60 protein-coding genes and 1 pseudogene (1 of these 61 running past the window's edge) are annotated in these 57,671 nt (G+C 44.1%); 8 read left to right on the forward strand and 53 right to left on the reverse strand.

Annotated features, from left to right (window positions below; translation table 11 throughout):
- Positions 1-224, forward strand: a 224-nt coding sequence (locus tag V7654_RS02505; protein ID WP_335428221.1) for a hypothetical protein, incomplete at its 5' end; no start/stop codon positions are given.
- Positions 225-426: 202 nt separating this feature from the next.
- Here the strand turns inward: V7654_RS02505 and V7654_RS02510 are convergent.
- Positions 427-1,665: an efflux RND transporter periplasmic adaptor subunit gene (locus V7654_RS02510; protein WP_335428225.1), complete on the reverse strand. Its 1,239-nt coding sequence runs from the start codon at positions 1,663-1,665 to the stop codon at positions 427-429.
- A gap of 14 nt (positions 1,666-1,679) precedes the next feature.
- On the reverse strand, positions 1,680-2,342 hold the full coding sequence (locus V7654_RS02515) for a hypothetical protein (RefSeq protein WP_335428227.1): 663 nt from the start codon (positions 2,340-2,342) through the stop codon (positions 1,680-1,682).
- A 353-nt stretch (positions 2,343-2,695) separates the two neighbouring features.
- Here V7654_RS02515 and V7654_RS02520 point away from each other — a divergent pair, with 353 nt between their 5' ends.
- Together V7654_RS02520 and V7654_RS02525 are read left to right on the forward strand one after the other, a co-directional pair.
- A complete protein-coding gene (locus V7654_RS02520; protein ID WP_335428229.1) occupies positions 2,696-4,333 on the forward strand; it encodes an SWIM zinc finger family protein in 1,638 nt (545 codons plus the stop codon).
- Between the two features lie 136 nt (positions 4,334-4,469).
- A complete protein-coding gene (locus tag V7654_RS02525) occupies positions 4,470-7,310 on the forward strand; it encodes a DEAD/DEAH box helicase (protein WP_335428230.1) in 2,841 nt (946 codons plus the stop codon).
- 164 nt (positions 7,311-7,474) lie between these two features.
- On the opposite strand, the gene V7654_RS02530 is transcribed toward V7654_RS02525, so the two are convergent.
- Both V7654_RS02530 and ssb read right to left on the reverse strand, forming a co-directional pair.
- Positions 7,475-7,687: a hypothetical protein gene (locus V7654_RS02530; RefSeq protein WP_335428232.1), complete on the reverse strand. Its 213-nt coding sequence runs from the start codon at positions 7,685-7,687 to the stop codon at positions 7,475-7,477.
- Positions 7,684-8,082, reverse strand: coding sequence for a single-stranded DNA-binding protein (gene ssb / locus V7654_RS02535; RefSeq protein ID WP_335428234.1), 399 nt, complete (start codon positions 8,080-8,082; stop codon positions 7,684-7,686). Before ssb ends, V7654_RS02530 begins: the two co-directional genes overlap by 4 nt.
- Positions 8,083-8,332: 250 nt before the next feature.
- Here ssb and V7654_RS02540 point away from each other — a divergent pair, with 250 nt between their 5' ends.
- The gene (locus tag V7654_RS02540) at positions 8,333-8,776 is read left to right on the forward strand and encodes a YwpF family protein (protein ID WP_335428237.1); all 444 of its coding nucleotides are present in this window, start codon (positions 8,333-8,335) and stop codon (positions 8,774-8,776) included.
- Positions 8,777-9,083: 307 nt separating this feature from the next.
- Here V7654_RS02540 and V7654_RS02545 read toward each other — a convergent pair whose 3' ends face one another.
- The 6 genes from V7654_RS02545 to V7654_RS02570 all read right to left on the reverse strand — a co-directional run bounded on the left by V7654_RS02545 (position 9,084) and on the right by V7654_RS02570 (position 13,487).
- A complete protein-coding gene (locus tag V7654_RS02545) occupies positions 9,084-9,404 on the reverse strand; it encodes a hypothetical protein (protein ID WP_335428238.1) in 321 nt (106 codons plus the stop codon).
- A 217-nt stretch (positions 9,405-9,621) separates the two neighbouring features.
- The gene (gene fabZ, locus V7654_RS02550; protein WP_335377362.1) at positions 9,622-10,044 is read right to left on the reverse strand and encodes a 3-hydroxyacyl-ACP dehydratase FabZ; all 423 of its coding nucleotides are present in this window, start codon (positions 10,042-10,044) and stop codon (positions 9,622-9,624) included.
- Positions 10,045-10,134: 90 nt separating this feature from the next.
- Entirely contained in the window at positions 10,135-10,395 is a 261-nt protein-coding gene (locus tag V7654_RS02555; RefSeq protein WP_335428239.1) for a DNA-directed RNA polymerase subunit beta, read from the reverse strand.
- A 15-nt stretch (positions 10,396-10,410) separates the two neighbouring features.
- On the reverse strand, positions 10,411-11,256 hold the full coding sequence (locus V7654_RS02560) for a flagellar hook-basal body protein (RefSeq protein WP_335428241.1): 846 nt from the start codon (positions 11,254-11,256) through the stop codon (positions 10,411-10,413).
- Positions 11,257-11,334: 78 nt separating this feature from the next.
- Positions 11,335-12,153, reverse strand: coding sequence for a flagellar hook-basal body protein (locus V7654_RS02565; protein ID WP_335428243.1), 819 nt, complete (start codon positions 12,151-12,153; stop codon positions 11,335-11,337).
- Positions 12,154-12,482: 329 nt separating this feature from the next.
- Positions 12,483-13,487 (reverse strand): rod shape-determining protein, encoded by a 1,005-nt coding sequence (locus V7654_RS02570; RefSeq protein ID WP_335428244.1) that lies wholly within the window; start codon positions 13,485-13,487, stop codon positions 12,483-12,485.
- Between the two features lie 294 nt (positions 13,488-13,781).
- Here V7654_RS02570 and V7654_RS02575 point away from each other — a divergent pair, with 294 nt between their 5' ends.
- Positions 13,782-13,964, forward strand: a complete 183-nt coding sequence (locus V7654_RS02575; protein ID WP_335428245.1) for a hypothetical protein — start codon at positions 13,782-13,784, stop codon at positions 13,962-13,964.
- A 34-nt stretch (positions 13,965-13,998) separates the two neighbouring features.
- Here V7654_RS02575 and V7654_RS02580 read toward each other — a convergent pair whose 3' ends face one another.
- On the reverse strand, positions 13,999-14,139 hold the full coding sequence (locus tag V7654_RS02580; protein WP_335428246.1) for a hypothetical protein: 141 nt from the start codon (positions 14,137-14,139) through the stop codon (positions 13,999-14,001).
- Between the two features lie 77 nt (positions 14,140-14,216).
- Positions 14,217-14,489 carry a sporulation transcriptional regulator SpoIIID gene (spoIIID, locus tag V7654_RS02585; RefSeq protein WP_031307660.1) on the reverse strand — a complete coding sequence of 91 codons (273 nt, stop codon included), beginning with the start codon at positions 14,487-14,489 and terminating at the stop codon, positions 14,217-14,219.
- 453 nt (positions 14,490-14,942) lie between these two features.
- Between spoIIID and V7654_RS02590 the strand changes: the two genes are divergently transcribed.
- A complete protein-coding gene (locus tag V7654_RS02590; protein WP_335428247.1) occupies positions 14,943-15,731 on the forward strand; it encodes a LysM peptidoglycan-binding domain-containing protein in 789 nt (262 codons plus the stop codon).
- A gap of 39 nt (positions 15,732-15,770) precedes the next feature.
- On the opposite strand, the pseudogene V7654_RS02595 reads toward V7654_RS02590, so the two are convergent.
- The 22 genes and pseudogenes from V7654_RS02595 to V7654_RS02700 all read right to left on the reverse strand — a co-directional run bounded on the left by V7654_RS02595 (position 15,771) and on the right by V7654_RS02700 (position 36,640).
- Positions 15,771-16,435, reverse strand: a pseudogene (locus tag V7654_RS02595) (3'-5' exonuclease).
- Positions 16,436-16,767: 332 nt separating this feature from the next.
- Positions 16,768-16,950: a hypothetical protein gene (locus V7654_RS02600; protein WP_335428249.1), complete on the reverse strand. Its 183-nt coding sequence runs from the start codon at positions 16,948-16,950 to the stop codon at positions 16,768-16,770.
- A 296-nt stretch (positions 16,951-17,246) separates the two neighbouring features.
- The gene (ggt, locus tag V7654_RS02605) at positions 17,247-18,851 is read right to left on the reverse strand and encodes a gamma-glutamyltransferase (protein WP_335428250.1); all 1,605 of its coding nucleotides are present in this window, start codon (positions 18,849-18,851) and stop codon (positions 17,247-17,249) included.
- A gap of 97 nt (positions 18,852-18,948) precedes the next feature.
- Positions 18,949-19,524, reverse strand: a complete 576-nt coding sequence (locus tag V7654_RS02610; protein ID WP_335428251.1) for a hypothetical protein — start codon at positions 19,522-19,524, stop codon at positions 18,949-18,951.
- Positions 19,525-19,582: 58 nt separating this feature from the next.
- Entirely contained in the window at positions 19,583-20,212 is a 630-nt protein-coding gene (locus tag V7654_RS02615) for a hypothetical protein (protein WP_335428252.1), read from the reverse strand.
- 297 nt (positions 20,213-20,509) lie between these two features.
- Positions 20,510-21,082, reverse strand: coding sequence for a hypothetical protein (locus V7654_RS02620; protein ID WP_335428254.1), 573 nt, complete (start codon positions 21,080-21,082; stop codon positions 20,510-20,512).
- A 128-nt stretch (positions 21,083-21,210) separates the two neighbouring features.
- Entirely contained in the window at positions 21,211-21,879 is a 669-nt protein-coding gene (locus V7654_RS02625; RefSeq protein WP_335428255.1) for a hypothetical protein, read from the reverse strand.
- Entirely contained in the window at positions 21,876-22,271 is a 396-nt protein-coding gene (locus V7654_RS02630) for a pilus assembly protein (protein WP_335428256.1), read from the reverse strand. Before V7654_RS02630 ends, V7654_RS02625 begins: the two co-directional genes overlap by 4 nt.
- Positions 22,272-22,329: 58 nt before the next feature.
- The gene (locus V7654_RS02635) at positions 22,330-22,779 is read right to left on the reverse strand and encodes a hypothetical protein (protein ID WP_335428257.1); all 450 of its coding nucleotides are present in this window, start codon (positions 22,777-22,779) and stop codon (positions 22,330-22,332) included.
- A 17-nt stretch (positions 22,780-22,796) separates the two neighbouring features.
- A complete protein-coding gene (locus V7654_RS02640; protein WP_335428259.1) occupies positions 22,797-23,468 on the reverse strand; it encodes a hypothetical protein in 672 nt (223 codons plus the stop codon).
- Positions 23,469-23,478: 10 nt separating this feature from the next.
- On the reverse strand, positions 23,479-23,841 hold the full coding sequence (locus V7654_RS02645) for a hypothetical protein (RefSeq protein WP_335428260.1): 363 nt from the start codon (positions 23,839-23,841) through the stop codon (positions 23,479-23,481).
- 18 nt (positions 23,842-23,859) lie between these two features.
- A complete protein-coding gene (locus V7654_RS02650) occupies positions 23,860-24,417 on the reverse strand; it encodes a hypothetical protein (RefSeq protein ID WP_335428262.1) in 558 nt (185 codons plus the stop codon).
- Positions 24,418-24,429: 12 nt separating this feature from the next.
- Positions 24,430-25,974, reverse strand: a complete 1,545-nt coding sequence (locus tag V7654_RS02655; RefSeq protein ID WP_335428263.1) for a hypothetical protein — start codon at positions 25,972-25,974, stop codon at positions 24,430-24,432.
- 4 nt (positions 25,975-25,978) lie between these two features.
- A complete protein-coding gene (locus tag V7654_RS02660; protein ID WP_335428264.1) occupies positions 25,979-27,373 on the reverse strand; it encodes a vWA domain-containing protein in 1,395 nt (464 codons plus the stop codon).
- 56 nt (positions 27,374-27,429) lie between these two features.
- Positions 27,430-27,636 (reverse strand): hypothetical protein, encoded by a 207-nt coding sequence (locus V7654_RS02665; RefSeq protein ID WP_335428265.1) that lies wholly within the window; start codon positions 27,634-27,636, stop codon positions 27,430-27,432.
- Between the two features lie 42 nt (positions 27,637-27,678).
- Entirely contained in the window at positions 27,679-28,611 is a 933-nt protein-coding gene (locus V7654_RS02670) for a type II secretion system F family protein (RefSeq protein WP_335428266.1), read from the reverse strand.
- Between the two features lie 4 nt (positions 28,612-28,615).
- Positions 28,616-29,542: a type II secretion system F family protein gene (locus V7654_RS02675; RefSeq protein ID WP_335428267.1), complete on the reverse strand. Its 927-nt coding sequence runs from the start codon at positions 29,540-29,542 to the stop codon at positions 28,616-28,618.
- Positions 29,539-30,891, reverse strand: a complete 1,353-nt coding sequence (locus V7654_RS02680; protein ID WP_335428269.1) for a CpaF family protein — start codon at positions 30,889-30,891, stop codon at positions 29,539-29,541. The genes V7654_RS02675 and V7654_RS02680 overlap by 4 nt, the downstream gene beginning before the upstream one ends.
- A gap of 12 nt (positions 30,892-30,903) precedes the next feature.
- A complete protein-coding gene (locus V7654_RS02685; RefSeq protein ID WP_335428271.1) occupies positions 30,904-32,055 on the reverse strand; it encodes an AAA family ATPase in 1,152 nt (383 codons plus the stop codon).
- Between the two features lie 140 nt (positions 32,056-32,195).
- The gene (locus tag V7654_RS02690) at positions 32,196-33,014 is read right to left on the reverse strand and encodes an SAF domain-containing protein (RefSeq protein ID WP_335428272.1); all 819 of its coding nucleotides are present in this window, start codon (positions 33,012-33,014) and stop codon (positions 32,196-32,198) included.
- 572 nt (positions 33,015-33,586) lie between these two features.
- On the reverse strand, positions 33,587-35,593 hold the full coding sequence (locus tag V7654_RS02695; RefSeq protein ID WP_335428274.1) for a penicillin-binding transpeptidase domain-containing protein: 2,007 nt from the start codon (positions 35,591-35,593) through the stop codon (positions 33,587-33,589).
- 171 nt (positions 35,594-35,764) lie between these two features.
- Positions 35,765-36,640 carry a M23 family metallopeptidase gene (locus V7654_RS02700; RefSeq protein WP_335428275.1) on the reverse strand — a complete coding sequence of 292 codons (876 nt, stop codon included), beginning with the start codon at positions 36,638-36,640 and terminating at the stop codon, positions 35,765-35,767.
- A 185-nt stretch (positions 36,641-36,825) separates the two neighbouring features.
- Between V7654_RS02700 and V7654_RS02705 the strand changes: the two genes are divergently transcribed.
- Entirely contained in the window at positions 36,826-37,266 is a 441-nt protein-coding gene (locus tag V7654_RS02705) for a VanZ family protein (protein ID WP_335428277.1), read from the forward strand.
- Positions 37,267-37,598: 332 nt separating this feature from the next.
- Positions 37,599-38,558, forward strand: a complete 960-nt coding sequence (locus tag V7654_RS02710) for a nuclease-related domain-containing protein (protein WP_335428278.1) — start codon at positions 37,599-37,601, stop codon at positions 38,556-38,558.
- 122 nt (positions 38,559-38,680) lie between these two features.
- On the opposite strand, the gene spoIID is transcribed toward V7654_RS02710, so the two are convergent.
- The 19 genes from spoIID to atpA form a co-directional block, all read right to left on the reverse strand.
- Positions 38,681-39,709: a stage II sporulation protein D gene (gene spoIID, locus V7654_RS02715; protein WP_335428281.1), complete on the reverse strand. Its 1,029-nt coding sequence runs from the start codon at positions 39,707-39,709 to the stop codon at positions 38,681-38,683.
- 252 nt (positions 39,710-39,961) lie between these two features.
- The gene (gene murA, locus V7654_RS02720; RefSeq protein ID WP_335428282.1) at positions 39,962-41,269 is read right to left on the reverse strand and encodes a UDP-N-acetylglucosamine 1-carboxyvinyltransferase; all 1,308 of its coding nucleotides are present in this window, start codon (positions 41,267-41,269) and stop codon (positions 39,962-39,964) included.
- A gap of 32 nt (positions 41,270-41,301) precedes the next feature.
- A complete protein-coding gene (locus V7654_RS02725) occupies positions 41,302-42,045 on the reverse strand; it encodes a YwmB family TATA-box binding protein (protein WP_335428284.1) in 744 nt (247 codons plus the stop codon).
- 206 nt (positions 42,046-42,251) lie between these two features.
- Entirely contained in the window at positions 42,252-42,500 is a 249-nt protein-coding gene (locus tag V7654_RS02730) for a DUF1146 family protein (RefSeq protein WP_335428285.1), read from the reverse strand.
- Between the two features lie 278 nt (positions 42,501-42,778).
- Complete coding sequence (nuoN, locus tag V7654_RS02735) at positions 42,779-44,302, reverse strand: NADH-quinone oxidoreductase subunit NuoN (protein WP_335428288.1); 1,524 nt, start codon at positions 44,300-44,302, stop codon at positions 42,779-42,781.
- A 6-nt stretch (positions 44,303-44,308) separates the two neighbouring features.
- A complete protein-coding gene (locus V7654_RS02740) occupies positions 44,309-45,829 on the reverse strand; it encodes an NADH-quinone oxidoreductase subunit M (RefSeq protein ID WP_335428289.1) in 1,521 nt (506 codons plus the stop codon).
- Positions 45,829-47,691, reverse strand: a complete 1,863-nt coding sequence (gene nuoL / locus V7654_RS02745; protein WP_335428290.1) for an NADH-quinone oxidoreductase subunit L — start codon at positions 47,689-47,691, stop codon at positions 45,829-45,831. The genes V7654_RS02740 and nuoL overlap by 1 nt, the downstream gene beginning before the upstream one ends.
- Before the next feature lie 153 nt (positions 47,692-47,844).
- Positions 47,845-48,159: an NADH-quinone oxidoreductase subunit NuoK gene (gene nuoK, locus V7654_RS02750; RefSeq protein ID WP_335428292.1), complete on the reverse strand. Its 315-nt coding sequence runs from the start codon at positions 48,157-48,159 to the stop codon at positions 47,845-47,847.
- Positions 48,156-48,677 carry an NADH-quinone oxidoreductase subunit J gene (locus tag V7654_RS02755; protein WP_335428293.1) on the reverse strand — a complete coding sequence of 174 codons (522 nt, stop codon included), beginning with the start codon at positions 48,675-48,677 and terminating at the stop codon, positions 48,156-48,158. The genes nuoK and V7654_RS02755 overlap by 4 nt, the downstream gene beginning before the upstream one ends.
- Positions 48,674-49,093 (reverse strand): NADH-quinone oxidoreductase subunit NuoI, encoded by a 420-nt coding sequence (gene nuoI / locus V7654_RS02760; protein WP_207501336.1) that lies wholly within the window; start codon positions 49,091-49,093, stop codon positions 48,674-48,676. The genes V7654_RS02755 and nuoI overlap by 4 nt, the downstream gene beginning before the upstream one ends.
- A 66-nt stretch (positions 49,094-49,159) precedes the next feature.
- Positions 49,160-50,167 carry an NADH-quinone oxidoreductase subunit NuoH gene (gene nuoH, locus V7654_RS02765; RefSeq protein WP_335377321.1) on the reverse strand — a complete coding sequence of 336 codons (1,008 nt, stop codon included), beginning with the start codon at positions 50,165-50,167 and terminating at the stop codon, positions 49,160-49,162.
- Positions 50,167-51,267: an NADH-quinone oxidoreductase subunit D gene (locus tag V7654_RS02770; protein WP_335428295.1), complete on the reverse strand. Its 1,101-nt coding sequence runs from the start codon at positions 51,265-51,267 to the stop codon at positions 50,167-50,169. Before V7654_RS02770 ends, nuoH begins: the two co-directional genes overlap by 1 nt.
- A gap of 3 nt (positions 51,268-51,270) precedes the next feature.
- Positions 51,271-52,551 (reverse strand): NADH-quinone oxidoreductase subunit C, encoded by a 1,281-nt coding sequence (locus V7654_RS02775; RefSeq protein ID WP_335428297.1) that lies wholly within the window; start codon positions 52,549-52,551, stop codon positions 51,271-51,273.
- Positions 52,552-52,554: 3 nt separating this feature from the next.
- Positions 52,555-53,067 (reverse strand): NuoB/complex I 20 kDa subunit family protein, encoded by a 513-nt coding sequence (locus tag V7654_RS02780; RefSeq protein WP_207501340.1) that lies wholly within the window; start codon positions 53,065-53,067, stop codon positions 52,555-52,557.
- Positions 53,058-53,435, reverse strand: a complete 378-nt coding sequence (locus tag V7654_RS02785) for an NADH-quinone oxidoreductase subunit A (RefSeq protein WP_207501341.1) — start codon at positions 53,433-53,435, stop codon at positions 53,058-53,060. The genes V7654_RS02780 and V7654_RS02785 overlap by 10 nt, the downstream gene beginning before the upstream one ends.
- Positions 53,436-54,206: 771 nt before the next feature.
- A complete protein-coding gene (locus V7654_RS02790) occupies positions 54,207-54,614 on the reverse strand; it encodes a F0F1 ATP synthase subunit epsilon (protein WP_335428298.1) in 408 nt (135 codons plus the stop codon).
- A 22-nt stretch (positions 54,615-54,636) separates the two neighbouring features.
- Positions 54,637-56,049, reverse strand: coding sequence for a F0F1 ATP synthase subunit beta (atpD, locus tag V7654_RS02795; RefSeq protein ID WP_335428299.1), 1,413 nt, complete (start codon positions 56,047-56,049; stop codon positions 54,637-54,639).
- 120 nt (positions 56,050-56,169) lie between these two features.
- Positions 56,170-57,027, reverse strand: coding sequence for a F0F1 ATP synthase subunit gamma (locus tag V7654_RS02800; RefSeq protein WP_335377316.1), 858 nt, complete (start codon positions 57,025-57,027; stop codon positions 56,170-56,172).
- Positions 57,028-57,147: 120 nt separating this feature from the next.
- On the reverse strand, positions 57,148-57,671 hold the 3' portion of the coding sequence (gene atpA, locus V7654_RS02805) for a F0F1 ATP synthase subunit alpha (protein WP_335428300.1). 985 nt of this gene lie beyond the right edge of the window; the window shows 524 of its 1,509 coding nt (coding positions 986-1,509); its start codon lies off the right edge, out of view — the gene reads right to left on this strand; it ends in the stop codon at positions 57,148-57,150.

Genomic DNA, 57,671 nt, shown 5'->3' on the forward strand with positions numbered 1-57,671 from the left:
GCCTAGACTCTATGGACAACCGTTTATCAGGCGTTGAGGAGGGACAAAAGAGCTTACTTAGAGAGCAAGGTGAAATGCGTAAAGAAGTAGCTTTTTATTATGGCAGCCTAATGAGGAAGCTGGATGAAACAAAATTAGAGCTATCTAGTGAGTTAAAGCATGTTTCTACTATCCAGAAGCAACACCAGGATGTTTTAGAGATACTAAACGATAGGCAGCAGTAGGAATTCACACCACATGTATCCCCTAAGACAATCCTCAACCTATAGTCCACTATCAATTTCTTTTCATTTTTTAAGTCTATTTGTTCGGTTCATATAAAGCATACACTTTAACGCATCACCGCGCCGGGGGTCTGACCCCCACCGCATTAACGTGGAAAAGGAGAGGCATTTGCCTCTCCTTTTTATTTCTTCACTATAAAAATTAGTGTTTGAAGAATCCTACCATGATGGATTTGAAGATGTCTTTTTTGGTTTCTTGTTTGAATGTTTTATTGGCTATGGTGTTTGGTTTTAGTTTGCTGAAGAATGGGTCGCCAGCTTTTTGGACTTTTTCCGGGTTATTGACGACGAGTTCGCCTGGTTTTGCGCCTTTTTGCACTTCGACTTTTCCGCCTAGGTTCATGCCTTTGTCAATTTTGCGTTTCTCCACTTTTCCAGCTTTATTCAACACATAGATATAGCTTGCGTTCTTCGTCTTCTTCACTGATTCCGCAGGAACGATCGCGGCGTTGCGCACTTGATCGGTGATGACGGAAACAGCCACGTGCGTACCCTTTACAAGATTCACTTGATCTCCGGTAAGCTCGACTTCATACGGGAAGCGGCTTTCCTTTTTAACCGAAGGATCCTGTTCTGGATAGTTCGCGATTTTGGTCAAAGTGCCTTTTACGTTTCCCTTGACCAAATCAGATTTAACATTAACCTCCATGCCCGCTTGGACTTCCTTCAGGTCTTTTTCGGTAAAAGCTCCTTCGACCTTTGGGCTGTCCGAAATAATCGTTAGGATTGGGTTCTTCAAATCATAGTTAATGTTTTTCACAGTCCCCGCAACTTCACTGTTAATGCCGAGCTGGTCGCTGCCATTCTGCGAGTTAAGAGTGTTATCATATTGCTGGATTTCCGAAGTGATCCTGGTTTTCTCGCTCTTCTTGTCATATATTTCTTTTTCAATCGAAGCATTCACAAGATCCTGCGAAGACGTTCCGGTCCCCGTTGTCCCGTCCCCGCTTACAGGCAAGCTGTTATCCGTAGCAGATTCTGAAACAGACAGTAAATACTCCAGCTGCTGGATTTGTTCATCGATCAAAGCCGATTCCCTGACAAGCTGGTTCTTTTCGGCCTCCAGCTTTTGCCGGTCCGCATCGTTCCCATCGGAGGCATATTCATACAATGGGCTGCCTGTGTCGACCTGGTCGCCTTCTTTTACAAGGAAGTTTTTAAAACCGCCTGGGGTGTCATTATAGTAGACTTGATGCTCCTCAACTGGTGTGACGACGCCATCGGCATTCAGGGTTTTCGTCAAATCTTCTTTTCCAGTCGCTGTCCATTTATTAATATAAGAAGAGCGCACCGCTTTGCTGTCGTCTTTTAATGCTAAGTACAGATTTCCCGAGACAAATAGAATGCCTGCAGATAATAGAATTGCTGTCTGTTTTTTCATATGGTGCACCTCCCTTAAAGAATTTTCTCAAATTGGACGAACGAAAAGAGCGCTGAGAACAGCCAGAACACGAGATTGATGCCGATGACCATCAATAAGACCATTCCCGGTTTTTTGCCGGTCAGCATTTTTACATACTTAAATTCTATGAAAATAGCCCACACTTTAAATAGAGAAATAGCCGCAAGGAAATAGATGATAAAGTCATTTCCAGTTATATATTGGGCGATGACGCCAAGCGAGAACGGTGAGGATGTTTTAATTAGACCGAGCGTGGTTGCAAGCGGAATAATGATAACTTTTTCCAGCAGCAAGATCGGCAATACAAATTGCTGGACCGTCACAAATTTTTTCAGGCCGATGTCGGACAGTGTCCAAAAGAACAATGCCGGTATGAAGATTATCGCTGCGCCGTAAAAAAGACCCCAGATGATCTGGCCAAACATGAACAGCAATTTATGCAATTCATAGTTTTCCCGCGAAATGGCGGTCAAATTTTTTGATAGATATTCAGACCCGATGCCAAAATAGGCACTGATGCCAAAAATCAGGCCGCTTAGCAGGACGAGCATCGTCGTATTCTTCCAAACTCCGGGTACATACTCAGAATCTCGTAGCTTATATGTATATAGATCAGGATAAAAAAGGCCGCGAAGCACGGGCATTCGGTTATTCATTTTATGTCCCCCAGATTCTTTCTTGTATAGTACATTTTATATGATAAAAATCAAAAACTGAAATGAAAACAGGATATTTTGTGGAAATTTTTTTAAATATGTCACAAAATGGGATGCACCATTTTCTGTATTCAACAAATTCCCCACAATTCCCTTCCCCATTTTTCAAAATCAAACATCCCCACTCCTCTAACAACTCATTTTTGGGTATAATAGAAGAATATGTTTTTTTCGGATTTTTTGAATGATTGTACAAACACGTGTTGAAGGGTCCGCTGCTTATAACAGCTGGATTTTACAAAAAATCAGCGGCTTCTATGGCCGATTGATGTTGTGAGAACGGAGGAATGGTTGTGGCTGTCATACCTGAGAATCAGGCACCAATTTTAAAAGAAGCCGCCTCAAAATTGAATATGCTACTGAAGCCTGAGGTCGAGGAGGATTCACGCCTTGTCCAAAAAGGGCTAATGCTTTATCGCCAAGGGACGGTCCACCATCTGAAATATATGGTGAAGTCCATCTGGGCAACGGTCCAGGATGTGACACCTGTCCGCGTCTACATAAATGTTGCAGACCCGCAGGAAAGCAGCTGCACCTGCCCTGCCAATTCGTTTTGCCGCCACCGGCTCGCCGCTTTCTTCCAGGCTTACAGTGATGTAGCGAGCGTTGGCGACTGGGTCGAAGCCTGGCGTAAGCCTGCCAAAGAGTCACTGAACGCGGAAAAATGGGGGCTGCAGAAGGCAAAGGATCTTGTGAAAAAGGATACTCGTAACAGCCATGATTACGAGCAGTGGATTGCTTCTTTTACAGAAAGTTTTGAGGAAATCATGAAGGGTCAGGGTGATCCGAAACCTTATGTCGTACCGGGATTGTTCCGGACTTATGTTCGTCGGGTTGAGGTTTCCGCCCCGCTTGAAGCTGTTTGGAAAAATCTATATATGATCGCTGCTGCTGTTTATTCGTTTAATTTGCTTTCTGAACTGGCCTGTGAGCTTGGCCACGATGACGATGTGACGATCGACCGGTATTATCGCCCGCTTTTCGAGGATTTGTTCAACGATGCCGAGGACTATATCAACCGGGTAGCATTCAATACAATGCCGTTTTCGTTTGATGCTTTTCTGGAAAAAATTAAGGATGAATCAACTGGATTGACGATTCCTGATTCTGCCTCAGGCTATGAACGGATTGATTTATACAGGCTTTTATGGGAAAAATTATTTAAAAATACCGCCTGGCGTGATGATGAGCGTGCGCGTCTTGAGGCATTTGGTGATGGAAAACGGGATATCAGTGAAGAAATCGCTCTTATCCATCAGCTGATTCTGGCTAAACAGGATCAGGATGCTTTGAAAAGATTTTCGGGTTTATCTGTTGGGTCTCTTCCATTTTTGTTTTACTGGCTTGATGGATTCCGCAGGTCGCGCGAGTGGAGCCGGATGGCGCCATTCATCGAGTATCTCGTCCAGCAGCTGCGGAATTATTTGAAGCATCTTGGAGAGTATTACACGTGCAAAAAATTCACCCGCTATGCTTTGAAGCTTGTTGGGGCTTATACGAGGGAAATCGGGCGCGGCGAGCTGTATGACCGTGCGCTCGCGCAAGCAATGCCATACAGCTTTTACGAATATGAGGATGCTTTGTTTGAAAAACGCCAGTATGAGCAGTGGAGCGAGCTGTACTCCTACTTCGGGTTTGAGTACAATTCGATTTCGAATGAGCGAATCAAGGTGCTGGTGAAAGAAGCGCCGGATGTTTTGATCCCGCTCTATCACCAGATGATCGGCGACCTCGTCGAAATGAAAAACCGCAGCAGCTATAAACAGGCAGCCCGCCTGCTGAAAAAACTGCGGACAGTTTATAAGAAATTAAAACGCATGCCCGAATGGGAAGTTTTCTTCGATAAATTACTCGTTAGAACAAAAAGACTCCGCGCATTCCACGAAGAATGCACCCGGAGCAAACTCATAGAAGTTGCAGAAGTAGAATAGATCGTGTTGATATTAACGCTTTAAAGCACTGGGGGTCAGACCCCCAGTACGGTGATGCGGTGAAGTGCCGGGGGTCTGACCCGCGGCGCGGTGGTGTGTTAAAGCGATGGGGGCTAACCCTTGGGGAGGTGTTTGGATGCTTGAGATTAAGCAGATTCGGATTGGTGTGATGCCTGTTACTGGCGGGCGTTATTTTTTGAGTGCTGAGGATTTTGATGGTTTTGACCTTCAGACATCGGTGTGGAAGAAGCTTTTGTTTTTCCGCCATAAGGAAAGCTATTACGGGACGATGGTGGAGAGTGATAAGTGGGGCGTTACGGAGGGTGTGACGCTGAGCGCATGGCAGCTAGTCACCCTGTTCGGTGAGGAGAGCTTCAACAGGCTTGTTGAATGGGAATGGGATGAAATTGGCGACATCTGCCTTTCCACTGCCCATGCTGTCTACGATGCAATCCTCGCGAAGGAATGGCACCCGGATTTCTCACAGCTTGATGCCGAGGATTTTCGCTGGGCGCTGCCTGCGAGTGTGCTCGATGAGTTCCATGAGCCCTTCTGGGATGAAACGATTAAGGTAAAAGAAGAGTCCATTTCCGTTCGCGCATTTGCTGAGGACCTATTCCACAATGCTCTTGAATCTTATTTCCATGAAAATGAGACGATGAAATATCTGCTTGGCGACAAGCTTGACGTCCTTCGGAATAAGCAGCTTTCTGCGCAGCAGCTGGCTGCATATTTTGATGAAGACCGCTGGCTTGAATGGATTGGCCTGAAGGAAAGTCCGGCACCTTTTACTATCGGGATGCGCCTTGAGGAACCGCTCGATGATCTTGGTGACTGGAAACTAGGTTTATTTTTGCGCGGGAAAAATGAAGCGATGCTGATTGATGCAGGTGATTATGAAAGCTATCCTGCTGGCTGGGATGATTTTAGCGAGTTTGTCGAGAATGAAGAAAAGCGCCTGGCGAACATTTTCCCGTGGATCGCTGATGATGATGAGCCTGAGGCACGCCTTAAGTCCAGCCTTACAGAGGATGAAGCGTGGATGTTCCTGACCGAAGCGAGCGAGACGCTGATTGCACTTGGCATTGAAATCCTCCTCCCGTCGTGGTGGGAAGCGGTGAAGAACACAAACTTGAAGGTGAAAGCTCGCCTGAAGGGCCAGACTGGCTACCGCCGTTCGTTTGTCGGCTTGAATGCAATGCTCGATTATGATTGGCGCTTCTCGATGAATGGTGTTGACTTAAGTGAGGATGAATTCCAGCGCCTTGTGAATGAAAAACGCAGGCTTGTGTACTTAAAGGGCCGCTGGATCAAGCTCGATCATGGCTTCATCCGCCAAATTCAAGACTTGATGAAAAAAGCGGATCAGGAAGGTTTGCATATTCGCGACCTGCTGCAGCAGGAGCTGGCAGAGGATGACGGTGAGGATGGAGACGGACTTGATGATCCTCGCGCATTCGCAAAAATCCAGATTGAGCTTAACCGCCATTGGAAGCAAATGATGAAGCAGTTGTCGGAGACGAAGGAAATACCAGATTCGCCGGTGCCAGTCAGCCTGCAGGGTGAGCTCCGCCCCTATCAGAAACTTGGGATGAACTGGCTGCTGTTCTTGCGAAAGTATGGATTCGGTGCTCTGCTCGCAGACGACATGGGTCTCGGGAAAACAATTCAGCTTATTTCTTATTTACTCTCTGTAAAAGAACAGGAAAACGATGGTCATCCTGCGCTAATCATTTGCCCTACTTCCGTTCTTGGCAATTGGCAAAAAGAAGTCGAACGTTTTGCACCTGATTTGAAGGTCCACCTTCACTACGGTCCGTCCCGCTTAAAGGGCACAAATTTTACCGAGGAAGCGATGGCATCGGATATCGTTCTGACATCTTACGGCCTGACGCACCTGGATTTCGAGGATCTTGAAGTTGTGGAATGGAGCAGTGTGGCGATTGACGAAGCACAGAATATTAAAAATGCGGATACGAAGCAGTCGCGTGCCGTTCGCAAACTGAAGGGCAAGCACCAGATCGCCCTAACCGGTACGCCGATGGAAAATCGCCTGTCAGAATTGTGGTCGATCTTCGACTTCACTAACCGCGGCTACCTCGGCAGTGCCGGCCAGTTCCAGAAGCAATTCATCTTGCCAATTGAAAAGGAAGATAAGAAGGAAAAAATCGTCCAGCTTCAGTCGCTGATCAAACCGTTCCTGTTAAGACGGACGAAGAAGGATGAAGATGTTGCGCTGAACCTGCCGGATAAGGTGGAACAGAAGGAGTATTGCCCGCTTTCCGCTGAGCAGGCTTCACTTTACGAGCAGCTTGTTAAGGATACATTCGCGCAGATCGAGCAGTTATCTGCCTTCGAGCGCAAGGGCTTGATTTTACAGCTGCTGAGCAGGCTTAAGCAGCTTTGCAACCACCCTGCACTTTATTTAAAAGAAGCAGACCCAAAGCATTTGATCGACCGCTCAGCGAAAATGGAAAAGATGATCGAGCTTGTCCGCGCTGTGCTTGATCAGGAGGAAAGCTGCATCATCTTCACCCAGTACATCGGTATGGGCGAGATGATTCAAGCCGCTTTGAAAAAGGAATTCGGCATCGATGTTCCATTCCTGAACGGCAGCCTGCCTAAAGCGAAGCGTGATGAGTTGATTGCCAAGTTCCAAGACCGTGAGTTCCCGGTATTCCTGCTTTCACTAAAGGCTGGCGGAACAGGCCTGAACTTGACTGCTGCCAACCACGTTGTCCATTATGACCGCTGGTGGAATCCTGCGGTTGAAAACCAGGCAACGGACCGCGCCTATCGGATTGGCCAGAGCCGGTTCGTGCATGTTCATAAGCTGATCAGCACTGGAACACTTGAGGAAAAAATCGATGCCATGCTTGAGAAGAAGCAGTCTTTGAACGACCAGATCATCCAGAGCGACAGCTGGATCACCGAGCTGTCCACGGAAGAGCTGCATGATTTGGTGTTTTTATCATAAAGAGAACCAGCGCCCCCCAGGTGCTGGTTTTTTCATTTTCTTCAGAACAGAAAAAACCGGCTTACCAAAGCCGGTATGAAAGTTGAGGGTATATTGGAGATCTTTTATTGATTCTCTCTATTAAAGATTTTTAAAGAAGTTATTCCGGGGATATCTATTGCAGTTCATCGATTGGAGTACTCTCTTTTGCTATACATGGAGTTTGGTTTTGGTGGTTCGGCGATGAATGAGTAAACGCGGTTGAATTGTTGTTCTTTAGCGGCTAATTCGAGCTGCCTGACCTTCTTAGTTAGTTCATCGACTCTCTCATTTGTTTTGCCTACCATTTTGATCAGGCTGACCAGCAGCTTTTCAAGGGATTCATTTTCACTTGTCAAAATGGAAGCTCCTCTCTTTCCCTCTCCACTGGCGGCGCAAAACTTTCAACTTTATGTTGGGTGTTTTCCTTAATTGGCTTTGAACTCAAAAACCTTACTCCTTCGGCAACTACCTCTGTAACATAAACTCTTTTGCCTTCCTGGTTCTCATAATTGCGGGTCTGAATCCGCCCCGTCACTCCGATGACCGAGCCCTTCCTGCAATAGTTAGAGGTATTTTCAGCTGTTTTGCCCCAAAGTGTACAGTTGACAAAATCAGCGTCAATTTCCCCGTTGGGATTTTTGTAATGCCTGTTTACCGCAAGTGTGATGTTTGTGACTGCTTTTCCATCCGGAGTCCATTTCAGCTCCGGATCTCTTGTCATTCTGCCTACTAGCGTAACTTGATTTATCACCTTATCAACTCCTTTCTCGGTTATATCCAAATCATATTCCTATCCGTTTTCGGAGTAAAATGACGAAAATGCATGTTTTCGTCTTAAAAATAATCACCCACAGCATTTTTACCGCTGATTTTTCAGTTTTCAACAACCCGCTTATGCCGAAAACTCACTTTCCGCCTTTTCGGGAATTTTTTTTCGACAATCATGCTTTTTTTCGTTTTCTATTACCATTGTGTTATAATTTGGACAAGTATTACGGGAGGTGGTTGACATAAAGACCTTTAAGTTGATCTCAATGCAGCTTGCTGATGATGATGCTTTATTGGATATCGATATGGAGGACGGCCTTATTATCAACAAAGAGGATGATAAGGGAACATGGCTCGTGGAGGTTTTTACCGACCACAAATATATCCCTTATTTTGAAGATGCCTGCGCGAATGATAAAGAAATCATCGTTCAAGTCGTCATCACTAAGCGGGAAAATGATCCTGCTTCATTCTCGACAAAAGTATGCTGCGTCAAAAAGCTTAAGAAACATGCAAGCATCCTTCTGACCGGAAAATTGACAAAACCAAAGAGCGATTACCCAGAAAAACTATTGGAGCACTTGATCGATAATGGCTTCACTGGTGACCAATTATTAGCTGAATTCAAACAAAATATTGTTACAAGGCCAAAGATTGCTCTGCCTAAAAAAGTATAATCCGACTCCAGCTGAATGAATTTAGCTGGAGTTTTTTTGTTAAACGTGTTTTGTTGTTTGACCGATCAGGATTTTCCAGCGAAATGGAAAACGTAGAAATTATCAGGATTTTCGAAGAAATTATCGTTAAAACTGTAGAAATTAATAGGATAACTGTAGAGATAAATTCATTTTTCGTAGAGATTATTCAAATTTTCGTAGAAATTAAATGTAAAAGCCTAAAAATCAATGGCAAACCTAAAACGTTGAAATGAAGAAAGGGCCTCAACAAATAAAAACGGGCAGGAATCCCCCGCCCTCTAGCCAATTATTCGTCTTTGTTATCTTTGTCGTTCATGTCTCTTTGGTCTTCAACAGCATCTTCACCTGGCTCATTGTTGTCCTTCATCATGTCGCCATCGTCATCTGTGTTGACATCCGGAGTGTCGGGAGCATTGTCGTTATTATCATCGATCACACCATTGTCATCGACATTTCCGTTGTTATCATTCATATCGTTGTTGTCTGCTGGGTTCTCGACATCCACATCATCATTTGGAGGCGGTTCCTGGTCATTATTCGCGCAGCCAGCAAGGAACATTGCTGATAGCAATGAGCCACCGATTAACATTAATAGCTTTTTCTTCATGAGTAAAAGCCCCTTTCATGTAGTAGGTTTTTTAAGACCTGTTGCACGGGTCTGCTGTTATATTGCCCACTCGCTAAAAAAACTTGCATGATTTTAAAATAATTTTGCATTTTTATGACAGCGGGCTGTTGCGCTGATTTCATATTTTATCCATACAAAAAACCGAACCAAAAAGTCTCCTTCTTAGTTCGGTTAAATTCGTGCTATTTGTATTTGTTTATTTAATCGCAAAGGTAATTTCTGCTTCGCAAGCAAGTTCTCCATCCACAGTGGCGATTGCTTTGCCTTTTCCGATTGGTCCGCGCAGCTTGACCATTTCAACTTCAAGACGAAGCTGGTCGCCTGGTTTTACTTGTCTTTTGAAGCGGCAGTTGTCGATTCCGGCAAAGAAGCCGATTTTCCCGCGATTTTCTTCAAGCTTCAGAACAGCTACTGCTCCTACCTGAGCAAGCGCTTCGACAATCAATACACCAGGCATTACTGGGTAATCAGGAAAATGCCCATTGAAGAATTCTTCGTTGGCAGTCACGTTTTTTATACCAACAGCCCTTTTTCCCTCTTCTATCTCTAAAATTTTATCAACCAGCAAAAATGGATACCTATGTGGAATGATTTCTTTAATTTGTGTAATATCAAGCATTTTTAGTACCTCCTATTAATATTAGGTGCTTATCTACCATTGTACTAAAAAACATAATAAAAAAGGAAGGGAAATTCCCTTCCATCCTAATTATTCTTTATTCACCAGATCCACAATATGAGTCCAGGTTGATTTTTCAAATATATCTTTTGCTTCCCCGCCGCCCATGATGGCATATCCGAACATTGCGCCAAGCATAATGCTGGCACCCAAAAGGATGAGGACAATAATAATCCGAAGCCAGATCGGAATAAGGCGAACCCGGATTCTTTTCTTTTTTTCGCGTGTTTTCTTTTCTTTTTTCACTTGTTCACGCGTTGTTGCTTCATGATTATTTTTGTTCAAAGCCATTTTGTTCTTCCCCTCTTAACGGATGCCGTTCACCAGTCCAAGCATTTGGTCAGCCAGTGTAATCGTCTTGGCATGGAATTGGTAGCCTCGCTGGACATTGATTAAATCCGTCATTTCTTTGCTCATATCGACATTTGATTGCTCAAGAACACCCTGCTGGATGGAAACCTGATTTCTTAATGGTCCAGTCAATTCTGTAAGGATGTCCGCTTCAGTAACTCCAAGGCCATTCAGGTCAGCTGGAAGTCCAAGCAAATTGCCGCCTTTTTGCTCTAAAAATTGCGGCTTCTTCACTAATACTACACCAAGATTCACTTCCTGGCTCGTACCATCATACATTTCTGCTGAAAAATTGCCTGTTTCATTGATTTTGAAGCTTTTTACATTGCCGGTAATGGTAATGGGCTGATTGTTTTCGTCGAGGATGGCATGGCCGTCACTGTTGACAAGCATCGTCTCATTATCGGAAATAGGTGATAAATAAAGCGCGCCATTCCGAGTTAAATTCAAACTGGTGCCGCCATTTTCATTTTGGACCATTACCCGGTAAAATTGTCCTTCAGCAGTAAACGCAGTGTCCAAAGCACGGTCCGTTGTTTTCAAGCTTCCCTGGGTCATAATCAACTGAGTCTGGCCTAGCCTTGCGCCTGTACCCTGACGGACGTTGAAAGGTGTCTGGCGATTCCGTTCCAGCGCATCATTAGGCTGATTGCGGAATTCCTGCACCAGCAAATCGGTAAAAGATGCATCACGGCGCTTATAGCCTGCTGTATCAATATTCGCCATGTTATGGCTGATCATATCCATCTGCTTTTGCAGCTGGGAAAGTGAATTTGTAGCCGTAATCATCGTTCTGTTCATATTTTATCCCTCAATGCGATCTATAATAGGGCCGCCTTTTATTTTCTTAAAACAAATCCAAAATACAAAACAAGTTGATTAAAGCTTGCCGATTTCATTTGCTGCCTTTTCCATGCTGCGGTCGTAGGCTTGAAGGATTTTCTGGTTGGCCTCGAATGCACGGTAGGCTGTCATCATCTCGGTCATGGTCTTGCTCATATCGACGTTTGATTGCTCTAGAAAGCCTTGCTGCAGCCTGAATTGGATGCCGGCTGTGCCGAATGCGTTTGGAAGTGCTGCGCCATCTTCAGTCCGGAACATGCCGTCTCCCTCTTTAATCATACGACGAGGGTCAATGGCATATCCAATGCCAAGAATCGCACTTTCTCCGTTTTCACCAGTAATGACGCCAGTTTCATGGATTGTAAAACGGTCGCTTGAAAGCTGGATTTGCTGGCCGGAAGAATCGAGTACATAATGACCGCTGCCGGTTGTCAGGTAACCTAGGCCATCAACCGTGAAATTCCCATTACGAGTATAGCGGACCGAGCCGTCTGTATGGCGAACATTGAAGAACACGGAGCCGTTTTCGGGCATATTTATATCTTGCAAAGCCACGTCCGTCTTATTGCCTGTTTCGCGCAAATCGCCCTGGATGAATTTTGGAATGGCTTCCTGCATGTATACTCCAGTATTAATCGTGCCAATTTCCTTACTAAACGGTAAATTCAAACCGTTCTCTGTCGGGATTCGCTCCTTGTCAAATCGCTGGAGCAGCATTTCCGGAAATGCCCTCATGGCAGATTGATCCGCTTTGAAGCCCGGAGTGTTGGCATTGGACATATTATTCGTCAGCATCTCCGTCCTGCGCTGCTGCGCAAGCATGCCGGATGCAACTGTATAAAACCCTTTAAACATGTTTCCACCTCATAGGATAAGAAATGCGAAAGCTCCATGGAACGTCGATAAAATCGCCACTGTTGGCCATTTGCTATCATGGGCGTCCGAAAATATTTAGAGCGAGACAGTAATCGGATTATGAAATATTAATACTATTTTATAAAGTCGAAATAGGAAATTTTTTCACTACTTCTTATTATAAGAAATATATCGGCTAGAAACATTAAAAATTTGCAGGAAAATGTAGGATTTTGGGTTTTATTCCAGAAAAATTGGGTAAAATGCAAAAAAATCTGGAATTTCCCGCAATTTTCACCGGGAGATCTCCAGATTTTTAACCAAATTATTTATACGATTCTGCGACGCCCAGCAATGCGGTCAATGTTATCAAGCATGATGCCAGTTCCAATTGCAACGCAATCCATTGGGTTTTCCGCAACCAATACAGGAACCTTAAGCTCTTCCATCATCAGCTGGTCGATGCCGTGAAGCAATGCGCCGCCTCCAGTTAAAATGACACCGCGGTCGATGATGTCAGCGGAAAGTTCTGGTGGTGTGCGCTCCAATACCGTTTTTGCAGCCTGCACGATGACTGCAACAGATTCTCTTAGTGCCTGCTCCACTTCTTCAGAACGGACTGTGATCGTCCTTGGAAGCCCGGAAACCATATCGCGTCCGCGGATTTCCATTTCCTCATTTCGGCCGCCTGGGAACACGGTTCCAATGGTTAGTTTAATATTTTCAGCTGTACGTTCACCGATCAACAGCTTATATTCACGTTTAATGTAATTTAAAATTTCTGCGTCAAACTTGTCACCAGCCATTTTAATCGATGCTGATGTTACGATATCACCCATGGAAAGTACGGCAACATCCGTTGTTCCGCCGCCGATGTCAACGACCATGTTTCCGCTTGGCTGGAAAATGTCCATGCCTGCGCCAATCGCCGCAACCTTTGGCTCTTCTTCAAGGTATACTTTCTTGCCACCGCTTTTTTCAGCTGCTTCCTTGATCGCTTTTTGCTCAACGCTTGTAATATTGGTTGGACAGCAAATCAGGATGCGAGGCTTGGACAAAAAGCCCTTAACATTCAGTTTATTGATGAAGTGCTTTAGCATAGATTCTGTCACATCAAAATCAGCGATAACTCCATCTTTCAAAGGACGAATCGCTACGATATTGCCAGGTGTACGCCCAACCATTTTGCGAGCTTCTTCCCCAACAGCTAAAACCTTATTTGTGTTCTTATCAATCGCCACAACAGACGGTTCATTCAATACAATTCCTCGGCCTTTAACATGGATCAATACATTGGCAGTACCAAGGTCAATCCCAATATCCCTAGCAAACATTTCGTTTTTATCCTCCTTGACAAATGGCTGGCTGCGGCTGATTAGCCCCGTTTTCTCTATGACTTACTGTCTCATCCTTGTGAAAAAGATGACGATGTTCGAGATTATCCAGACGCTGCCGCAATCTGCGAACCATATTCTACCCTAATTGTTTATTTTATCACAATAATAGGAAATAAGTAACCGATTGCTGAAAAATTTGACACGATATGTTGAACTTTGTCATGAAGCCAGAAATTTTTGTTTGTTTCCTGTAAAATTGGTAAAAAGCGAATAATGATCGGAGGAAATAAAATGAGTTTTTTAATCGCGGCAGGCGTGCTTGTCATTTTTGGTTCCTATATGATTATCAAGAATGCCCGCGGATCTGCAGACCGAGGCGATGGACCGGATATCAGTGACCCATCTTCTGCGCCCGACAGCATCGGGGACAGAGGCCATGACTCTGATGACGGAGATGGGGATGCTGGAGAGTAGTCTTATTCTTCTAACTTGGTCATATGTGACCAAATTAGTTTAGAATGTAAATTGCTCGATTGTACTTGTCCACTTCAACACATGATAAAAAGGCGGCAGCCTCCGCTAAGTATAGAGCAGAATCATACACGCCTTTTGTGGCGATGCCCGGCTTTTTCATATCTAAGCTGGGCATTTATTATGTTGGCTTCATTTAATGCACAGCTGAATTACATTCCCTCCTTTCTGCAAAATTTACGTTTCCTGATTTGTTCACTTAACAGGCTCTTCTTCCCTTTCCTCTTTCCGGTACTTCATTTTAGTGGCTTCTCCGCCTCTTAAATGGCGAATTGATTTATGATAATCGAGGATTTCTTTTACTTCATTGGCAAGGTCAGGGTTAATTTCAGGCAATCTTTCTGTCAGGTCTTTATGGACTGTACTTTTGGATACGCCAAACTCCTTCGCTATGACGCGAACTGTTTTTCTCGTCTCCACGATATACTTTCCAATCTTGATTGTTCTCTCTTTGATGTAATCGTGCACACCACTCGCCCTCCCTAAATTGGATGTGAGAAGTGTGAAATGAGACTCGCTTCATCGGCAAATACTGTTTTCCGCAATAACTTTCTGTTGCGGCAGAAGGGAATCCTTCTGGATATTACAATGATTAATCAATGTCCCCGGCTAAATCCTCGTATTGTTCAAACGATTCCTCACCTCAAACACTCTCTTTGTCAGGTTTGTAACATTTTATTAGCTTGGTTGAGGATATATGCACGAAAAAAGCAATAGGGACAAGGTATTGTGAAGTTTTTTGGAAAATTCAGCTATTTATTCTTTTTTTAAAGATGTTTTCGTATACTTTGTTGATTTTAATAAGTTGATTTCCACTCCACGAAGAAAAACTTTCCTACGAACCCATTTTAAGGACATAAAAAGAATTTCTCAGCCGAATTCCTGTTGAGGAGTTTATTTTCACATTGGGGGAAGAGCAGCTTGGTTACATACAGACAAACAAGAAACCAACGAATCAGAGAACAAAAACGAAAGGTCTCACTTAAAAGACGCCAGAAGGCAATAGGGGCTGCATTGGCAGGATCACTGGCAACTGCGCTCCTCTTCGGCATGGGCCAAAAGAAAACCGAGGCAGAGGGAACAAGCTATACTGTAAAGAAGGGCGATACGTTGTACAGCCTGTCAAAAAAATTCGATACTTCTGTTGAATTGCTGAAGGTAACAAATTCCTTGTATCGGGACACGATACATAGCGGCCAGAAAATACAGGTTCCTGTTGTCAGTGAGGCGGGTACATATATCGTAAAAAAAGGCGATACACTCTATTCTGTCGCTAAAAAATACGGTGTTACGGTAAAAGCTTTGATGGAGGAGAATCATCTTAACAAAGAGACAATCTTCACAGGCCAGACCCTGATTGTACCGACCCATTATCATCAAGCTGGTGAGGGAATTTATACCGTCCAGCCGGGTGACACGCTATGGAATATCGCCATGCGATATGATTTGAGCTTAAAAGAATTAAAGGATGCGAATCACTTAAAGGAAAATATGGTCCTGATTGGCCAAAGGCTGACTATTCCTGGGGATATTGAAGTAATGGAAGCTACTGTTGCAGGGGCAGCAGATAATTTTACTGTTGAATTCACACAGAATGGACATGCCATTCCGTTAAAAGTCGCCTATGGTACGGCTAGAAAATATCAAGAGCTGGCTGGCAAAACACTGCTTGTTACTTATAAAAATGGTGCTGTCATTCATATAGATTAAACGAAAAAAGGAGCGTTCGCCGCTCCTTTTTTCTGTTCCTTAAAACGGCATCGACCTCATCTGACTGTCCGTCGCTTTAATAAGTTCACCCCAGGTGGAGTGCCCCCTGTCTTTGATTTGCAGGAGAAGCTCTGTGAACAGATAGGCTGTGTCATGGTATCTCCGATGGCGCTGTGGCGGTCGTGAATTCGTGTGCCAAAGGCCATTGCGTATCGCTCGAGATCGCGCATATCGTACGAAGGAGCAATAAAGCCAATCAAGTCCAATGTGTCGATGGTGAACAGCTTTTTCAGTGCCAGTTTTTCGCGTTTCAGCTCACTTTTTAAAACAGCTGTATCAAAGCTGACATAATGGCCAACGAGGCAAACTGTATCGTGTGATTCAACATAATCGAAAAACTGAGAGATTGCGTCCAGTCCAACGGGCGACTCGCTCGCCAGCTCATTCGTAATCGAGGTCAGTTCAATTATTTCCCGAGAAATTTGTCGCATCGGATTTACATAAGTTATATACTGGTCTTTTTCCTGCACTTTCAGTCCGTTGACAGGAACGGCACCAATTTCAATCAGTCTGTCAGTCGTCGCAACCTGGAACCCTGTCGTCTCCGTGTCGAATACAATAAAGGTAAGATTATCGATTCGCGTCGATAAAGGGATCATATCGTATTTTAATGAACAGGAAATATTCTTGCGCTGATAGAACACGAACCCCTCCTTATATCTATCCTTCAAATCTTTTATTAAGCCAGGAAAAAACTATTTCACCCTCTGGCACATTCAAAACTAGCAGCCCACAGACTGCAAAACAGATCACTAGATACAAATCCACTAAACCAACTCCAACCATTCTGCAAAATCATCTAACGATCGCCTCGCTAGATCGAAAATCTAGCAAATACCAATCCCTGCAGTTCTCACACCGAAGGCACGTTGAGGACCAATACACATTCGATACAATTATTAAGGTGTTAGGTATTGAAACTATCAGATTGGCTGAGCACTTAGATGATTTTTAGAAAGAAGTTGAAGTTCGATCACTAGCTGAGGCTGAAGATGAATTTTAACGTATCAAAGAATGAAGCGGGCACCATGATGATCTGAATGAGGAAGTAAAGAAAAATGCAAAGGAATGGTACGGCCAGGAAAATCATATTATTTTTCTTAAAAGCCAATAACAGGCTTATGCCGGTAATGACCAGCAGACCAACTAATATAATCAAACATATACCTCCAATTTAAATTTAACTAAATCTTTAGAAAATTTAATTTTATTATCCGTATTATGTCCATGCAGGTCAAGATACTATTTTAAAAAAGCTAATCGCATCCTAAGTCGTTATTTTTTCGGTCGTGTAAAAAAGTTAATTTCATTAGGCATTCACAGGTTAACTAATATTCTGGGTTTGTCGAAAAAAATTTATTTAATTCAGGTCATGCGGTGGCCAAGTCTCCATCGACATCCCAGAATAGTAAAAAAGGAACGCCCGATTATGAGCGTCCCTTAAAAACTATTTTATTACCAGCACGCAATCGAGCCGTCTGTCCTCATTTCCGTTCCGCCTGTCAGCACGCCTGTTTCAGGATTTCTTACAATGACCTGGCCACGGCCAAAGCTGCCGCCGTCGTACGCCACTTTCATCTGATGCCCGCGCGCTGCCAGCTGCTTGACGATGTGGTTCGGGAAGTTGTGTTCGACCTCGATGTTCTTTCCTTCAATCCATTGCCAGCGCGGTGCGTCCAGCGCGGCCTGCGGATTCAGGCCAAAGTCGATCATATTCATGGCAACCTGGACATGGCCTTGCGGCTGCATGTACCCACCCATTACACCGAATGGTCCGACAGCCTCCTTGCCTTTCGTGATGAAGCCGGGAATGATCGTATGATAGGTTTTCTTGCCCGGAGCAAGTGCATTCGCATGATTCGGGTCAAGCGAGAAATCGTGCCCGCGGTTTTGGAGCCCAATGCCTGTACCCGGAACAACAACTCCCGATCCGAAGCCCATATAGTTACTTTGAATAAAAGAAACCATATTCCCTTCGCCATCGGCTGTCGCTAAATACACGGTTCCACCCTTAGGCAGCGTGCCGGGTTCCGGCATTCTTGCTTCAGCCCCAATTTTTGCGCGGGCTTCCTCCCCGTACTTTTCTGAGAGCAGGTCCTCTACTTTTGCCTGCATCGAAGCTGGATCGGTCACGTATTCCTTGCCATCGGTAAATGCCTGTTTCATCGCCTCCAGCTGAAGGTGAACTCCCTCCACATCCTCACGATGAGAAAACTCATAGCCTTTTAATATATTCAGTGCCATCAGCGCAACGATTCCCTGTCCGTTCGGCGGAATCTCCCAAATTTCATGGCCGCGGTATGAAACAGAAATAGGGTCCACCCATTCTGGATGATAGTTTTCCAGGTCAGACTTACTTAGGAAGCCGCCCGCTTTTTCAGATGCTTCGGCCATTCGATCCGCGAGCTTTCCTCTGTAAAAACTTTCTCCGTTCGTCTCAGCAATTTCCTGAAGAGTATTGGCATGGTCTTCTGACTTCCACATCTCCCCCGCTTCAGGAGCACGTCCCTCCGGAGCAAATACGCGGAACCATTCTTCATATTCCGCTCCCTGGAAGCGATTCTTGTATGCCTTGAAGGCACCTTTCCAGTATTTCGCGAGAATTGGAGTCAATGGATAGCCATTGCGGGCATAGTCAATTGCCGGCTGCAGCACTTCCGTAAGCGGCAGAACCCCAAACCTTTTCGATAGCTCGGCCCATGCTAAAGGTGCTCCAGGAACAGTAACAGGAATCCAGCCATGGGAAGGCATTTTTTCATGACCAAGCTCTTTCACTTTATCGATCGAAATCGATTGTGGCGCAGGACCACTTGCATTCAAGCCATATAGCTGATCCTTCACCCAAACTAAGGCAAATGCGTCGCCGCCAATGCCGTTTGAAGTCGGCTCCACAACCGTGAGGCACGCCGCAGTGGCAATCGCAGCATCAATCGCATTGCCTCCCTTTTTTAAAATATCAAGCCCCGCCTGTGCCGCAAGCGGCTGCGACGTAGCGACCATCCCATTGCGGGCCACTGCCGCCATCCGCTGTGATGGATATGGATATGTATGTAAAGACATTTCAGATACCTCCATTTATTCGTCTTACGAAATATTATAGCAAAATAGCTGAAAATTCTAAATAAAAAAATCCCTTCCTTTTAAATAGAAGAGATTCTCAGTTTCTAAATTTCGTAAACACACCAACCGAACTTTGGGCGAAGATTGTCATCCAGAGGGAAAAAATCCACAAGATAATGGAGAAATAAGCAAAAGTTGCATTCTCACCAAATATAAAAGAAAAATATTCCGCCGCCTTATAGTGTCCCCCGCCGCCAGCGACTATAGCCAAGAACATTGTTCCGTGCAAGATGAAAGAATATTTTCGATGTTCATCACTTTTTCCAAATACAATAGAATACGTGAGTTCATTTTTCCAGAAGGTGAAAACTGACGCAGCCAGCCAGAGACCAATGATCGCCAGTTGCAGGACTGGCTTTTCTTGAAAAACCCTTACGGCAGGCAGCGCAAAGTAGATAGAAGCCAATAGAAAGCTAAAATAGCCAACATAACCTCTTAGCCTGTCTGACTTCTTTGATTTTCCTGTTAAATCAAGATAAACAGCAAATAAAAACAGCGGGATAAAGAGACCCAGCACGAGCCACATATAGAGCATTGAAAAGTCAGGGATTGAAAATGATATTGCTCCAATACCGAGCGGTAAAATCGTTAGTACTGTTGTGTTTTTGACCATTTTATCTCACCATATTTCCTGGTTTTTGAAGCGATAGAATTTTATGAATCTGGTTAACCTACTTTTTAGTTGCTTTTTTCTTCTTCCTGGCCTTCTTTATAGGATTCCGCTTTTTTTCAGGAGGCTTTTCAAAAAACTCTCTTAAAACAAAAATACCTAGCCAGGTCATGAGCACCCCAATCACGTATAGCAAAAAAGCCAAAATAACTGAACCATCGCTGGAACTGATTATGTTTGCAATAATGGCACCCTCAGTATCCCTTATAAAGAATGCACTCAAGAATAAGATCACTGCGACGCTCAACGATATGGCCGGCAGGTATTTTAGTGCTGCAGGTAATCGGTGCAGCACGATACTTTTTAAAATCGAATGAAATAGAAATAGCAGATAGGCGATTAGGAAAACCCCGAACACAATGGTACCAAAGGTAAGCCTAAGAAGAGGAACAATCGCGAAAAACCCCATTAAAACCATCATATCTGCCGCGACAAATAAATTATACTTTCGCCCATCCTCAATTGTCCGATACCAATAAACCGCGATCAATATTCCTATAACAAGAATGGCAAGTTGAAGTTTAAAAGTGGTAAAAGACCAAACCGGGGCTGCACTGCCTATTAAACTGAAAAAGAATAGGATACCTACTTGCATTGCATTAAATCCCCACTCGAATTTTTTCTCTCCCAAATTTCCCCCTCATTTCTTTAACAGATACGATTACCTGATGAAAGGGCCCAGCCTCCCCGGCTGAACCTATTTCTTGCTATTGCTTCAGCTGATATAAATTTCTTTATCCGTTAACCACGTCGGTGGATCCTAGTTACAAATCATCTTCGCGATAATCGCATCAATGTTATGTTCAGTTATTTCACCATTCAATACATTGCTAATTGTATAAAGAATCGTCAGGGTAATGGGAATATTATTAAGGCAAAATAAAAAGAAATGCAATGAAAATAAACATAACAATCCCCAGCCACCAATTTATCTAGAATCTACAGCGATTTTTATAAAGGTAAATGACGTTAAGGTAAAAAGATATCCACCAATCGACATTAGCGTACCAAAGATTACAGCAGCTTCATACTGACTGTAAACCTTGCTGATTATTGTCCCTCCATCGTTCCTTAGGAAGAACCCACTAATGAAAAGAATGAGCACGAGTACAGGTAGAAATTTCAATTTCCCCCTTAGATTAGGAGTAATCGGAAATGTCCTAAATAAAAAGTAAATTACGAACAGTAAATATGATAATAAGTAAATCCAGAATGCTGCTGTATCAATTGTCAGCCTTAAAATTGGAACAATAAGGAAAAAGCCTGTTAAGAAAAACATTACAAAAGATGTTAATAAATCGACTTTTCTTGGTTCTGGTGTTCTTTTATACCAAATAGCCGATAAAATAATCCCGAAAAGAATTAACATCATACTTAATATGAATACTTTTAAAGACCATTCGGGTGTAAAGCTTCCCGCCAAGCTAAAAAACATTACAAAAATTATTTTATATCCAATAATGCTTATGAATGATTCTTTCTTAACTGCCAAAAATCTCACCTAACTTCCCCCAGCCCTTGCTAACCTTACTACGCACAGCCTTTCCCGCCCTCGTGTTCCCGATCCAGTCAACAAAGACACTCGTAAAAAAATAGAATAATCCCTCTCGATTACCGAAAGAGATTTTACTAAGGAAAAATCGGCAGTCCGCCCGAATAGACAGATTCTAAATATGATAGAGACGGACCATAGCCACGTTGTGGAATCTTCGCTAAAAAGTTCTGAATGTATTTGTTATCGGAGATAGATTGAAATGTTGCTGTTGATTTCACTTCAAGGCGCCAGTCGTCTTCGTCAAAAAGGATTTCGGTATCTTCCATGTTTGCCTGATTGGCATCAATGATATCCTGAATGTCCGCCGTTGCTACAGCGTAGAGATCACTGCTGTCGTTGCCCAGACGGTTCCGGAACGCGATTTTTAATAACGGGTGCTTATCAAGCTGTTCAGGAAGCACCTCGTTTGAAGCCTTGATAAACGCATCTGCTTCTGATGCACCACCGGACAAGTAGTCGGACTCTTTTTCCGTTATCAGGACTTCGATGCTTTTACCTTCGTTGAGAACGCGTTGGGCAACGGATCCCGGACCACTGTCGAAATCCTTAACAGCTTCCTTCGTTTTTTCAATGATTGCCGCTGTCCCGGCAATCGCTGCCTGCTCTACCGAAAGGCTCGCATGTTCTTTTACAATAAAAACTTTAGCAAGGTTCAAGACAATCAGAAAAAGAATGGCTACGATCCCAAGTAACCACAGCATGAAAAAGACTGCGTTCCCTCTCTCATTGCGAAGATACTTCATGGCACCATCACCTTGCCAATCGCCTCTTGATTAAGGTCCAGCGATGCAGCACTTTTCCATGGAGATGGAACAAACACCAGCTGATGATCCGCAGACAGCTTCAGTTCAAACTTCCCCTGGCCATCGAGGAAAACCACCTGCATATTCTTGTAGCTGATCACCGAGCTGGTCCCGATTGTTTGGATTGCCACTTGTTCCGCTTCATTGATATCATTGGTTGCCGCAAACGTTTTAGCCGCATTATTGACCGCCGTTTTTGCCGTAAAAACTGCATATCCGGAGGCCACCACCTGCCAGAGAAGCAGGAAGAACATAAAGAAGAACGGCAGGATACCTAAAAATTCAAAGGTAATCGCGCCTCTTTCATTATTGAGTTTGTTTTTTCCTGACATTTGAGCCACCCCGGATTGATTAAAATACGGTAGCCTTTAAATTTGTTATATTCCTACCTTAGGCTACCTGTTTCATTCTATTAAGTTTATATTGCAGGTACCAGATATGAAAAAATAACAAAGGCACTGGTTTAATGAAATCTTCATTCAGGTGATCGTTCAGCATTTCCCTTATTCTGAATACGGTATACATGATGATGCCAAGTCCATAAAAGGTAACGATGTAGTCAATGCTGTTCTTTATTTGCAATCCCATGTCCGTATAAATGATTGGTCCTATTATCGTTCCAAAAAAGAAAAAGACATAAAGCCATAATACGATTTTAATGGCTCTGAATGGAACTTCATTTTTCACGTCGAGGCTTTCAAAAAAAGAACGCTGTTTTAAAAGCCAATAAGGAATATAAATCCCGAATGTAATGTTGCTTAGAATGACCATTAATGCAACATTCCGGTGCTTAACATTCTCACTAAGTTCCGGTACAACAAAACCACTACGAGTTTCCATGGTGGAACCTCCCTTTGTTATAAATACCCTTCTCTATCAGCTTGAAGTCCTGGATGAAACATCCTGACCAGCACAATATAAAATAGAGGAAAAATAATTAAGTTAATTAGAATTCTTATAATGATATAAGTCAGGATATTCGATTCAAAATACGAAACAATGTTTGTGAACAAATACCAAAACAAAATATTAACCGAAAGAGTAAATAATAAATAAGCCGTCATTTCCAGATACTTTTCCCGAAGAACCATCATTGTTTTCCTTATGATTTGACCAAGTGATTCCTCGCTTTCTAAAAAAAGCGGTATGAGAAACAAGACCCCGAGCGAAAGGATGGTAGGAATCAACAGGAGGAAGGATCCAAACAGCCCGATAAGGAATAACACCGGTGCCATGATGAATAGTACCCCGAAATTTTTTACAAAAAGGAGGGCATTCTCCTTTAAATCAATCTCCTCATCGTTAAAATCGGATAGAGCTACTTTTATATAAGGAGGGGCCACTACTGTAAAAAGTAAAATATACAAAAAAAGCGATATGATATTAAGATACTTCATAGCTTCGATCTCTTCCAGATAAAGCATCCAGCCATACACTATAAACTGGGCCGGTAAAAGGAGGACTAGAGATATTAACATGATCTTTAATAAATTTCGATTATAAACGGACAAGCTTTCTTTTATAAACATATTAACCCCCTCATTTTTGCAAAGAAGGTATTACTTTGACGGAAATTATTGCAGCTAAAAGGCAGACGGCCGAACCAAGTATAAGACCATTGAACGTAGAATCGGCATCTATAAAAACATTAAAATCCATGAGAACAACTGCTACAAGCATATTTAGGACAGCAATGGTCACACCGGTAAAATATGCTGCTGAATAAGGAGCACCACTATTCCATTTTGCCGCAAAATATCCTGAAGGGATGTAGGTAATCAGGAATAATAAGTAGGGATAAAAGCTTAACTCACTCAATCTGCTGACACCAGAAATCAAACCAAATACAGTAGATAATAAGATTCCTATCCCAATTGCCGAAAACAATTTTTTCATGCCCATTCAATTGAACCTCCGGAGTTAAAACTTTGTAAATTTTGACGTTGAGCTTTGAGTAAAGGTTAGAATCCAGACAGAAAAAAAGAATGAAATGGCTGAAAAATACGCCTCTCGATATTCACCTAAATTCTCAGCTAATCGGCTGGAAGTTGGATAATAACCTCCACCACCCAAAATGATGACAACTACGCTTGAGCCCCAAAACAATAACTTAAATGTTTTATTCGCTTTTGGTCCATGTGTAATAGAGTCAGATATCACATCACGCTTAAAAAAGCTAACTGCTGCAATCAATATCCAGAGAATGATAAAGAACCACCTTGCTTTATTAAAAACCAATATAGACGGCGCCAGAAGGTATAAGGAAGATAGCAAGAAAGCAAAGTAAGCGGCATAACCCCTTACTTTGCTAGATCTGCTCGACTTGCCAGTCAAATCCAAGTACAAACATCCAAGGATGTATAAAACTAGCGGAACGCCGAATAACAAGGCATTGCCAAAACTAAAATCCATATAGGTGATCGGCGCAATCAAAAATACAATTGGCAGAATCATAAAAACCGAAACTTTTTCTGTCATTCAGAAGCACACCTACCCGGGTACAAGACCATCAAAAACAGACTTGAAGAATTTTTTTGTTCCATCTTTAAACTTCTTACCTTTAGGACTAGCAAGGAATGCTGAGATTACGATTCCTGCTCCTGCACCTACCACTGTGCCAAGCCCTGGAACAACCGAACCGAGCAATGCCCCCGAAGCAGCTCCAGCCGCCCATCCTGCTCCTGCACTGATTGCTGTGGTTCCTAAACCAAACGTAACATCAGTCGTTAACGCAGCCGCAAAATCCGTGGTGCCTAGATTCCCTTTTTCTGTTCCAAGTGTATAATCGTAAATTGTTCCTCCTGTTGATAATACGATATTGCCTAAGCCATTCCCTTTAATCCAATTTTTCGGACTCCAGAAATTCTTACTGGCAAAAGACCAGTTATCAACCAAATCGGCTTTCATTACAGACTTTATATTAAAATCTGACATGAACTCTTTTACTTTAGCAGGAGCTATTTTTTTAGTTGATCTTAAGACACTGTCAACCATATTGCGAGGCGTCTTAAGTACCGTATCGCTACTATTAAAACTTTCTAGATATTGATAATATCTTTTTTCTAAATTTTGATTAAGCCATTTTTGAATCTTTGTTGAACCTGCTTTAACCTTCTGTTTCCCTTGAATCCTGTAATTATCGATCGTTCTGGTGGTAGTTCCATCAGGATTTTGGATTGTTTTATACTCCGGTGTGAATTTAAAACCGAGACCCACAGCTATTGCTCCATCAAGAGCTTCAGGGATAGACTTCACTACATCCAAAGCATCAAAGCTCTTTTCTACAACCTTATCAATGAGCCGAGGTTTCGATGAATTCCCAGAAGAACCATCGCTTCCAACCGGAATTTCACCACCGTTAGAATTATTCTTCCCATTCGGGCCTTCCCCGCCAGTCGGATTCTCTCCACCGTTCGGACCTTCTCCACCATTCGGACCCTGGCCTCCCTTCGGGCCTTCACCACCAGTTGGTCCCTGACCTCCATTAGGACCTTGACCTCCGTTCGGACCCTGGCCTCCGTTCGGGCCTTGGCCTCCTGTCGGACCTTGACCTCCATTCGGGCCCTGGCCTCCATTCGGGCCTTGGCCTCCTGTCGGACCATTGCCGCCATTCACAGCCTGGCCTCCGTTCGGACCTTGCCCTCCCTGAAGTGGACTTCCGCCTTCAATCCCGATGAACTCCCAATAAAAGGAGCCTGGAGGCGGTGGGGGAACATTCGGAATGATGAATAGACCTAAGGCATTTGGAGATTGCGGGATAATCGGTGTCCCGGACGCCCCGCCAACTTCTCCAGGCTTTGCCGCATCCCCTGGCTTAACTGCTTCTCCTGGTTGGTATACTTTGCCCGGGATGATAAATTGCCCGCCGTCGATCGGCTTTCCTGGCTTGTATGTTTGGCCCGGCTTAATTGCTTCACCGGGAGTGATAAAGGTTCCTGCCATCGCCATGTAAGGCATGACATTCCAGAATAGCAGGACGGCAATCATCGATATGGCAAAGATTCGATTAAATGTCCTTTCACGCAATTCGTTCACCCCGCTATTGGGAATTTTGCTGGTACTTATCTTCCAGTGACTTGATTGCTTCTGTATAATTCTTTTCGTTTAAGGCATGAAGTTCTTCCTTAAATTTTTTTATCTCTGAATCAATCCAATCGTGGTACGCACGATTTTTTTCTTCAATTCGAACACGGGTTTCTGCTGTGATCATTTCATTCTGCCAAAGAATAAAGGCAACATGATTAATTCTATCCTTCTCATCCTGGCTTTTCACTTCTTCACGAGTAACATAAACAAAAATATCCAGATAATTTCTTGTTTTTTTGTAGCTGAGGTTTTGCATCCCCTGCTCTTTCCACTTTGCCCATGTTTCAGCAAGCAGATTAATCTGGGACAATTCATCACTCAATTCTGTTTCATCAGAAACGCTTGAATAAATTCCTTCTGTTGCTTTTGCAATTTCCTTCAGCTGCTTCTGGCCCTCATTATCAATATCAAAGCCGATAACATTGATGATTGGCTTTAAATTTGAGCTAAAAAGGCTTTTGGCAGCTTCAACCGGATTATCCTCACATGTAGAAACCCCGTCACTGACCAGGTAAACAATATTGGTATTCTTCTCACCATCAAACTGGCTCAAATCCTTCTTAGCTTCATTCAACGCAAGGCCAATCGGCGTCCAGCCAGTAGGCTGAACCTTATCGAGTGACGCCTGTAATTTACCAGAATCATAGTTTGATATGGGATACATGATTTCACTGCTGCTGCAGGAAAGCTGTTTATCAGAATCGGCATTGCTGCCTTTATGTCCATAAACCCGAATGCCAACCTTAGCATCCTTTGGAAGTTGCTGAACAAATTTATTAATCGCATCCTTAGCTGCATTCATTTTCACTTTGCCATTGACTTCCTGGGCCATACTTCCCGAAGCATCGAGGATGATTTCAACATTCAGGTTTTCCTTGAACTGATAACGGGAATCCTTCATTTCAGGATCGCCTATTGCTTGGAATTTCAGGCGTTTAATCGCTTCCTCTGGACCTTTATAATCCTCTTGGACCATTTTCAGGGCTTCCATATAAAATTGGTCCAGATCCTTTTCAGAAGGATTACCCGACAAATCAGGAAGTTCCTGGAATGTATCCAAAATCATCTGTTTACTTTCTTCTGTCAAATCGTAATTTAGTTCATGATATGGTCCTTGAGGCAATGCCTCGAGCTCTGAATAAGTCGTTGGTAAAGGATCGACAACCAAATCTTCCTTCGGTTCTTCTTTTTCATGATCCTCATTCGCTTTTTCATCTTTAGCTGGTTTTGTTTCTGCAGTTTTAGCTTTATCTGCAGGCTCTTTGCTTTTCTCCGCTTCCTGGCTGCAGCCTGAAACAAAAACGATAAGACCAATCAATATAACCAGGATGTGTTTGATTGCTTTCATTCTTTCCCCACCTCAAGTAATGCTGTGACTATCTGTTCGCTAAGTGTTTATTTTAATTATCCAACCATTGTAGTGATCTTTTTGATTATATTGGTGATGATTTCACCGATACCTGCTGAACTGCTGCTGACCGCCTGAGAAACAATCCCCAACACAAGGATCAATAGTGCTGCTAATCCAAGCCATTCCAATGACTGAGCTCCTCTTTCGTTTCTTACAGGCATCATCACTTTTGTCCATGCTTTGATCATTAAGTTTTTCATAGTAAAATCTCTCCTCTTGTTTATTAATAGATTGTTGGTTTCTTATTTAAATAAATCAAATAGATTTGAATTGCCGCTGAATAAGTTTATGACCATCAGTCCACCGATTAAAATAAGGGCCGATGGCATGACGATGAAGGTGGTGATTAAAGTGACCTTTGGAGAAGCTTTTGCTGCCTGCTCCTTGATCTTTTCCTTTTTGATTTTGCGCATTTCTTCGGATTGGTTCTTGAACGTCCTTGAAATCGGAACCCCGAGCCGTTCACCCTGGATCAGTGACCGGATCAGCGTCTGGAACTCCCGGCTGTCATTGCGGATGAGCAAGGTGTTATAGGCTTCTGCCCTTGGCACCCCTACATCCGTTTCCTGGATAAACCGGCCAAACTCTTCTTTAATTGGTCCTTCAAAATAAGGAACGATATCCCGAAGCGCCTGGTCGAGCCCTACCCCCGCCTGGAGCGTGACGCTCATCGTATCGAGGAAATCGGGCAGCTGGAAGCTCAGTTCTTCCTGACGCACCTTCGCCTTCCGCTTCAGCCACATGACGACCGCAAAGTATCCTGCGATCGGATAAAGAATGACGGCAATCTGGGACATCGGCAGCTGCAGAACGAGGGCAATGCCGCCGATGATCAATCCAACGACCATCATGAACATTTTTAATCCCTGAAAGCGCTCGACCGTTAAGCCATACGGATAACCTGCGTGCATGAGCAGCTTCCTGACCTCATGATCCTCACTGAAAAAGTTGACCCTTTGGCCAATGGATGAGAAATCATCCGCATACTCGAACACTTTCGTTAAAAACTTTTCTTTTCTGGTAATCTTTCTTTCAAACGCATCGTAGATGAACGTTTTTTCATGAATCTTCTTCTTGAGCTCTTCTTTAGATAAGAGATAGTTATAATAGCTTCTTAAGGAAATCGCCAAAAACGCCAGTGACAGGCAAATAACAATGATAATTAATCCATCCATGTGATTACACCCTTATGTTGGTTACCTTTCTGACAAGGATAAACGTGAGAACGGTACCGCCTAAGAAAAATAAAAGCAGGATGATGCCAATCCCTGAAAACAATGGGTCAATGAAGCCATCAATGACATTGTTCATCATCAACACAAGGAAAATCGGCAGGACAGGAACCATATAGGCGACATACCGCTGTTCCGCCGTCATCGTCTTGATTTCCTGCAGCAGAATTTTTCGATCTTCGAGCGTCTGGCCCATTTCATCCAGAACGGAGTAAAGATTTCCCCCCGCCTTTTTCTGGATTAACAATGTTGCGACGAACAGCTGAAATTCCCGGCTTTCAATTCGTTTTTCCATCGCTTTTAACGCGGCGTTGAAATCGATTCCCAGGGAAATTTCCTGTGCAAGCCTTCTGAACTCTCCCTTTGCAGGCTCGGCTGCCTCCTGGGCGACCATATTGATTCCCTGCGTCAGGGTCATCCCTGAACGCGTGGCATTTGCCAGCGTGCGGCATATTTCCGGAAGCTGTTCCACCAAACGCTGTTTCATCTTGTTTTTTCTCAGTAAAAATAAAAGCCGTTTCCCGCCTTCAAGCACTATAGCAGCGGCAACCAGGTTCGTCGGGAACTGAATGCTGAAGAAGTTCTGTAAAACAATGACCAGACCCATAAAAACGACAATCTGAGCACCAATGTATTCTGATGGCGTCAACGGGATGTTTGCTGCCCTTAATTTTTCATAAAGAGGCTGGGCACCTTCTGTCCTGTCGTATCGGTCTCCCAAAACGACGAGTACGCTCTTCCGCTTTTCGCCATCAAGATAAAAATCATTCGCCCTCTTCTTCCATTCGCGTTTTTCCTTCCGGTAGTCAAGGATGTAATAAATCGCGATGATGAAGGCCAAAGCAGCCAGGGTCGAAACGATAAATTCCGTCATTGTTTCACCTCCTCATATACAGGGGTAAAGGCTGATTCAGGAATGTTGATTCCGAAAACCTTCAGCCTGCTTAAGCATTCTGGGACATAACCTGTAGGCGTGAAGTGGCCGATTATTTCCCCATCAGGTCCGATTCCAGTCCGTTTGAAATGGAAGATTTCCCTTACTTCATGGGAGCCATCTTTGTTTGTCACGACCTCGGATATGGAGACGATTTTACGTGAACCATCCGTCAGCCTCGTCGCCTGGACAATGATATCAAGGGCACCAACGATATATTCACGGACAATATGGCTCGGCAAGTCCATTCCGGCCATGACGACCATCGCCTCGACCCTGCGCAAAGCGTCATCAGGTGAGTTGGCGTGTACGGTTGTCAGCGAGCCTTCGTGACCTGTATTCATCGCCTGGAGCATGTCAAACGCTTCCCCGCTTCGGACCTCACCGACGATGATCCTGTCCGGCCTCATCCTTAGCGAGTTTTTAACAAGCTGACGGATTGTGACTTCACCGCTGCCTTCGACGTTCGCCGGTCGGGCTTCCATGCCGACGACGTTTGGCCGGTTCAAGCGCAATTCCGCTGAGTCCTCGATTGTAATAACGCGCTCCCCAAACGGTATTGAAGCGGCAAGCACGTTCAATATCGACGTTTTTCCGCTGCCAGTACCACCGGAAATCAAGGTATTCATTTTTGCCTTGACGATGCCATCAAGGAATTCTGACATCGCAGAATTCAAGGTATGGAAGTTTAATAGGTCCTCCATCTTGAAAGGTTCTTTCCTGAACTTACGGATCGAGACAAGTGTGCCATTCAAGCTGATTGGTGAAATAACTGCATTCACACGGCTTCCATCCGGAAGTCTCGCATCAACCATTGGCGAACTCTCATCAATCCTTCTGCCGATTGGCGCAACGATCCGGTCGACGATATGCCTGACATGGTCATCATCGCGGAACTTCACATCCGAAAGCTCGAGCTTACCAAGACGTTCTACATAGACCTCTTCACAGCCATTGATCAGCACTTCCGTAATCGACGGGTCATTGATCAGCGGCTCGAGTGGACCGAAGCCGACTGATTCATCGAGAATCCTTGTGATCAGGATCTCTTTGTCATGCCTAGAAATAATCACTTTTTCCTCGGACATGAACTGGGAGACAAGCTGTTCAATTCTCAGCCTCATTTCACCCTGTGTCAGCTTTGTCAGAACCTCAAGATTCGTGTCTCTTAAGAGCCTTGCTTTGTAATGTTCAACTAGTTCATCCACAAGATGGTTTTCATATTGATAGGATTGAAGTTTCGCAGAGACAACGACCTTTTCTTTTCGTTTATCAAATAATGATGCCATTCATGAATCCCCCTATTTCAATACAGAAACCGCCCATTTTCTTACGTCCTTAGCAAAAGGGATCATCCGTTTTTCTTTTGCGATTTTTCTTACCGGCTCACCTTTATTGATAAAAGGCTGCAGCCCTTTGATATCATGTCTTACTGTTGCGGCCACCGGGAAGCGCAGGAACGTTTTCAGGTCCTTTTCCTGCACCTCGTTTTCCTTGGCCAGTTTGTTGAGGACAATAGCGGTCCTTGATGGAAGCTCCATCCCCAGCCTTATAGCCAGCTCCTCAAACTGCTTCAGCACTTTTAGCGCAGGTGTGTCTGGAGTGAGGACATAATAGATTTGGTCTGATTCCTCGAGGGCGGTGACAACATTGCTATTGATATAAGCAGGAAGGTCGACGATGACGAAATCAAAGCTTCTCCTGCAAGTCCTCAGCAATTTAGCGACGAATTCCTCGGTAATCGTTTCGGCTGTTTCCGCATCACACGGGCTGATCAGCACTTCAAGCTTTGAAGAATCAAGCTTCTGCGATACATTGCGGATATGGCTCTCATTCAGCTCATTGATAACCGGAGTCAGATCGGCAATCGAACGGTTTGACTGGATGGATAAGAGCGTTTCAATCCCGCCAAACTGAAGGTTTAAATCGATTAAAATAACCTCCGCGGTCGACTCGAGCTTGATTGTCTGCGCAAGTGCTGCTGCAAGATTTGATTTCCCGCTTCCACCATTGCCGCTGAAAACCGTAATGATTTTTCCGCGTCCGCCTGTAAAAGAAGAGAATGATGTATCCTGCTTCAGCTTTTGCAGCTCATAATTCTGGAAAATCGACGGGAACCTGCTGATAAACAACCCGTGCTCCTCAGGGTAAACAAAAAATTCAGTAGCCCCTGCCTTCGTGATATTCCGCAGCTGTGAGAAATCCGAATTCTTCGCGATAAAAATAACGAGTGTTGACGGACTTACTGACTTGATATACTGAATACTTTCAACTTCAATGTCGCCATCCGCCTGGACAAAAATGACGATATCCTGGACATCGCGGTTAATCTCCCGGACAACATCCCCGGGACCGATCAGCTGGATTGGATAACTCCCAGAAATGCCATTTAAAATTTGGTTATGAATGACCTCATCATCACTGACTAATAAAATCTTAAGTTTCGTTTCCATCGGTTCCCCTCATACCATCTTTTTTATTTAGTTACTGCCCGCTTTATAGCGACAGAAGGATTATTTGATTTTGATGCTTACTTGATTTAAGCGAGCGATCAAAGTTTTATGGTTTGAAACGTGCTATCTATCCATGTGCTTTATGGTGTACCACTTTGCTTTGTATCTGTTTGTTTTGTATCTGCCGGTTTTGTATCTGTTGATTTGGTGGTGTCTGTCTTTTTTGGAGTGGTTGTTGCTGGCTGCTGCGCCTTTGGCTGATGCGTGCCAGTTGGCTGCGTCTTCTGTTCAGCACCTTCTTTAGTTGTATCAGTTTCTGCGGGGGCTGCCGTATTCATGGTATCGCCTTTGCCGACGTTTGCTTTCAGTACACGGACCTTGTCTGCGTAGTTCTGGATATGTATAAGTTTCGGCGCGTCTTCCATGCTTACTTCAAGCGCAACTCCTGAAAAATTCTTGCCTTCTCCATCTGCGTATGCAACTGGAACGTCCCTCATAAAGATTTCCGTCTTTTGCTTTCCGTTATCATCGGTAGAAACGATAATGTCGACACGGTCGAGTGCTTCAATCACCTGGTCGAATTGAACTTTTTCGGAAGGATACATGGAGACGAGGCGGTTATTTTCATTTCTAAGATTCGAGAATGGCTTCAGCATGTTTTCGGTTATGATATGTCCCTTGGAAACCGGAACGACTAATACTGTGTTGACTAATTCGTCTTTTTTCACGACATGGGAATCCTTTACATAAAACTTATTTGGGATTTCCATCGTCGTTACCTGATTTTCCTGGATCAGCGTCCTGGCTGGAATGTCGCTTTTAGCAACATATATTTTTGTCATGCCCCCCAATTCTGAGTTCAAGTCCTTTACTTTTTGATACACAAGGTATCCTGCCACTGAAGCTAAAAGAAAGGCAAGTAGCAAAAAGATGGTCGCTCTCCTTTTTGACTCTAACATCCTGCATTGACTCCCCTTAATGGTTATTTTTTATTTTTTATGAAAGAATTGGAAATATTCATTTTCAAATTCCCAGTTTACTAAGTTAATAAACCTAAATAATTTATTTTTCTCCTCTTTATTTACTATCACCCGTTCACATTTTAGTCAAATTTTTACCAAAATAAGGAATAGTTCATTTTAACTAATTTAATTGTAATTTTTGTTGAATATATCTTTAGTTCGAACTATTTTTTCACAATTATGGGTCGTTTCTCCTTCTGTGAAAACGGATTAATAATTTTCTTTTAGAAATGTCGTTTCAACTTTTAGGTACATTTACTCATTTTTCCAAAATGTTGCTTTATAGGACTGAACCCCCAATTTCTCCATTCGACCCCCATAAAAAATCTTTCTCATCGTATTTGGGCAAGCTAGCTCGAACTTAAACGGGTCCGGAGACACATTTTGAACAGGAAAAGGTTATGAATCTTAAATTCTAATGTAACGATGAAGGGAAATATTCAGCCTAATTGGCGGTTATTTCTGAACACACAAAAAAGGTCCAGCCCTATCGGCTGAACCTTAAATAATCATAATCCACTTTGCTGTCTTAGCTTATAAAATTCTTTTACCCTTGTAACGACATCTTTGGAACCTGAGTTCTCAATCATCATAGATACAATCATGTCTGCAGATTGAGGGTTATAGGCGACGAACCATCCGAGTTCTTTGCCTTTCTCACCTTGTTTCTGTTTGATCTCTGCTGTACCTGTCTTTCCGGCAAGCGGATAGTTGGCCATCATTGCACTATGTGCGGTACCCCTTGGATCCGTGACGACCTTGGTCAGCATCTTATTGAGTGTTGCTGAGTTTTCTGGGCTGATTACGTTTCCCTTCCAAACCTGTCCCTGCTGGTCTTCCATTCCCAGAATGGGCTTAATCAAATTACCCTTGTTCATCAAAGGCGAATAGGCTGCAGCCAGATGAAGCACATTCATCTCGACCTGGCCCTGCCCATAGGCTGAATCGGCTAGACTGATTTCACTTTCCATTTTTCCAATTTGAGATTGCTCCATTGGATATAAATATTCCGGCTGGTCCTCAAAGCCAAACTTCTTCAGGCCCTCCGCAAAGGTATCAGCACCTATCTTCTCAATGACGGCCCTGGCAAAATAAATGTTATCAGAGTATATAAGCGCTTTTTCCAGATCAATTGTTCCTTTGATGTCTGAATACCTGGTGACCTTGTAATTGCCCCATGATGCGTCCTTCTGCCACTGCTTTGTGGTAATCTCATATGCGGTTTCTGGCGTAAGCTTGCCGCTTTCAAGTCCGATCGCAGCCGTAACCGTCTTGATGACGGAGCCCGGTGCATACGTAAGCTTGAATCTATTAAGGAAAGGCTGCAGCGGATCTTTCTCTAGCAATTTGCTCTTATTCTGAGAGATTCCAAGCGTCATTTCGTTTGGATCGAATCCTGGTGAGCTGACAAGAGCGAGCGTTTCACCTGTCGTCGGATTGAGTGCAGCTGATGTGCCAGCCTTTCCTTTAAGCTGATCATATAATTGCTGCTGCATGACCACGTCAATTGTCAGCTGGACATCCTTTCCGTGTACGACCGGCTTTTCAGCCAGCACCTTCTCAGATCCTTTTTCTTTTTTAATCGAAATTTTGATTCCGTTTGTTCCTTTTAACTGGTCTTCAAGCACCTGTTCCAGGCCGCGGCGGCCGATGAAGTCCGTGCTTGAATAGCCCTTACCCTCAAGTTTTTCAAGATCATCGGCGGTGACAGGACCGATGTAGCCAAGCAGGTGGGAAAGGGACTCGCCATAAGGATATTCACGCGCTCCAACTTGCTGGCTGGTAACACCGGCAAGCGCAAATACTTTCTCTTGAAGCGCTTCATCTGTCCTTGATATTTTTTTCAGGGGCACAAAATGTTCGGGCTTTACCCAGCTCGCATTCAGCGCCTTATTAATGTGCTCTTCCGACATATCAAGCAGCTTGGCAAGCTTGGTAATGATTTGGTCCTTTTGCTCGCCCATTTCGCCGGGAACCACACCAATTTGCAGTGCCGTTCCATTGATCGCTAGCCCATTCCCTTCCCGGTCAAGGATGGCGCCTCGTTCCGCCTTAACATTCTGGAAGCTGATCTTATCCCCAGACCCTAGTTCAGGGAAAATATAAGTCGTATCCCAATCTACATACCAATTTGTTTCTTTATCGCGTTCCTCTTTTACGAGAGTAGCCTCATGGTCAAACGCGATTGGTCCACCGACACTCTCCATTTTCGCCGAAAAAGGCAGGGACGTCTGGTCTTCCTTATGCTCCTGCTCCTCCTCTGGCTGCTTATAGCTGACCTTCAGCTTGTTAATCTCTAAGTCTTTATAAATTTTATTATTGCGATTGACGAACTCATCTTTCGAGATCGTTCCCTTCGCTTCCTCAGATAAATATCCATACATCTCATCAAACTTCTGATCATTCCACAGCTTCACATACTGCGAAAAACGTTCCTCCGGAGTCGGTTCCTTACTGCAGCCTGCGACGAATACTGCTAAAAATATTAATCCTATAAACAAAATCATCCTTTTCATACGTACCCCTCCTCCCGTCTGATTATACCAAAGATTTTCCAACTAACAAAAGGGACAAACAGCCCACGCTTTCACCCTTTAAAGCAGCGGGGTCAGTCCCCCCGCCGCTTTAACGCATTAACGTCCTGGGGGTGAGACCCCCAGGACGTTAATGTGTTAAAGTCTTTATTATTAAGAGTTAGTTGATTCTTCTGAGTCTGTTGAAGTGTCTTTGTCTTGGCCTGCGTCTTTGTCTTCACCGGCGTCTTTTTTGTCAGAGCTGTCATCCGCTGGTGTGCCTTCTTGATCAGCAGCACCTTCTTCAGTAGCTTCTTCTGACTTGCCTGCATCTCCATCAGTAGCAGCTTTTTCATTCGTTATTTCTGCTTCCTGCAATGAGCTAAGCGACTTGTTGAAGTACTCATGCGGATTTACAGGTACATTTTCCTTACGGATTTCAAAGTGGACGTGGTTGCCAGCCTTTTCATTGATCAGGCTTGTACCAGATTTCGCAATGACTTGTCCTTGCTCAACTTGGTCGCCAACTTTAACTTCATAGTCTTTAACTGATTGATATTGTGTTACAATACCTTTGTCATGCTCGATTACAATGACGTTTCCAAGTAAACCATCTTCCATGACTTTAGTGACAGTACCACTTAATGAAGCAACAACATCAAATTCCTTGCCATCTTTAGAAGCAATGTCTAAACCAGTGTTCGGGTGGTACGTATTGTCATAGAACACTAGAGCTGCTTCTTGCTCTTCTGCCTTGCTGTCATTATCATAGAATCCCATTTGGATGACAGCGTCGTCTTCACTCACTACTGGCATTACAAAGTTTTCCATTGCGCGGTTAACTTCAACTGCTGGCTGGTCATTAAATTTTTTGCCAGGCATATCAGTCGCTTTGTACTCGCTCTGATCTGTTCCGTTGCTACCGCTGTTTTGATACCATAGGACACCAGTTAGAATGATTGCGGCACTAGCAATATAAACTGTCGGATACACCCACCGCTTCTTGAAAAAGCTGTTCTTTTTGTCTTGAGAAGATCTTTCCTCTCTCATTTTCATCACCTCAGCAATCAGTCTGAACAGATGCGAAAAAATATATACATAGAGTTGAAAAATTTTTTACTGCTTATTTTTCGACAAAGGTGATTATTTTATGCAAAAAAGTTTTCGAGCGGGGGAAATTTTAGGTTTTGAGCTAGATCTCGTCTTGTTATAACAATATAAAGTGAGGGTTTATCATGAAAAAGTTACTAGTATGGTTTTTGCGAATTCTTCCTTTTGCCTATATGGCCGCGATCTGGATTATGTCCAGCCTGCCAGATACCGCTGTAATTGAGCTTCCTGACCGCGGTGTCGACCGCTTTTTAAAAGAGTCGCTACATCTCGTAGAATTCGGGATTTTATATGTATTTCTCGTATTGGCGGCATTAACGACCCGTCGCTTCACACCGGCATTAAGCTTTATCTTCATGGGTGTGGCCATCTCGTACGGCCTGCTCGACGAGATTCACCAAAGCTTCGTCCCATACCGGTCCTCAACCGTCATTGATTTTGTAAAAGATGTAATTGGGGTTTTAGTGGCATCCCACTTTATTCATCACGCTTACTTTAGCGGCAAGTTTGTGAGGTTGGGAAGGGTTTTGCGTGGGATTGAGAGACGAGTTATAAGAAAACCATAGTTACAATATTGAAAGGCGCTGGCTTTGTTATGAAAGCCAGTTTTTTTTGGCTTTTTAAGGGGAAAATAAAGTGGTTTTTGCTTCAACTGGTATTAAATTCAGTTCAACTGGTATTAAAATGTTTCTAACTGGTATTAAACCATAACCAACTGGTATTAAATCGCTCTCAACCGGTATTATCCTTCATTATGGTTAATAGTTCATAAATAATTCACTCAATAAATGGTACCTTAACAGGTACTTTACAGCCAATTGTAGAATTCATACTAAAAACTATTAAGGAAGTGACCGTATTGATTGAAAAAGATAGATCATATCCTCTTCGGCTTATCATGTACGAAGCTTTACTGGAAAGAATCTTGAAAAACCATTCTAAAATCCCTTTGATTGAACAGGAATATAAAGGGTGGCGTGCGGGTTACAAAGGGGAACTGCAAACCGATTATCGCTTGAGCTTTCTGCCTGAAAAAGGCTTCTTTATATTCCGTGATTTACGCCTTGCAGATGGGGAATGGTACTTTCAAATGGATACCCTCATTTTAACTCTTCGTTATATCCTTCTTATTGAAACAAAGAACTACTCTGGAACCCTATTTTTTGATAAAGATTCCGAACAAATCATCCAAACAAAAGAAGAGATAGAAAAATCCTATGATAATCCTATCCTACAAGTTAGAATGCAATCCTGGCATTTGAAAAGATGGCTGCAGGAGCATAAATTCACTGTCCCTCCCATCTATCACTTTGTTACAATCAGCAATCCTTCTACTATTATCAAAACAAGTGATCGCTCGATAAATAAATTAGTAATAAAAGGGGATGTGTTATTAAATCGGGTGCTTCAGATTGATGAAATCAATTCAAATGCTGTTATTCCCGAAAAAGAGGCAAGAAAGTTATCCAAATTGCTCATAAAGAAACATACTCCTCACCATCCAGATATACTTAAACCTTATTCCCTCACTCAAGCCGATCTCCAATCTGGTGTTCAATGTCCATCCTGCTTTTCCTTTGGAATGACACGTGAAAAATGGATATGGAGATGTCCCGTATGCTCCCGAACTTCTAAAACGGCTCACTATAAGACTATTAAGGATTTTTTCCTTCTTATTAATCCAACCCTGTCTAATGCTGCATTTAGGGATTTTACTAAGGAAATCTCTCTGAGGGCTGCCACCAACATATTATCTTCGATGAACCTTCCTTATACAGGCAGTAAAAAAGGCCGCCTCTACCACATGCCAGATGATCTCGAATCCTTCTTCAACTTAAATTATTCCGCGAAAAAATAAAAAATCCCAATCCAACATTATCACGCTAAAAAGCCAGGGCGCACTTTGCCCTGGCAGTGTAATCTTCAGTTTCTGGAACCTCATGGGCTGGCTTTCCAACTACACGCAGTCCCAGCCTATTCCTACTTCCTCGCCGTAACCTTCGTCATCAAACTATCCGCAGAACTGATCTCTACACCCTTATAATAGTGCGTGACGATGTCTTTATAGGTCTTGCCCTCTGTCGCCATGCCGTTGGCGCCGTATTGGCTCATGCCGACACCGTGGCCGAAGCCTTCGGTGGTGATGACAACGTCATTGCCTTTTAGCACCCAGGAGAAGTCGCTGGATCTTAAATCGAGCTTTTCGCGGACTTCCTTGCCGGTTAAAACCTTTCCGCCTATATCAATCTTTCCAACGCGGTTGCCGGCTGTCCGTGTAATGACCTTTCCGATTGTAGAGGAATTCGGCAGCTTCACCCCGAGCTTTGTTTCCACTTGCGCGATCGTCAAAACGGTTTGGCTGCGGAACTTTGGCGATTTCAAGTCCCACGGGCTTTCAACGCTGCGCAGGTATGGGAAAGCATTGGCCCAGTATTCCTCCGAGTTCTCAGTGAAGCCGTTACTTGTAGAAAAGAAGGTTGCATCGATCGGTGCCCCGTCAAAAGTCAGAACCTGCCCGTCAGTTGCTTTTACAGCATCGGCAATCTTCTTGATTTTCCATTTATAATCAACGCCCCACTGCTTCTTCAGCTCTTCTTTATTTTTAAAGACCTGGTGGATGGTTGTATCGTTCAGCTGAGCTCCTGCGGGAACGCCTACTTTATTCGGGCTCATCATTTGTTTTACATAGTAGGTTCTCGCGGATAGCGCCTGCGCCTTCAATGCCTCCAGCTCGAATTCAGCTGGCATTTCGGCTGCTACCACGCCAATTAAGTATTCGTCCAGTGGAAGCTTCTCTGTCTTTGACAAAGCAGTCCGGTATACGGCCACCTCAACAGCCGAATCTGCGGACGGTACCGCTGAGACATCCTTCGCATCATTCTGGAGCTCTTCACCCAGCTTTCCGCCTGCCTTTTCTTCCATAAAAGGGAGGACGAGCATGGTTGGTATGAGGAGTGTGACAGCGAATAGGATAGCAGCTAGTACGATGAAAGGTTTGAATTTTAACATAGAAAAAGCCTCCATTATGAAATTAAGGCGGTTATTACCGTCTCAATTCATTCTTATGGAGGCGGACAAGCATTTATGACAAAATTTTTGATCAATCGCTATTTGGCAAAAATGATTGCCTTTTAAAAAAATGAAATTGGACAGTTATTTTATTACAAGAATTTACTCATAACCAAATCAGATCGTATAAAAAGAAAAAACCGCAGAACTATACTATTATGCACAATTCTCCGGTTTATTGGGTATGTTGATTTATGCGTTCATATCTGAAACGAGGTTCTCAGTCACTGGCATTTCTTCGATTTCGCTTACGCGTTCGATGTCTGCACCAAGGGCAGCTAGCTTAAGATGGAAATCAACGTATCCGCGGTCAAGGTGATACAGTTCTGTCACGCGCGTCATTCCATCGGCTACAAGGCCAGTCAGGATCAATGATGCAGCTGCACGCAAGTCTGTCGCTGCCACTTCTGCTCCCTGAAGGTCAGATGGTCCGTTCATGATTACAGAGCGTCCATCAATTTTAATGTTAGCGTTCATACGGCGGAATTCTTCCACATGCATGAAACGATTTTCGAATACCGTTTCTGTGATCATGCTTGTTCCCTGAGCGCGCAATAGCAGTGCCATCATCTGGGATTGCATATCCGTCGGGAATCCAGGGTGTGGCATTGTCTTGATATCAACTGCTTTTAGCGTTTCAGGTCCGATGACACGAAGACCGTCTTCTTCTTCAATGATTGTAACGCCCATTTCTTCCATCTTGGCAACTAATGAAGATAAATGTTCAGGTACAGCGCCTTTTACAAGGACATTTCCGCCTGTAATGGCAGAAGCAACCATGAATGTTCCTGCTTCAATTCGGTCAGGAATAATGTTGTGGTCTGCGCCAAACAATACTTCAACACCTTCGATACGGATTGTGCCTGTACCTGCGCCACGAACCTTCGCACCCATTTTGTTCAGGAAGTTTGCAAGGTCTACGATCTCTGGTTCTTTTGCGACGTTTTCCATGATCGTCGTGCCTTTTGCAAGAACAGCAGCCATCATGATATTTTCCGTAGCGCCAACGCTAGGGAAATCTAAATATATTTTAGCTCCGTGTAAGCCATTAACTGCTTCGGCTTCAATAAAACCGTTTCCTACCTTCACTGTTGCACCCATTGCTTCGAAGCCTTTAAGGTGCTGGTCGATAGGACGGGAACCGATTGCACAGCCGCCTGGCAGCGCTACGCGAGCACGGCCATTCCTGGCAAGCAGGGATCCCATTACAAGTACAGAAGCACGCATTTTACGAACATATTCAAATGGCGCTTCGATTTTTAACTCTCTAGATGCATCTACTGTTATTGTGTTATTTTTAAACTCCACTACGGCGTTTAAAGAACGTAATACTTCGTTGATGGTATATACATCGGAGAGAGTTGGCACATCACGAATTACGCTTTTTCCGTCACTTGCTAATAATGTTGCAGCGATAACAGGCAAGACGGCATTCTTAGCTCCTTCAACTTTTACAGAACCGCTTAGCCTTTGTCCGCCGCGGACGATGATTTTTTCCAAGTGTATTCCCCTCCGCGTCCAATTTCTCTATATTAATATTCAATCGTTATGATTGGTGTGCCAACTACAAGGGTAGTCTTACCGCCCAATCGTTCAGTTTTCCGTAATCCAAGCTGCATATTCATGTCATGTTCACTGCTCAATGATTTGTCGAATAAAGGCGAGAAAGCGGATGTAGAAATAAATGAATCCTCTTCTAATCCTTCAATTTCTTTAGCGTTAAATGCCTTTAGCAGTTTACTCTTATAAACAGGTAAAGCCGAGTCTATCTTATCATTGATAATGCCTTCGATACAAGAGAAAGTTGTGGCATTTCCTCGAAAAATGTCAAATATTCTGCTTGGTAAATTTTTGCTCAAAAAGGCTTCTGTATTTTTATTCCAAGACTGACCTCTGACTTCATACATGACATACGTATGTACCTGGCCGTTTGTGTCGGTAGAAATAATTTTAATTTTTTCGTGAAGCCGTGAAGACTTTGATACAGCAACGATTTCTCCATGGTTAGAATCATTGCTGACAGTCCATGTCCAATTTGGAAGCTTACCCTTCAAATCTTGGACCAGACCTTTTACATCTTCTTGATCATTTACATTTTCCAATGATTCCCTTGCATATAAAGACCACCCAGTGATCAAAATATTTTCGTTCTGCAAAACTGAGGCCAGAGTCTGGATCTCATGTTCAGCATCAGCTACAGTCGTTTTATTCCCAGCTTGAAGCACAATAAAACCAATAATGCCAAAAATTGATAAAATAAACGAAATTTTCTTCATGTCGATCTCACTCTCCCCTTATTACCATTGTTACCAGGAGAGCAAATCACATACTTGGGAATTCTCGTCACTTTCTGACACTATTTTTCGGGTCAACTTTGCCGGGTGTACGCTCTTTGTGAAAAAACAAACATGTACATACATAATAAACTGCAACAAATTGAATTTTACTCAATATTTGTCAATTTGAAAACATGTATGAAGACCTAATTTTTTACCAATTGAAAGATCATCGGCAGCTGCTGTGACCATTGGAGGTAATCAAGGAAGAAATTACTGACAGTGGAACCTAGCGCAATTGATGCAAAAATATATAAAACCCGGGCTTGAAGAACATGATTAGCCCTGAGCAGCTTTTCAAATTGAAGCGCCTGAAGTGCCCACCAGGCAAGCCCGATGAATGCTAAATGGGATATAATGCTGGTCAGTGCAAATGGACCAATACCTGAAATCATTTCTCTTCCCCCTTTTTCCCTTCTATTTTAACATACGGCCGATGCATACCTGTAATTAGACGGCACACGAGAATGAAAGTTACATTTTAAAGGAGAAAAACTTCATATATCATGTTAGCAACACGCAAAAAAGCTGGCCTGCGCATTCTCGCAAGCCAGCTTCCTTCACATTATTTTACCCCTTAGCCGTGTAGAATGGCCCCCGTGATGAATCAGATTTTCCCCAAAATCCGTTTCATGAAAGTTTCGAATTAGATCCTTTCAAGATCAAATAAGTCTTACCTCATAAAATCAACGAACTGATTGAAATTCGCATGCAGGAAGTCCAATGCCACATTTGGCATTACTCCGAACAGGATTGTTGCAGCAGCAGTAATGATGACAACTGCTGTAATTCCTGCCGGCATTTCGATTTTAGCGTCGTCCGCTGCCGGACGGAAGAACATCTGCGTCATAATTCCAAAGTAATAGAAATACGATACCACCGTTGTGGCAATCATAATCGATACAAGGACATAATGCGCCTCGTCGACCATCAATGCGCCCAAGAAGATATTAAGTTTACCGATAAAGCCTGCTGTACCTGGGATTCCTGCGAGTGACAGGATGAAGATTCCCATTGTGACCGCAAGCAGCGGTGCACGGCGGTAAAGGCCCGCAAAGTGGCTGATATCCTCTGAACCCGTCTTTGCTGTAATCAGCTGGATAATCGCAAATGCACCAAGGTTCATTAATACGTAAGCAAGCAGATAGAACCAGATCGAATCGAAGGTCACGAATGACATGGCCGTCAGTGCGACGAGTATATAACCTGCATGCGCGATGCTTGAGTAAGCGAATAGACGTTTAATATTGCGCTGTCTTAACGCAACCACGTTACCGATGATCATCGTTGCTCCCGCAAGGAAACCAATATAATCCTGGAGTGCGAACAACAGCGGAATTGGCTGCTCTCCTGCTTCACCTGGCACCGGAACATATCCGAATACGGATAAAAGAATTCGAAGGATGATCACAAATCCAGCTGTTTTTGACACAACACTCAAGAACGCAGTCACTGGAGTTGGAGCTCCCTGGTACACATCCGGCGCCCACATATGGAATGGAGCGGATGCAAGCTTGAATGAAAGTCCAATGAAAATCATGAAGAATGCCAGTCCAAGAAGGTAGATGTGCTGACCATCAGAGATGCCTCCGAAGACAGTGGCAATTCCTTTTAAATTTGTTGTTCCAGCCAAGCCGTACACATAGCTCATACCGAACAAAGTGATTGCACTTGAAATACCGCCGTTAATGACGTATTTCATCGCGGATTCGTTTGACTGAAGGTTACGCTTGCGCATACCCGCCAATATATAAGAAGGAATCGAAAGCAATTCAAGTCCGACGAACAAAGTAATCAAGTCGCCGCTTGAAGCCATCATCATTGCACCAAGCAATGCAGCGAGGAACAGGTAGAAAAATTCTCCTTTATAATCCTCGAGACCTTCATTGTGCGGAAAATCAATAGCCAAAAGCATGACGAGCGCCGAACCAACAAGCAGGATCAGCTTAAAGGCAATCGCAAACGAATCGAGCCTGAAGGTATCAAACAAGATTGACGTTGTTTCACTGCCGATTAACATCACCAATGAAATAATTGCTGCGAGAATACCGATAAAACCAATCCAGCCAAGCACTTTGCGGTCAACGTGCTTTGGCATGAATAAATCAAGAACTGACAGGGCTGTTGCTACTCCCAGGATGATGAATTCAGGAGTCATCGTTCCCCAATCAAATGATAGAAGCGTATCTAGATCCATCGTTCATCACCCCCCTATTCCCATCAAGATAGTTTCTAAAGTTGCCTGAAGCGGTTCACTCAGAACGTTTGGATATACTCCAATCAGGACGATCAAGCCAACAAGCACCAAAATCGGTGCCCATTCAAACGAGCGGACATCGGAAATACCGACAAATTCTCGTTCTGCTTTGCCGTACGTGATCGCAAGAACGGCGCGAAGCAGGTAAACGGCTGTCATGATGATACCGAGAGTACCAACCGCAGCAAGGATCGGCATTTCTTTGAATAGCCCAAAGAACGCCATGAATTCGCTGACGAATCCGGACATACCCGGCAACCCAAGTGACGCCATTGCGCCAGCAAGCAGGAAGCCTGAGGCAATCGGCATTCCCTTAGCAAGCCCGCCAAGGTTCGCTAGAGTAGTAGTGTGGGTGCGTTCATACAGCACTCCAACCAGGAAGAACAATAACGCTGAAATCAAGCCGTGTGATACGACCTGGAAAATCGCTCCTTGAATACCAGCTTCATTATTTGCCCCAAGTCCGATTAACACAATACCCATATGGGAAATAGAAGAGTAAGCAAGAACCATTTTGAAATCTGTCTGGATAAAAGCAAGAAACGCTCCGTACAGCAGATTGATAACGCCAAGTACTGCAAGCAGAACTGTCAATTGTTCAAATTGCTCTGGGAAGATTCCCATCCCGAAGCGGATTAAACCGAAAGCACCGATTTTCAAAAGAATCCCTGAGTGGATCATAACGATTGAAGGCGGCGCCTCTACGTGAACGCGCAGCATCCAGCTGTGGAGCGGAAAGATTGGCAGCTTTACGCCGAAAGCGACAAGCAGGGCAATCAATAATCCCATCTTCAGTGACTCTGATACCGGCGCTACTAATGTCGCATTTTCAGTGTTCAAAATCATTCTGAGCATTTCAATATTTGAAGTGCCTGTTCTTGAAAATAACACCATGATGACAATCAGCAGGATTGCTGAGCCAAGGCCGTTATAGATCAAGAAGCTGTAAGCAGCCTTTTCTCTTTCGTAATAGCCCCACTTCCCAATCAAGAAAAACATTGGGATCAGGGTGATTTCAAAGAAAAGGAAGAACAGGATCAAGTTTTGGGATGTAAATACTCCAAGCATGCCGATTTCAAGAAGCAAAAACAGCATGTAGTAGCCCTTCCATTCTTTCTTTATATGGAAGGATGCAAGAGCTGCAAGCGTTGCAATCACTGCCGTCAGTACGACCATGATCAGCCCAAATCCATCAATTCCTAGTTCATAATTGACGCTGAACATGCCAGATTGCTCGGCACTTTGTCCGCCAAACTGGATCCAGCGGAATTGTTCCGAAAAATTAGCAAGGTCTGCTCCGCCGCGATAGGAAAAATAGGCGATGAGAGCCAAAGCCAGCGACGGAAGTGTCGCTAAAACTCCAAGCATTTTGATTCCTGACTCATTTGCTTTAGGCATGAACGCCAAAAGCAGGATACCTAGTAAAGGGGAGAATACCAGCAAGGTAAGAAAATAGTTGAAATCCATTATAAATACCCCCCTGTTAACGCGAAGATGACCATCAGAACTGCCAAACCGACAAAGGCGATTGCGCCATATGTCTGTACCTGGCCGCTTTGAAGCTTAGCACCAGTTTTACCAAGAGCCTGGACAGAAGCAGTTGTCAGTTTCACTAGGCCTTCAACAAGGAAGAGCTCGATAAAGCGCAGGAATAAACTGATCCCTTTTGTTCCAAACACAATAGTCTGGCTGTAAATTTCATCGATAAAGTATTTGTTCTTAACGACGCTGTACGTAAGCGGAATTCTGCTGCTGAGCCAATCACGTGACAATGACTTTTTGCTGTACATCATCCACGCAAGCAGAATACCAAGCAGGGATACGACTGTCGCAACAACCATAATCCAAGCCGGACCTTCGATGTGTCCATGACCAAGCGCTTCATTTCCTTCTGTCAGCCAGTCGCCAAGGAAAGTGCCGAACCAAGGTGTGTTCACATAACCAGCGATAACAGCAAGAACACCAAGTACGACCATTGGCAATGTCATGACTGACGGTGATTCATGGACATTCTTCATCTCGCTGCGTGCCTCACCGGCAAAGACCATGAAGAACAGGCGGAACATATAGAATGCCGTGAAAAATGCTGCAATCACTGCTAGCCAGAACAAGACATAATTTCCGTGAGACCATGCAGCAATTAAAATTTCGTCTTTACTGAAAAATCCTGAAAATAATGGGACGCCGCTGATTGCCAATGTTCCGATCAGGAACAGAGGTCCAGTGAACGTAAGCTTTTTCCAAAGCCCGCCCATTTTCTCAATATCCTGAGTATGTACAGCATGAATGACGCTGCCTGCTGCAAGGAACAACAATGCTTTGAAAAAAGCATGAGTCATCAAATGGAATACTCCGGCAACATAGCCGGCAGACCCTAATGCGAGCATCATATAGCCAAGCTGGCTGACTGTTGAAAACGCAAGAACGCGTTTGATATCAGTCTGTACAAGACCAATCGTAGCGGCAAAGATAGCCGTAAAGGCACCAATGATCGCTACCGTCATCATGGCTGTTTCACTCGCATTGAATAGCGGGAACAGCGATGCGACTAAGTAAACACCCGCAGCAACCATTGTCGCTGCGTGGATTAACGCAGAAACTGGCGTTGGGCCTTCCATCGCGTCAGGAAGCCACGTGTGAAGCGGAAACTGACCTGATTTACCTACCGCCCCGATGAAAATCAGGATGGCTGTCAAGGTAATCATTGTGCCAGAAATAGCGCCTTCTTCTACTGCTGAAAATATCTCATCATATTCGAAGCTGCCAGTTTGCCAGAATAATAAAATCATCCCAATCAGCAGCCCGACATCCCCGATACGGGTCATGATGAAGGCTTTTTTTGCAGCCGCTTTGGCGCTTTCTTTGTAAAAATAGAATCCGATTAACAGGAATGAACCTACACCGACCAGCTCCCAGAAAATATAAGTCTGAAGAAGATTCGGCGAGATTACAAGACCTAACATCGCAAATGTAAATAACCCTAGATAAGCATAGAAAACCGGGATCCGCTCATCACCATGCATATATCCTTTTGAATAGGTATGTACAAGGAAGCTGACAAGAGATACGATCACCAGCATCAATGCATTTAATTGGTTTACTTCAAAGCCCGCAGTCAGTTGTAAATCCCCTATTGTCAGCCAGACGGTTTCGGCTTTAAAGGTGGACTCCGTCAAGCGCTCGAGAAGCACAAGGATGGAGTATACCAGTGAGGCAAGAGTCGCTAAAATTCCAACGAAAGCACTTGCTTCTTTGAGCTTTTTACCGAATAGAAGAAGGAATAAAAAGGATACAAGCGGGAACAGCGGAATGAGCCAAGCATTCTCCATTAATATCACAATCCCCTTTTTTGAACGGGCGTTGTCTATCATTTATACGTCCGTCAGATTGAGGCCCGCATTACACGGGGCAGTCCAGCTACAAGAAATGTTCCAAAATATCGCGCACACACATTTTTATGGTACGCTTTCCTTTTGATCGAATTAATTTTTGAGCTGATTCATTTCATCAACATTGACCGATCTGCGGTTGCGGTAAAGAGCAATCAAAATCGCTAGTCCCACAGCTGCTTCTGCTGCTGCTACCGAGATGGCAAACAGTGCGAAAACCTGGCCTGTGATGGAAGGGTTCAACCCGTATTTACTGAAGGTTACTAGATTGATATTGACTGCATTGAGCATCAATTCAATCGAGATCAACACGATAACTGTGTTCCGTTTAGTCAAAGCACCGTATAGTCCGATGCAAAATAGGATAAGTGCAAGTGCAAGAAAGGCTGAAACTGGAACAGAACTCATTCCTTATCCCCCTCCTTATCATCATTTCGCGCCAATACGATAGCGCCTACCAACGCGACAAGCAGTATTACGGATGTCAGCTCAAATGGAATGATGTATTTGGAGTAAAGCGCCATTCCGATTTGTTCTGTGTTATCTTCATGCAGCGTATTCGGGACTGCTTCAAAACTCAAGTCATAGATTCCGTAATAAACAGCTGAACCGAAGCCCAGTACGCCAAGAAGAACCAGGATCTTTCTCCATGGACTTGTTTTTTGCTCTTCATCGTCACTGTGGTGGCGGGTAAGCATGATTCCGAATAGCATGATGATCGTGATCGCTCCGGAATAAATCATGACCTGGATCACCGCTATGAATTCGGCTGATAACAAAATATAAATTCCTGCAATACTGACGAATGTAAAGACGAGTGCAACGACCATGTGGATGACCTTGGTAAGGTTCAATAAAAGCACGCCGCCGATTACCGCCACTAAAGCAAGTGACATAAACGCAAAAAATTCGCCTGATAACGTCATGCTTTATTCACCTTCCGTATATTCTCATCATTTTCGTCAAGCCATTCCAGGTTCTTAAATAAGTCATCCCGACTGTATTCAGCAAGCTCAAAGTTGTTCGTCATGATGATCGCTTCAGTCGGGCAAACTTCTGTGCATAGGTCACAGAGGATGCAAAGCTCGAAGTTGATATCATACGTATCTATGATTTTTCCTTTTTTCGTTGGATCAGGATGCTTTTTACCAGTCAAATTAATGCATTCTGTCGGACAAATGTTGGCACATTGATTGCAGACAATGCATTTTTCGGGATAAAACTTCTGAATGCCCCGGAACCGGTCCGGAAGCGGAATTGGCTCGTTCGGATAATCATAAGTGAGCTTTTCACGAGATAATTGTTTAAGGGTATAAGCTAATCCTTTAGTCCATCCTAGCACGTTATTCACCCCTTTTAATGCAGGAAGCAGAGGCGCTTTTTTAAAGCGAATGCTCCCATTCTTTTTTTAAATATTGAAAAGTTCTTTTATCAAAGCTGTCAGGAAAATGTTTGCAAGTGCAACCGGCAGTAGTACCTTCCATGCGAACTCCATCAGCTGGTCTGCACGGATACGCGGGAACGTCGCCCGGAACCAGATCAGAATATACACCACAAGGCTGAACTTAAGCGAGAACCACACAGCGCCTGGAATAAAGCCCAGGAACGGAAGCGGCAGCCAGCCTCCAAGGAAAAGCACAACAATCAAGGCAGACATTGCGAACATATACACATATTCAGCAAGCATGAACATCGCCCAGCGGAAGCCAGAGTACTCGGTATGGAAGCCGGCAACTAGTTCGTTTTCCGCTTCAGCAAGGTCGAATGGTACCCTGTTCAGTTCTGCAGTAGCAGCAATGAAGAATACGATGAAGGCGATTGGCTGCCATAGAATGAACCAGCCTTTACTGCCCTGTGCCTCTACGATTTCATTCAAGTTCAGGCTTCCTGAAAGCAGGACAATCCCAAGAACGCTCATGACCAGCGGAATTTCATAGGAAATCATTTGTGCCGCAGCACGCATACCGCCAAGCAAGGAGTACTTATTGTTTGATGCCCAGCCTGCCATTAACATCCCGACAATCGTCAGGCCTGAAATAGCGATATAGTATAGGAAACCAACATTCAAATCAGCAAATTGCAGTTCATCTGTAAGCGGGATGGTCGCCATTACCATGAAGGATGGAGCAAACGCAATCACCGGTGCGATGATGAACAGCGGCTTATCTGCTAATTTCGGGATTAAGTCTTCTTTTACCAAAAGCTTCAAAACGTCGGCCACAGACTGCAAGAGGCCCCATTTTCCGCCGACATGTGCCGGGCCATAACGTCCCTGCATAAAACCAAGCACTTTTCTCTCAGCCAGAATGGCCATTGTTACAAATCCGAGGATTACGAGCAACAGGACAACTGCCAAAAGAAAGAAAATACCAAAGTTGATCAAGCCCGGGCTATTAGTGAGAAGATCCGCAACCATTAGCCGTCTACCTCCCCAAGAACGATATCAACCGCTCCTAAAATTGCAATCAGATTCGAGATGCTTTCACCTTCTAAAAGTTTAGGAAGGATTTGCAAATTATAGAAGCTCGGCCTTCTGAACTTGAGACGGTAAGGCTCTTTTTTGCCATCGCTGGATATGTAACAGCCGATTTCGCCTCTGGAGCCTTCGATCCGGACAAATGCTTCCCCTTTTGGAGCCTTGATGATCTTTGGAACCTTGGCCATGATTTCTCCCTCTTTCGGGAATTGTTCCAAAGCCTGTTCGATGATTTTAAGTGATTCTTCGATTTCGCCTAACCTGCAATAGTAACGGGCAAGTGCGTCTCCTTCTTCACGGGTGACAACATCAAAGTCGAAGCGATCATAAATTGAATACGGCTCATCCTTGCGCAAATCCCATTTGACGCCAGTACTGCGAAGGTTTGCCCCACTCAATGAGTAGTTGATGGCATCTTCTTTTGTATATTTGCCGATGCCTTTTGTACGGTTAAGGAAAATTTCATTTCCCGATACTAGCTGATGGTATCCCTTCAGCTGTCCTCTTAAATAAGGGATAAAATCGGCAACCTTTTCAAGCCAGCCTTCCGGAGCATCCCATTTAACACCGCCTACCCGCATGTAGTTGAAGGTCAGGCGCGCACCTGAAAGTTCATTCAGCAGATTCAGGATCATTTCGCGGTCACGGAATGCATACAGCAATGGGCTCGTAGCTCCAAAGTCAAGGATGAAGGTTCCCCACCAGAGCAGATGGCTGGCAACACGGTTCAATTCCATTGCAAGAACCCTTAAGTACTCAGCTCGTTCAGGAACTTGGATGCCCATCATTGTTTCTACTGCATGGACAAGTACATAGTTATTCGTCATTGCCGATACATAATCCATTCGGTCCGTATACGGAATGATCTGGGTATATTGAAGATTTTCCGCAAGTTTTTCCGTACCGCGGTGCAGGTAGCCGATTACAGGCTTTGCTTCCACTATAATTTCCCCGTCGATTTTAAGAACGAGGCGGAATACACCGTGTGTACTCGGGTGCTGCGGGCCCACGTTCAAGAGCATTTCTTCTGTGCGTATCACGGGCTACACCTCCACATCATACGGTTCATAGTCTTTTCTTAATGGGTGGCCGACCCAGTCTTCACCTAGCATGATGCGATGGAGGTTAGGATGGCCTTCGAATTTAATACCAAGCAAGTCGTAAGTCTCACATTCAGGCCAATCAGCACCAGCCCAAAGCGGCTGAACGGATTCAATGACCGGATGATCGCGATCTAGTTTGACCTTCAGTGCAACTGTCTGCCTGTTTTTATATGAGTATAAATGCACATACACTTCCATATGTGTTACAAAATCAGTGCCGTGAAGCTCTGATAAATAATCGAATCCTAGCAATTCATTGTACTTCAGGAATGCAGCGACACGATGATACGAATCTTTCTTCGCAACAAGCGTCGGCACATCCTTGGATAACGGGTTAATATAGTAATCTTCTAAAACATCCGCACCAAGGTTATCTGAAATCACTTTTACATACTTATCAAGATATGGCTGGTTTGGAGAAGGCTTCTTCTCTTCTGCAGGTTCTGCAGCTTCGGTTTTTGCTCCGGCTGCGGACTTTGCCTTTGCGGCAGCTGCTGCTTTGGCCTTAGCTGCGGCAATCGCTTTCGCTTTTTCGTCATCCGCTGATCCACCAGCATCTCCGCCCATTGCTGCAGCTTTCGCTTTCGCTGCTGCGGCTGCCTTTGCTTTCGCTACTGCTGCGGCTTTTTTCTTCGCCAGGTCATCATCGTCGCCTGCTAGAGCTTCTGATCCTTCACCTGCCTCGGCCTTTGCTTTCAGTTTTGCTGCAGCTGCCGCCTTTGCTTTCGCTACCGCTGCGGCTTTCTTCTTCGCCAGGTCATCGTCGTCGCCTGCTGGAGCTTCTGCTGATTCTCCTGCTTCTGCCTGGCCAGTCGCTTTCATTTTCGCGAGTGCGGCTGCCTTTGCTTTTGCTGCGGCGGCGGCTTTTTTCTTCGCGAGGTCTGCTTCGTCTCCTGTTGGCTCTGCCGGAGTGGCTGGAGTCTCTGACGCTACAGGAGCTTCAGGTGATTCTCCTGCTGCTTGCGCATTCGCTTTCATTTTCGCCAATGCTGCTGCCTTCGCTTTTGCTGCAGCGGCGGCTTTTTTCTTCGCGAGGTCTGCGTCATCACTTGCTGCAGGTGCCTCAGCTTGTTTTTCTTCTGGTGCAGCGACTTTTTCAGCAACCTCTTTCGGATCATTTCCTTCACCGGATTGCTTTGCTGCCATGCGCTGTTTTGCCAGCTCTTTCGCTTTTTCAGCTGCTTCTCTCTTTATCTGCTCTAAATCCTTTTCCCCGCTCATCGGTTAGATCACCTTCTTCCCGGTCTTCGCCTCGTAACGGATTTTCTCTTTTAATTTATTAATCCCGTAAATGAGTGCTGCTGGGTTCGGCGGGCATCCCGGTATGTATACATCGACGGGAACGATCTGGTCGACCCCTTTTACTACTGAATAAGATTTTACGTAAGGACCTCCTGCTGTCGCGCATGATCCCATGGCAATTACCCATTTTGGTTCAGCCAGCTGATCATACAGTCGGCGCACTGTAGGAGCCATTTTTTTCGTAACAGTTCCTGATACGATCATGACATCTGATTGACGCGGCGAGTTCCGGTAAAACGTTCCGAAACGGTCAAGGTCATAGTGAGCGGAGCTGGAAGCCATCATTTCGATCGCACAGCAAGCTAGACCGAATGTCATTGGCCACATGGAGTTGCTTCGTGCCCAGCCTTTAACCTGTTCAAGTGTTGTCACGAATACATTTCTTTGGAGTTCTGCCATTTCTGCAGGTGAAAGATCATCCAATTTTAAATCCATTTTAGCACCTTCTTTTTCCACGCGTAGATGAGTCCAATGAGAAGCAATACGACAAAGATCAGCATTTCAATCAACGCAAAGATCCCCAACTTCTCATAGGCGACAGCCCATGGATACAAAAACGCTGTTTCTACATCAAAAATAACGAACATAAGAGCAAAAACATAATAACGGACGTTAAACTGAACCCTAGCATCGCTGAAAGGTTCCATCCCGCTCTCGTAGGTGGTATATTTCCGCTCATCCTGCTTGTACTTAGGACGCAGCAGCTTTGCTGCGAATAAAGCAACAACCGGAAGCAATACCCCGAGACATAGGAACACAAAGACTATCAAATAGTTATTTTGATATAGATTCAACTGTTCCATGCCCATCCCTCCAATGTTGTAAAATTTTCATACTTATCAAACTTGTAACCGATAACAATTATACCATTGTTGCAAATGTGTGTCGATAAAGCTTTGAACAAACTGGCAACCTTCTTCCATGCCTTTTTCAATAGAAAAATAGGGTACAAAAATGACTTGGATCGATAGCCAGAATTAGTCGTCCACTTCCATACTTAGTTGCATGGATCGGAATTTATTCGTCTTGTTTTGAACAGGTGTTTTCTTGAGGATGACAGCGCTCGGCTTTTCAGGAAAGTGCAGACCGGAAATAAGTTCGAGCCACTGCTGTAAAAGTTTGTAACACCGGGTAGTGGCAATCGGTTACATTTTATATTAAAACCTACATTCGCTAATTTTGTCAGTGACGTTTATCAACATTTTTGTAATCTGCAACAGGCGGGAGAATCTTTGAAAGTTTTTTTAAAAATAAGGATATATTGGAGTGAAAATTTTTGTTAGTCAGCGGAAAGGTAGAAGAGATGATTAATTTTGATTATTCAAGTGGGAATTCTTTTGAGAAATTTGTCTGCGTTCTTTTTTATTGGCGGTTTTCACATATATATTGGCGAAAATCTCAATTTATTGGCAGAAAAATAATTTTATTGGCGAAAATTTAAATATATTGGCGAAGTTCACAACTTTTTTGGCGAAACGGAAGCTACTCCCAGATATGCAAATCTATTGGTTAGCAGATTAGCCACTCTCCACAATAAAAACACCCTCTAGAATAATCTAGAGGGTGTTGTTTCATTAGATTTTGCGTTCAGCAACTGAAATACGGTTGATCGCACGCTGAAGGGCAAGTTCTGCGCGTCTGAAGTCAACATTTTCCTGCTTTTTTTCATGCAGGCGCTGCTCAGCACGTTCTTTTGCTCTTAGTGCACGCTCAAGGTCGATCTCAGAAGATTGTTCAGCGGATTGAGCAAGGATGGTTACCTGCTCAGGACGGACTTCAAGGAAGCCGCCGCTGACCGCAACGAATTCAGTATTGCTGCCATTTTTCAAACGGACAGCGCCAATTTGTAGCGGTGCAACCATTGGAATGTGGCCTGGCAAGATTCCCAGCTCACCTGTGCGAGCTTTTGTGCTTACCATTTCTACATTTCCCTCATACACCGGCCCATCGGGAGTAACAACACTGACTTTAATCGTCTTCATTTTTTACCCTCCTGGTCCGTTTTTAGACCTCTACACCCATACGTTTTGCATTCTCGATAACTTCTTCGATACGGCCAACTAGGCGGAATGCATCTTCTGGAAGGTGGTCATATTTCCCGTCAAGGATTTCAGTGAAACCTTTAACAGTTTCTTTAACTGGCACGTATGAACCCTTCTGACCAGTAAACTGCTCAGCTACGTGGAAGTTTTGTGATAGATAGAACTGAACACGGCGAGCGCGGTGTACGATTAACTTATCTTCGTCAGAAAGTTCGTCCATACCAAGGATCGCAATGATGTCCTGAAGTTCTCTGTAACGCTGTAATGTTTGCTGTACGCGGCGAGCTACATTGTAGTGGTCTTCGCCAACGATTTCAGGTGTTAATGCACGTGAAGTCGAAGCAAGTGGATCCACCGCAGGGTAGATACCCATTTCAGAAAGCTTACGCTCAAGGTTCGTTGTTGCATCCAAGTGGGCGAAAGTTGTAGCCGGAGCCGGATCCGTATAGTCATCGGCTGGTACGTAAATCGCCTGGATTGATGTAACAGAACCTACGTTAGTAGATGTGATACGCTCTTGTAATTTACCCATTTCAGTTGCAAGAGTTGGCTGGTAACCTACCGCTGAAGGCATACGGCCTAACAGGGCAGATACCTCAGAACCTGCTTGCGTGAAACGGAAGATATTATCCATGAAGAAAAGAACGTCCTGTCCTTGCTCATCACGGAAATACTCTGCCATAGTCAAACCTGTTAGGGCAACACGCATACGTGCTCCTGGCGGCTCGTTCATCTGGCCGAATACCATCGCAGTTTGCTTGATAACGCCAGAATCAGTCATTTCGTGGTAAAGGTCGTTACCTTCACGTGTACGCTCACCAACACCTGCGAATACAGAGATACCGCTGTGCTCTTGAGCGATGTTGTTGATCAATTCCTGGATTAATACAGTTTTACCTACACCGGCACCACCGAATAATCCGATTTTTCCACCCTTGATATATGGAGCAAGAAGGTCTACTACCTTAATACCTGTTTCAAGGATTTCAACCTCAGTAGAAAGCTGTTCAAAAGTTGGAGCTTCCCTGTGGATTGAATCGCGGCGTGCATCAGCCGGTAGTGGAGCGTCAAGGTCGATAGACTCACCCAATACGTTGAATACACGTCCAAGTGTTACATCCCCTACTGGTACAGAGATGGCAGCACCTGTATCTACTACATCCACTCCGCGCTTAAGGCCGTCAGTGGATGACATAGCGATTGTACGAACTGTGTCATCACCCAAATGAAGGGCTACTTCAAGGGTTAGTTCGATGTTAACATCCGCATCGTTACTTACAATTTTCAAAGCGTTATAGATCTCTGGAAGATTGCCGCTTTCGAACTTAACGTCAACAACCGGACCCATAACCTGGAGAACGCGTCCTTTGTTCATCTTGTTCCCTCCTAACGTACTTGTTCAAATATATACATCATGATGGGATGTGGACATCATGCCACATCCCCGATTGTCATCAAAAAATAATCATATGGCAGTATGCGCCAATTATATATTCTACTCGAGCGCTGCGGCTCCACCGACGATTTCGGTGATTTCCTGGGTAATAGCAGCCTGACGTGCACGGTTGTAGCTCAAGCTGAGAGAATTGATCAGCTCTTTCGCGTTATCCGTTGCATTTCTCATGGCTGTCATACGAGCAGCGTGTTCACTTGCTTTACTGTCAAGCAGTGCTCCGTATATCAAGCTTTCTGCGTACTGTGGCAAGAGAACATCCAGGATTGCTTCAGCATCTGGTTCAAATTCATAGGAAGTCAGCTTTGCAGATGCTGCCATATCAGTTAATGGCAACAGCTTCTTTTCATTCACTTCCTGTGAAATTGCGCTGATGTAATGGCTGTAGTATAAGTACAGCTCATCAAATGTTCCATCAGAGAACATGCCAACTGTACTGCTGGCAATGTCCTGGATCTCAGCGAAAGACGGCTGGTCAGCAATACCGACGATATCAAGTACAACATTCATGCCACGCTTTTGGAAAAAGTCACGGCCCACTCTGCCGATGGCGATAATTGCAAACTCATCATTTGATTTATGGCGACTTTGGATCGTTTGATAAACCTGACGAATGACGTTACTATTGTAAGCCCCTGCAAGACCGCGGTCTGAAGTTATCACTAGATATCCCGTTTTCTTCACCGGACGGCTGTTCAGCATTGGATGATTGGAATTTTTGCTGCCCATCGCAACTGAAGTAGTCACTTCCTGGATTTTTTCCATGTAAGGTACGAATGCTTTCGCATTCATTACTCCACGGTTCCATTTAGCAGCAGATACCATTTCCATTGCCTTAGTAATCTGGCTCGTCTTTTTAGTTGAAGTTATACGGGATTTTATATCACGTAAAGATGCCATTTAGGTTCTCACCACCCTTTTTCAAAGATTGTTCAAGTCAAATGTCAAGCTGGCCGGCAAGTCCTTCTGAACATACCGTGAAGGTTTGAGTTAAGGACTTGCCTGGCCTGGCCTGAATTTTTACTCAGAAACTGCAAACGTCTTTTTGAAGTCGTTAATTGCAGCAGACATATCGTCATCTGAAGGAAGTTCCTTCGTCGTACGGATATGGTCTAACACTTCTTTGCGGTTGTGGTCTAACCATGTATGGAATTCTGATTCAAAGCGGCGGATATCCTGCAATGGAATATCATCAAGGAAGCCGCGAGTTAGTGCATATAGGATCGCTACTTGCTTTTCAACAGATAGCGGCTTGTTCAAGTCTTGCTTAAGAACTTCAACCGTACGAGCACCACGGTTCAGTTTCGCTTGAGTTGCTTTATCAAGATCAGAACCGAACTGAGCAAATGCTTCTAATTCACGGTATGAAGCAAGGTCAAGACGCAGTGTACCAGATACCTTCTTCATCGCTTTGATTTGAGCGGATCCACCTACACGGGATACAGAAAGACCTGCGTTGATCGCTGGACGTACGCCAGAGAAGAATAGGTCAGACTGCAAGAAGATCTGTCCGTCTGTGATTGAGATAACGTTCGTTGGAATGT

The organism is Bacillus sp. JJ1609, assembly GCF_036967045.1.
Lineage (GTDB): Bacteria > Bacillota > Bacilli > Bacillales > Cytobacillaceae > Mesobacillus.

What these genes read in the sequence shown, in the direction of transcription:
- V7654_RS02510 (WP_335428225.1), bottom strand. Translation starts at nt 1,665, where the DNA reads ATGAAAAAACAGACAGCAATTCTATTATCTGCAGGCATTCTATTTGTC.
- V7654_RS02515 (WP_335428227.1), bottom strand. Translation starts at nt 2,342, where the DNA reads ATGAATAACCGAATGCCCGTGCTTCGCGGCCTTTTTTATCCTGATCTA.
- V7654_RS02525 (WP_335428230.1), top strand. Translation starts at nt 4,470, where the DNA reads ATGCTTGAGATTAAGCAGATTCGGATTGGTGTGATGCCTGTTACTGGC.
- V7654_RS02545 (WP_335428238.1), bottom strand. Translation starts at nt 9,404, where the DNA reads ATGAAGAAAAAGCTATTAATGTTAATCGGTGGCTCATTGCTATCAGCA.
- fabZ (WP_335377362.1), bottom strand. Translation starts at nt 10,044, where the DNA reads ATGCTTGATATTACACAAATTAAAGAAATCATTCCACATAGGTATCCA.
- V7654_RS02555 (WP_335428239.1), bottom strand. Translation starts at nt 10,395, where the DNA reads ATGGCTTTGAACAAAAATAATCATGAAGCAACAACGCGTGAACAAGTG.
- V7654_RS02560 (WP_335428241.1), bottom strand. Translation starts at nt 11,256, where the DNA reads ATGAACAGAACGATGATTACGGCTACAAATTCACTTTCCCAGCTGCAA.
- V7654_RS02565 (WP_335428243.1), bottom strand. Translation starts at nt 12,153, where the DNA reads ATGTTTAAAGGGTTTTATACAGTTGCATCCGGCATGCTTGCGCAGCAG.
- V7654_RS02570 (WP_335428244.1), bottom strand. Translation starts at nt 13,487, where the DNA reads ATGTTTGCTAGGGATATTGGGATTGACCTTGGTACTGCCAATGTATTG.
- V7654_RS02575 (WP_335428245.1), top strand. Translation starts at nt 13,782, where the DNA reads ATGAGTTTTTTAATCGCGGCAGGCGTGCTTGTCATTTTTGGTTCCTAT.
- V7654_RS02580 (WP_335428246.1), bottom strand. Translation starts at nt 14,139, where the DNA reads ATGCCCAGCTTAGATATGAAAAAGCCGGGCATCGCCACAAAAGGCGTG.
- ggt (WP_335428250.1), bottom strand. Translation starts at nt 18,851, where the DNA reads ATGTCTTTACATACATATCCATATCCATCACAGCGGATGGCGGCAGTG.
- V7654_RS02610 (WP_335428251.1), bottom strand. Translation starts at nt 19,524, where the DNA reads ATGGTCAAAAACACAACAGTACTAACGATTTTACCGCTCGGTATTGGA.
- V7654_RS02625 (WP_335428255.1), bottom strand. Translation starts at nt 21,879, where the DNA reads ATGAAGTATCTTCGCAATGAGAGAGGGAACGCAGTCTTTTTCATGCTG.
- V7654_RS02630 (WP_335428256.1), bottom strand. Translation starts at nt 22,271, where the DNA reads ATGTCAGGAAAAAACAAACTCAATAATGAAAGAGGCGCGATTACCTTT.
- V7654_RS02635 (WP_335428257.1), bottom strand. Translation starts at nt 22,779, where the DNA reads ATGGAAACTCGTAGTGGTTTTGTTGTACCGGAACTTAGTGAGAATGTT.
- V7654_RS02640 (WP_335428259.1), bottom strand. Translation starts at nt 23,468, where the DNA reads ATGTTTATAAAAGAAAGCTTGTCCGTTTATAATCGAAATTTATTAAAG.
- V7654_RS02645 (WP_335428260.1), bottom strand. Translation starts at nt 23,841, where the DNA reads ATGGGCATGAAAAAATTGTTTTCGGCAATTGGGATAGGAATCTTATTA.
- V7654_RS02650 (WP_335428262.1), bottom strand. Translation starts at nt 24,417, where the DNA reads ATGACAGAAAAAGTTTCGGTTTTTATGATTCTGCCAATTGTATTTTTG.
- V7654_RS02660 (WP_335428264.1), bottom strand. Translation starts at nt 27,373, where the DNA reads ATGAAAGCAATCAAACACATCCTGGTTATATTGATTGGTCTTATCGTT.
- V7654_RS02665 (WP_335428265.1), bottom strand. Translation starts at nt 27,636, where the DNA reads ATGAAAAACTTAATGATCAAAGCATGGACAAAAGTGATGATGCCTGTA.
- V7654_RS02670 (WP_335428266.1), bottom strand. Translation starts at nt 28,611, where the DNA reads ATGGATGGATTAATTATCATTGTTATTTGCCTGTCACTGGCGTTTTTG.
- V7654_RS02675 (WP_335428267.1), bottom strand. Translation starts at nt 29,542, where the DNA reads ATGACGGAATTTATCGTTTCGACCCTGGCTGCTTTGGCCTTCATCATC.
- V7654_RS02680 (WP_335428269.1), bottom strand. Translation starts at nt 30,891, where the DNA reads ATGGCATCATTATTTGATAAACGAAAAGAAAAGGTCGTTGTCTCTGCG.
- V7654_RS02685 (WP_335428271.1), bottom strand. Translation starts at nt 32,055, where the DNA reads ATGGAAACGAAACTTAAGATTTTATTAGTCAGTGATGATGAGGTCATT.
- V7654_RS02690 (WP_335428272.1), bottom strand. Translation starts at nt 33,014, where the DNA reads ATGTTAGAGTCAAAAAGGAGAGCGACCATCTTTTTGCTACTTGCCTTT.
- V7654_RS02695 (WP_335428274.1), bottom strand. Translation starts at nt 35,593, where the DNA reads ATGAAAAGGATGATTTTGTTTATAGGATTAATATTTTTAGCAGTATTC.
- V7654_RS02700 (WP_335428275.1), bottom strand. Translation starts at nt 36,640, where the DNA reads ATGAGAGAGGAAAGATCTTCTCAAGACAAAAAGAACAGCTTTTTCAAG.
- V7654_RS02705 (WP_335428277.1), top strand. Translation starts at nt 36,826, where the DNA reads ATGAAAAAGTTACTAGTATGGTTTTTGCGAATTCTTCCTTTTGCCTAT.
- V7654_RS02710 (WP_335428278.1), top strand. Translation starts at nt 37,599, where the DNA reads ATGTACGAAGCTTTACTGGAAAGAATCTTGAAAAACCATTCTAAAATC.
- spoIID (WP_335428281.1), bottom strand. Translation starts at nt 39,709, where the DNA reads ATGTTAAAATTCAAACCTTTCATCGTACTAGCTGCTATCCTATTCGCT.
- V7654_RS02725 (WP_335428284.1), bottom strand. Translation starts at nt 42,045, where the DNA reads ATGAAGAAAATTTCGTTTATTTTATCAATTTTTGGCATTATTGGTTTT.
- V7654_RS02730 (WP_335428285.1), bottom strand. Translation starts at nt 42,500, where the DNA reads ATGATTTCAGGTATTGGTCCATTTGCACTGACCAGCATTATATCCCAT.
- nuoN (WP_335428288.1), bottom strand. Translation starts at nt 44,302, where the DNA reads ATGGATCTAGATACGCTTCTATCATTTGATTGGGGAACGATGACTCCT.
- V7654_RS02740 (WP_335428289.1), bottom strand. Translation starts at nt 45,829, where the DNA reads ATGGATTTCAACTATTTTCTTACCTTGCTGGTATTCTCCCCTTTACTA.
- nuoL (WP_335428290.1), bottom strand. Translation starts at nt 47,691, where the DNA reads ATGGAGAATGCTTGGCTCATTCCGCTGTTCCCGCTTGTATCCTTTTTA.
- nuoK (WP_335428292.1), bottom strand. Translation starts at nt 48,159, where the DNA reads ATGAGTTCTGTTCCAGTTTCAGCCTTTCTTGCACTTGCACTTATCCTA.
- V7654_RS02755 (WP_335428293.1), bottom strand. Translation starts at nt 48,677, where the DNA reads ATGACGTTATCAGGCGAATTTTTTGCGTTTATGTCACTTGCTTTAGTG.
- nuoH (WP_335377321.1), bottom strand. Translation starts at nt 50,167, where the DNA reads ATGGTTGCGGATCTTCTCACTAATAGCCCGGGCTTGATCAACTTTGGT.
- V7654_RS02775 (WP_335428297.1), bottom strand. Translation starts at nt 52,551, where the DNA reads ATGAGCGGGGAAAAGGATTTAGAGCAGATAAAGAGAGAAGCAGCTGAA.
- V7654_RS02780 (WP_207501340.1), bottom strand. Translation starts at nt 53,067, where the DNA reads ATGGATTTAAAATTGGATGATCTTTCACCTGCAGAAATGGCAGAACTC.
- V7654_RS02785 (WP_207501341.1), bottom strand. Translation starts at nt 53,435, where the DNA reads ATGGAACAGTTGAATCTATATCAAAATAACTATTTGATAGTCTTTGTG.
- V7654_RS02790 (WP_335428298.1), bottom strand. Translation starts at nt 54,614, where the DNA reads ATGAAGACGATTAAAGTCAGTGTTGTTACTCCCGATGGGCCGGTGTAT.
- atpD (WP_335428299.1), bottom strand. Translation starts at nt 56,049, where the DNA reads ATGAACAAAGGACGCGTTCTCCAGGTTATGGGTCCGGTTGTTGACGTT.
- V7654_RS02800 (WP_335377316.1), bottom strand. Translation starts at nt 57,027, where the DNA reads ATGGCATCTTTACGTGATATAAAATCCCGTATAACTTCAACTAAAAAG.